Source organism: Chimaeribacter arupi (assembly GCF_002858805.1).
GTDB lineage: Bacteria > Pseudomonadota > Gammaproteobacteria > Enterobacterales > Enterobacteriaceae > Chimaeribacter > Chimaeribacter arupi.
Window position 1 is genome coordinate 1 of sequence record NZ_PJZI01000039.1, and the last position, 48,485, is coordinate 48,485.

Below are 48,485 nucleotides of genomic sequence, written 5' to 3' on the forward strand. Positions count from 1 at the left end.
GGAAGTGCACGACCGTGACGCATTCTGGGACATGAAAGAAAAAGGCGAAGCGTATAAGAAGCCGGCGAAGTATGAAGAGATCCACATGCCGAAAAACTCCGGTATGGGTATCGTGATTGCCTTCGGCAGCCTGATCTTCGGTTTCGCAGCAATCTGGGACATCTGGTGGTTGGCGATTGTTGGCTTCCTGGTGATGATTGTGGCCTGGATCGCGAAGAGCTTCGACGAGGATGTTGACTACTATGTGCCGGTTGCCGAAATCGAGCGTATTGAGAACCAACATTTTGAACAAATCAGCAAAGCAGGCGTGAAACATGTCAACTGATACTCTGACTAACCACAACGTAGCCCATGCGGAGCATGGGCACCACGATGCAGGTGAGACCAAAGTCTTTGGCTTCTGGATCTACCTGATGAGCGACTGCGTACTGTTTGCGAGCTTGTTCGCCACTTACGCAGTACTGGTAAATGGGACCGCGGGCGGTCCCTCCGGTAAAGACATCTTTGAGCTGCCGTTCGTTCTGGTAGAAACCTTCTGCCTGCTGTTCAGTAGTATTACCTACGGCATGGCCATGCTGGCGATGAACAAGGGTAACAAAAGCGGTGTTAATGCCTGGTTGTTCCTGACCTTCCTGTTCGGCCTCGGCTTCATCTGCATGGAAATCTATGAATTCCATCACCTGATTGCTGAAGGCTTCGGGCCGGGCCGCAGTGCCTTCCTCTCTGCGTTCTTTACGCTGGTAGGTACCCACGGTCTGCACGTGACCACCGGCCTTATCTGGATCATCGTCATGATGATTCAGGTGAAAAACCGTGGCCTGACGTCCGTGAACAGAACCCGCCTGATGTGCCTGAGCCTGTTCTGGCACTTCCTGGACGTGGTCTGGATCTGTGTATTCACCGTAGTTTATCTGATGGGGGCCATGTAATGAGTCATTCTTCTACAGGGCATGGCGGCGCCAGCCACGGCAGCGTAAAAAGCTACCTGATTGGGTTCGTCCTCTCTGTCATCCTGACGATCATTCCGTTCTGGATGGTGATGAACGGCACTGCCTCTCACGCCACCATCATCGGCACCGTTGTCGCGATGGCTGTGATTCAGATTGTGGTGCACCTGGTGTACTTCCTGCACATGAATACGTCGTCGGAAGAGCGCTGGAACCTGGTGGCGTTCCTGTTCACCGTTATGATCATTCTTATCGTCGTTGTGGGCTCACTCTGGATTTTGTACAACCTCAACCTCAATATGATGGTCAGTTAAAGAGCCGAGCTGCACGATGATTAAGCAATACCTGCAAGTAACAAAACCAGGAATTATTTTCGGTAATTTAATTTCTGTCGTCGGGGGGTTCCTCCTTGCTTCCAAAGGGAACATTGATTACCCCCTCTTCCTCGCTACGCTGGTGGGCGTCTCGTTGGTTGTCGCTTCGGGCTGTGTATTTAACAACTACATTGACCGCGACATCGACAAGAAAATGGAGAGAACGAAGAACCGGGTCCTGGTGAAGGGCCTTATTCAGCCGAAAATCAGCCTGGTGTATGCGACCTTGTTGGGTATTGCCGGCGGCGCGTTGCTCTATTTCGCAGCCAATGCGCTGTCCATGTGGCTGGCTCTGGCAGGGTTCATCATTTATGTCGGGGTGTACAGCCTCTACATGAAGCGTAACTCTGTTTACGGCACGCTGATTGGCAGCCTCTCCGGCGCAGCGCCGCCGGTGATTGGTTACTGCGCGGTAAGCAACGAGTTTGATGCCGGGGCGCTGATTTTGCTGTTGATTTTCAGCCTCTGGCAGATGCCTCACTCTTACGCGATCGCGATTTTCCGGTTCAAGGATTATCAGGCGGCCAACATCCCGGTTCTGCCGGTGGTGAAAGGCATCTCGGTCGCGAAGAACCATATTACGCTCTATATCCTGGCGTTTATGGTGGCAACCGTGATGCTCTCGCTGGGTGGCTATGCCGGGTATAAATACCTGGTGGTCGCGGCAGCGGTCAGCGTCTGGTGGCTGGGCATGGCCCTGCGTGGGTATAAAACCTCCAACGATAAAGTCTGGGCGCGCAAACTGTTCGTCTTCTCTATCGTGGCGATTACCTCGCTGAGCGTCATGATGTCCGTTGACTTCAATGTCCCGGCATCCGGCACCCTGCTGACTTACGTCTGGTAACCCGCGCCGTCGCGCAACGTATCAAGTGAAGTGCTCCGGCACTTCACTTTTTTTTGCCCCCTCCCCTGCCCTTCCCGCACCTGTTCATCTGTTTTTTTGCCTGCCCGCTCCGGCGGCCGCAGCCGCAGCCTGACGGTAATATCTGCTAAACATCCGGCGATTTACCGCAATGCCTTAACAACACTACAATGGCGCAGTTTGTCATTTTGAGGTGGTAATGAAAGATAACCAAATGACCCCGCAGGAAAGCCGGGCGACATGGGGATTAGGGACAGTATTCTCTTTACGGATGCTCGGCATGTTTATGGTGCTGCCGGTGCTGACGACTTACGGCATGGCGCTCTCCGGTGCCAGCGAAGCGCTGATCGGCATCGCGATCGGCATTTACGGGCTGGCCCAGGCGATTTTCCAGATCCCGTTCGGCCTGCTCTCAGATCGCATCGGCCGTAAACCGCTGATCGTCTTTGGCCTGGCCATTTTTGCTTTCGGCAGCGTGATTGCCGCCGTGACGGACTCCATCTGGGGCGTGATCCTCGGCCGTGCCCTGCAGGGCTCCGGGGCGATTGCCGCCGCCGTCATGGCGCTGCTTTCTGACCTGACGCGTGAGCAGAACCGCACCAAGGCGATGGCGTTTATCGGCATCAGTTTCGGCATTACCTTTGCGATTGCCATGGTGCTGGGGCCGATCATTACCCATGCGCTCGGCCTCCATGCCCTGTTCTGGATGATTGCCCTGCTGGCGCTGTGCGGCATTGTGATTACGCTGGCGGTGGTGCCGAACGCCTCCCGCCATGTGCTTAACCGTGAATCCAGCATGGTCAAAGGCAGCTTCACTAAGGTGCTGGGCAACAGCAAGTTACTGAAGCTTAACTTCGGCATCATGTGCCTGCATATCCTGCTGATGTCCAGCTTTGTGGTGCTGCCGCGGGTGATGGAACAGGCTGGTTTCCCGCCCAGCGACCACTGGAAAGTTTACCTGGTCACCATGCTGACCTCCTTTGTCGCGGTGATCCCTTTCATTATTTATGCCGAGAAAAAGCGCCGCATGAAGCAGGTCTTTATGAGCTGTGTGGCGGTGCTGCTGCTGGCAGAACTGGTGCTCTGGTCAGCCGGCGGCCGCCACCTGTGGGTGATTATCGCCGGTATCCAGCTGTTCTTCCTGGCGTTTAACCTGATGGAAGCGATTCTGCCGTCATTGATCAGCAAAGAATCCCCGGCGGGCTACAAAGGCACGGCAATGGGCGTGTATTCCACCAGCCAGTTCATCGGCGTGGCGATCGGCGGCAGCCTGGGCGGCTGGGTCTTCGGCCTGGCCGGGGCCGGCGCGGTGTTTATCGCCTGTGCGGCCATTGCCCTGGTGTGGTTCCTGGTCAGCGCCACCATGCAGGAGCCGCCGTATGTCAGCAGCCTGCGCATCACCCTGTCAGAGCAGGCGGTGCAGGATGCCGCGCTGGCGTCACGGCTGCGCAGCCAGCCGGGTGTGGCTGATGTGGTGGTGGTGCCGGAGGAGCGCAGTGCCTACATTAAAATCGACAGCAAAATTACCAACCGGCAGACGCTGGAACAGCTGGTCGGGGTGGCCTGACCCACCGCGTGCCCATAAAAAAAGAGCCGCAACTGCGGCTCTTTTTATGGCTGACGTATCACGGTCAGTCGCGGAAATTCTTAAACTGGAACGGCTGGCCTAAATCGGAGCCGCGCACCAGTTGCATCACACTCTGCAAATCATCACGCGCCTTGCCGGTGACCCGCACTTCTTCACCCTGCACCTGCACCTGGACTTTCAGCTTGCTGTCTTTGATCAGTTTCACGATCTTTTTCGCCAGCGCCGCTTCAATCCCGGAGTGCAATTTGGCCTCCACGCTGTAGGTTTTGCCGCTGTGATCCATCTGCTCGGGGATCTCCAGCGCGCCGCCCTCAATCCCGCGTTTGCTCAGTTTTTCACGCAGAATATCAATCAGCTGGTTGACCTGGAAGTCAGACTCGCTGGCGACTTTGATGGACTCGTTTTTTTCGTTCAGCTCGAAGCTGGCCGGCACATTACGGAAATCCCAGCGGTTGGTCAGCTCACGGCTGGCATTCTCCACCGCGTTGCGGACTTCCTGCATATCAATTTCAGACACAATATCGAAAGATGGCATTGTCATTTCTCCCTTAACCCGACATGGCGAGCATGATAACCGCTTCCCCGCCGGATGCAAAATCGTGCCTGCCCTCTGGCATGGCGGCGCGGCAGGCGGCATACTGCCCGCGCCGGGGGCAGGAAAGTCTATACTCTGCGGATATGCGCATCTGGGACAGGCGGCCCTGCCGGAAAAAGGGGCACGGTTTGCCGCTCACGGCCAAGGGAGGAAACATGAAAATTACAGTGCTGGGTTGCGGCGCGCTTGGGCAGGTCTGGCTTTCTGCGCTTCACCGGCAGGGGCATGATGTCCAGGGCTGGCTGCGGGTACCCCAGCCTTTCTGCTCGGTCAATGTCATTGATGAACACGGCACCGCTTACAACCATACCTTACCCACCAATGACCCGGAGCATCTGGCGCAGAGCGAGCTGTTGCTGGTGACGCTGAAGGCGTGGCAGGTTTCCGGTGCGCTGATCCCGCTGCTGCCGAGGCTTCACCCGGACTGCACCCTGTTGCTGCTGCATAACGGCATGGGCACGCAGGATGAGCTGCCCGCCAACAACCAGCCGATTTTGCAGGGGGTCACCACCCATGCCGCCCGGCGGGATGGCCGCGCCATTCTGCATGTGGCCGGCGGTATCACCCACATCGGCCCCTCCTCCCCCCGCGGGCGGGAAATGAGCCACCTGGCGGAAATGCTGCATCACGCGCTGCCGGACGTTGCCTGGCACGATGTTATCGCGGCGGCCAACTGGAAAAAGCTGGCGGTCAACTGTGTGATCAACCCGCTCACCGCCCTTTATGGCTGCACCAATGGCGAACTCACTGCCTACCCGGAGCAGATCGAACGCCTCTGCCGGGAAGCGGCGCAGGTGATGGAGATTGAGGGGTTCCACACCTCCCCCGACTCCCTGCTGGCGTATGTCTATGATGTGATTGAGCGCACCGCCGCCAACCACTCTTCCATGTTGCAGGACGTACGCGCCCAGCGCCACACCGAGATCGACTACATTACCGGTTACCTGCTGCGGCGCGCCCGCAGCCACGGGCTGCAGTTGCCGGAGAATGCCCGGTTATTTGAACAGATTAAACAGAAGGAAAATGAGTATGAGCGTAACCGTTCTGGTCTGCCTGGCACCTGGTAGCGAAGAGACTGAAGCCGTCACGGTGATCGATCTGCTGGTGCGGGCCGGTGCCACGGTGACCACCGCCAGCGTCGCCGGGGACGGCGCGCGCGACATCACCTGTTCCCGCGGGGTGCGCCTGCTGGCCGACACCACGCTGGTGGCCGTCGCGGATGACCCGCATGACGCCATTGTGCTGCCCGGCGGCGGCCCCGGCGCAGAGTGTTTCCGCGACAGCCCGCTGCTGGTGGAAAAAGTCCGGCAGATGCACACCAGCGGCAAACTGGTGGCAGCGATTTGTGCCGCCCCGGCGCTGGTGCTGGAGCACCACCAGCTTTTCCCGATCGCTAACATGACCGGCTTCCCGGCGCTGAAAGACAAAATCAGCCCCGAGAAGTGGATGGACAAACGCGTGGTGTACGATCCGCGCGTCAATCTGCTGACCAGCCAGGGGCCGGGCACCTCGATGGACTTTGCGCTGAAGCTGATTGACCTGCTGCTGGGCAAAGCCAAAGCGGCGGAAGTGGCGGCGCAACTGGTGCTGGCGCCGGGCATTTATGATTATCAGGATCACCTGCCCGCACAGAACAACGCCTGACCAACAGAATACAACGCCATAAAAAAACCGGGTGCCTTGCGGACACCCGGTTTTTTTCAGCCCTGAAGGTTACGGGCGGTAGACTTTCACGTTACCAAAGCCCTGTTCACGCAGGTAGAGCGCCTGCAGGCGGCTCATTACCCCGCGCTCACAGTAGAGCAGATAGGTTTTGCTCTGGTCGAGGTCGCCGAATTGGGTGCTGAGTTTGTAGAACGGCAGCGGTTTCACCTCGACGTCACGCACCGCCAGCGGGCGGTCATCCTGCTCATCCGGTGAACGGATGTCCAGCAGCACGTCGGTTGCCGCGAAGGCCGCCACGGTTTCCACCTCAACCACCTGCTCCTGGGTCTGTTCAGCGATTTCGCGGATATCCACGTTTTTCGCCTCACTCACTACCCGGTCGAGGATCTCGAAGTTAAACAGCGCCTCTTCCGCCTCGATTTTGCCTTTCACCGCTTTCACCGTCGGGCTTTTGGAGATCACGCCGCAATACTCCGGCATGGTCTTGGCAAAATCTTCAGTGCCGATTTCACGCGCAATCTTGATGATGTGCTCTTTATCATGGGCAATCAGCGGGCGCAGGATCAGGGTATCAGTGGCGTTGTCGATCAACCGCAGGTTGGTCAGCGTCTGGCTGGAGACCTGGCCCAATGCCTCGCCGGTGACCAGCGCCTGCACGCCATAGCGCTCCGCCACCTGGGAGGCCGCGCGCACCATCATGCGTTTCAGCACCACGCCCATCTGGCCGTCATCCACTTTCTCCAGGATCTCACCCACCACCGGCTCGAAGTCGATCGCCACAAAGCGCACGCGGTGCGAGCTGCCGAAGCGGCTCCACAGGTAGTGCGCCACCTGCTTCACGCCAATCTCATGGGCTGCGCCGCCGAGGTTGAAGAAACAGTAGTGGACGCGGCAGCCGCGGCGCATCAGCATATAACTGGAGACGCCGGAGTCAAACCCGCCGGAAATCAGTGACATCACATCTTCCTGCGTGCCGATCGGGTAACCGGCCAGGCCGGTGTGGCGCGCTTTGATCAGCACCAGCTTGTCATCATTGACTTCCAGCTTCACGGTAACGTCCGGCTGCGTCAGGTTCACGCGCGCGGAGTCGATATGCTGGTTCAGGCCGCCGCCGACATAACGCTCCACGTCGCCGGAGGTAAACTCGTGCTTGCCGCGGCGCTTTACGCGCACACAAAAGGTTTTCCTTTCCAGCTCAGCCCGGTAGGCCTCCAGCGTCTGCTCAAAGATGTTATGCAGATCGGTATACTCACGCTCCTCCACCTCCAGCACGTGGTGGATCCCCGGAATACGGGTCAGGGCGTCACAGAGGAGTTCACGCTTGCTTTCATCTTTGCTGCGGACTTCGATATTATCCCAGTGGCGCACCACCGCCAGTGTCTCATCCAGGTCCTTCAGCACGTTGCGGATGTTGCTGGCAAGAATCTTAATAAAGCGCAAACGCACTGATTGACTCTTGATGGTGATTTCCGGGAACAATTTAATGATAAACTTCATGGCGGTCTTTCATTTAAGGTGTGAATGAGTAGGTCGTCAATGTGTGAATAACGATCTAAAATCAGAAAGTGAGTCATGGCGGGCGATCCCGCAGCCGTACCCCTACTGTTCAAGCCGCGCAGTATATCATCATTACGGGATACGCTGCGCGCAAAAAAACCATGCACTTTATGCGACGAATACCGCCCATGCCTGCGCCCTGCGCTGAGCGCGGTGTGATGCCACCGGCCGCGCCGCCCAACTGATGACAGTAAAAGAGAACTATGCCAAAAAAAGCCGTACCACCCGCCAATTTTGAAGCCGCCCTCGGTGAGCTGGAGCAGATTGTTACCCGTCTTGAGTCTGGTGATTTGCCGCTGGAAGAGGCGCTGAATGAATTTGAACGCGGCGTGCAACTGGCACGTCAGGGGCAGCAAACCCTGCAACAGGCTGAACAGCGGGTACAGATCCTGCTGGAGAACGACAACGATCCTGACGCCCCGCTGGCCCCTTTTACCCCGGACGCTGAGTAATTTTTATGGCCCATGACGAATCACAGGCGGCTGTGACCGATTTTCCTGCGCGCCTTCAGGCGTGTCAGCAACGCATTGATCAGGCGCTGAACGGCTACATTGCCGCGCGCCACAGCCCCGACCCGCAACTGGTGGACGCGATGCGCCACGGCGCGCTGCTGGGCGGCAAACGCCTGCGCCCCTACCTGGTGTACGCGACCGGCGAAATGTTTGGCCTGACGGCTGACGCCCTGGACGCCCCCGCCGCCGCGGTGGAGTCCATCCACGCCTATTCCCTGATCCATGATGACCTGCCGGCGATGGATGATGATGACCTGCGCCGCGGCCAGCCCACCTGCCATATTAAATTTGGTGAGGCCTGCGCCATTCTGGCCGGTGATGCGCTGCAAACCCTGGCATTTTCCATTCTGGCCGATGCGCCGATGCCGGGCGTGGCTATCCATGATAGATTAAGTATGCTCTCTGAACTGGCGACCGCCAGCGGGGCGGCCGGCATGGCCGGCGGGCAGGCGCTGGATCTGGCCGCCGAAGGCCGGCAGGTTGACCTCGCCGCCCTGGAGCAGATCCACCGCCACAAAACCGGCGCCCTGATCCGGGCTGCCGTGCGGCTGGGTGCGTATGCCGCCGGTGAACCCGGCCGCCGTGCACTGCCGCTGCTTGACCGCTATGCCCAGTCTATCGGCCTCGCCTTCCAGGTGCAGGACGATATTCTGGATGTGATTGGCGACACCGATAAAATCGGCAAACGCCAGGGCGCCGATCAGCAACTGGGCAAAAGTACCTACCCTGCCCTGCTGGGGCTGGAACAGGCCCAGACCAAAGCCTGGGACCTGTATCAGGATGCCCTGGCCGCCCTGGCCCCGCTGGCGGCCGAATCGTATAACACCGCCCCGCTGCAGGCGCTGGCCAGTTTTATTATTGAACGCGATAACTGATGAGTATCGTAAACCCTCTGATACGAGTATCTGATGAGTCTTAATCTCGCTAATTACCCGACATTGGCTATGGTGCACACTCCTGAAGAGTTGCGCCTGCTGCCCAAAGAAAGTTTACCCAAGCTGTGCGATGAGCTTCGTCAGTACCTTTTAGACAGCGTCAGCCAGTCCAGCGGCCATTTCGCCTCGGGGCTCGGTACCGTAGAACTTACGGTGGCGCTGCACTACGTCTATAACACGCCGTTTGACCACCTGGTGTGGGATGTCGGCCACCAGGCTTATCCCCATAAGATCCTGACCGGCCGCCGTGACCGCATCAACACCATCCGCCAGAAAGGCGGCCTGCACCCCTTCCCGTGGCGGGATGAGAGCGAGTATGACGTATTGTGCGTCGGCCACTCGTCGACCTCCATCAGCGCCGGGCTGGGCATGGCCGTGGCGGCGGAGCGTGAAGGCAAAGGCCGCCGCACCGTCTGCGTGATTGGTGACGGGGCGATCACCGCCGGTATGGCGTTTGAGGCGATGAACCATGCGGGCGACATCAACTCCGACATGCTGGTTATCCTGAACGACAATGAGATGTCGATCTCCGAAAACGTCGGCGCGCTGAACAACCACCTGGCCCAGTTGCTCTCCGGCAAGCTCTACTCGCGCCTGCGCGAAGGCAGCAAAAAAGTGCTCTCCGGCCTGCCGCCGATCAAAGAGCTGATGCGCCGCACCGAGGAGCACCTGAAAGGCATGGTGGTGCCGGGCACGCTGTTCGAGGAGCTGGGCTTCAACTACATCGGCCCGGTGGATGGGCATGACGTGCAGGCGCTGGCGCAGACGCTGAAAAATATGCGCGGCCTGAAAGGCCCGCAGTTGCTGCACATCATGACCAAAAAGGGCAAAGGCTATGCCCCGGCGGAAAATGACCCGATCAGCTGGCACGCGGTGCCGAAATTTGACCCGGCTACCGGTACCCTGCCGAAAAGCGCGGGCGGCCAGCCGACCTACTCCAAAATCTTTGGGGACTGGCTGTGCGAAACGGCAGCGCAGGACAGCAAACTGATGGCGATCACCCCGGCGATGCGTGAAGGCTCCGGCATGGTGGCCTTCTCCCGCGAATATCCGGCGCAATACTTTGACGTGGCGATTGCGGAGCAACATGCCGTGACCTTCGCGGCCGGGCTGGCAATCGGCGGCTACAAGCCGGTGGTGGCGATCTACTCCACCTTCCTGCAACGCGCCTATGACCAGGTTATCCACGATGTGGCGATCCAGAAACTGCCGGTGCTGTTCGCCATTGACCGCGGCGGCATTGTCGGCGCTGACGGCCAGACCCACCAGGGCGCGTTTGATCTCTCCTTCCTGCGCTGCATCCCGAACATGGTGATCATGACGCCGAGCGATGAGAACGAATGCCGCCAGATGCTGCATACCGGTTACCACTATGCTGACGGGCCGGTGGCGGTGCGTTACCCTCGCGGCAACGGCACTGGGGCGACCTGTGAGCCGCTGGCGATGTTGCCGATTGGCAAAGGCGTGGTGCGCCGTGAAGGCGAAAAAGTGGCGATCCTCAACTTCGGTACCCTGTTGCCGGAAGCGCAGAAAGCCGCTGAGGCGCTGAATGCCACGCTGGTGGACATGCGTTTCGTCAAGCCGCTGGATGAGGCGTTGGTGCTGGAGATGGCCGCCAGCCACGAAGTGCTGGTGACGCTGGAAGAAAACGCCATCATGGGCGGGGCCGGCAGCGGCGTGATTGAACTGCTGATGGCAAAACGTTGCCTGGTGCCGGTGCTGACGCTCGGCCTGCCGGATGAGTTTATCCCGCAGGGCACCCAGGAAGAGGTGCGGGCAGATTACGGCCTTGACGCAGCCGGGATTGAGCGCCGCATCACTGACTGGCTGGCCTGACCGGCCTGACCGGGGCGCGCCCTGCGCCCCGGCTTCTCCTCCCCTTCTTTTTCCTTCTGCCCTCGCCATCCCCATGATTCCCGGCTACCGTTAAGCATTCGCATTACGCGTTTATTCTCAGGGAGATCGCCATGAAATACACCACACTCGGCAACACCGGCTTGCAGGTGTCACGCCTGTGCCTCGGCTGCATGACCTACGGGGAGCCGTCGCGCGGCAACCACCCCTGGACGCTGCCGGAAGCGCAGAGCCGCCCGCTGCTGAAGCAGGCCATTGAGGCGGGCATCACCTTCTTTGATACCGCCAACAGCTACTCCGACGGCAGCAGTGAGGAGATTGTGGGCCGGGCGCTGCGTGATTTCGCCCGGCGCGATGAGGTTGTCCTGGCGACCAAAGTCTTTTTCCCGCTCAGTAACCTGAAGGGCGGCCTGTCGCGCGCGGCGATCCTGCAATCGGTGGATGACAGCCTGGTGCGCCTCGGCACCGACTACATTGACCTGTTGCAGATCCACCGCTGGGACTACGACACGCCGATTGAAGAGACGCTGGCGGCGCTGGATGAGGTGGTGAAGGCCGGCAAAGTGCGCTTTATCGGCGCGTCGTCGATGCACGCGGCCCAGTTCCGGCAGGCGCTGGACCTTTCCCGCCAGCAGGGCTGGGCACGGTTTGTCTCGATGCAGGACCAGTATAATTTGCTGCAACGCGAAGAGGAGAAGGAGATGCACCCGCTGTGCGCGGAGGAAGGCATCGCGGTGCTGCCCTGGAGCCCACTGGCGCGCGGCCGCCTGACCCGCCCGTGGGGCGAAACCACTGCCCGCTCCGAAACGGATGAGTATGGCAAAAGCCTTTACGCCGCCACCGAAACAGCAGATGCGGAGGTTGCCGCGCAGGTGGCGGCGATTGCGGAAACGCGCGGCGTGCCGCGCGCCCAGGTGGCGCTGGCCTGGCTGCTGGCGAAACCGGTGGTCACGGCACCGATTATCGGGGCGTCACGGCCGGGCCATCTGGAGGATGCCGTCGCCGCGCTGGATCTGACGCTGACGGCGGAAGAGATCGCTCAACTGGAGCGCGCCTACCAGCCGCACGCCGTGACCGGCTTTAAATAACGGCGGCGTCCTGTCCTGAAAGCACCATAAAAAAACGGGCACCTGGGCGCCCGTTTTCTCTTTTTTACCGGTCAGAACGGCCAGTGGTGGCCAATCAGGTAGATGACCAGCGCAGAAACCACCCCGGCGATCACATCATCTATCATGATGCCCATACCGCCGTGGATATTGCGGTCGAACCAGCGGATTGGCCAGGGTTTCCAGATGTCGAAAATCCGGAACACCACAAAACCGGCCAGCACCCACTGCCAGCTCCGCACCGGGATTGCCATCAGGGTGATCCACATGCCGACAAACTCATCCCAGACAATGCTGCCGTGATCGTGCACGCCCATGTCTTTCGCCGTCTGGTGGCAGAGATAGACACCGATGCAGATGCTGAACATCACCACCATCGAATAGACCTGCCACGGCAAATAGGTTAGCAGCATCCAGCACGGGATGGCCGCCACCGACCCGGCCGTCCCCGGCCCCCAGGGGAACAGGCCGCTGCCGAACCCGGTCGCCAGCAGGTGCCACGGGTTGCGCATCCGCAGCCGTTTTTTCGCCGCGTTCATCTGGTCAATGGCGTTATCCAACGCCTGCTCCGTCGCCTGTAACGACGGTTTCCTTGGTTTTGCCATGACTATTGGTCCATAAAATGATCGAAACCCTGCCAGCCCAGTTCAACCGGCTGGTTGCCGCGCAGGTACTGGATGCCTTCGGACTGCGGTGCCAGCTGGCCAATACAGGTAAAGGGGGCACCGGCATGGTGAAGCGCCACATCCAGCGCGCCGCGGTTGATTTCCGGCACGGTGAAGCAGAGCTCGTAATCCTCGCCGCCGGTCAGCGCCCACTTCAGCGCCTGCTCCGGGTCAACCTGGCGGCGCATGGCATCCGAATAAGGGATGGCGTCCAGGTCAATGCGTGCGCCGCAGGCGCTGGCCTTGAGGATATGCCCGAGGTCTGATATCAACCCGTCGGAAATATCGATGGCCGCATTGGCGAGATCGCGCAGCGCCTGCCCATGCAGCACCCGCGGCTGAGGCCGCAGATGGCGCGCCAGCAGCGCCCGGCGATCGGCGTCGTCGGTGACCGTGAGGCGGTTTTGCAGCAGTGCCAGCCCGGCGGCGCTGTCGCCCAAAGTGCCGCTGACATAGATCCAGTCGCCGACGCGCGCGCCGCTGCGCGTCAGGGCGCGTCCGGCCGGCACCAGGCCGTGCACTGTCAGGGTCAGGCTCAGGCTGCCGCGGGTGGTATCGCCGCCGATCAGCTGCATCCCGTAGTAGTTGAGCTGGTCGAACAGGCTGTCGCTGAACGCGGCGAGCCACGGCTCATCCACGCCCGGCAGCGTCAGCGCCAGTGACAGCCAGGCCGGGTCTGCCCCCATGGCCGCCAGATCGCTGACGTTCACCGCCAGCGCTTTGTACGCCAGGTCAGCCGGGTCAATACTGGGCAGGAAGTGCGTGCCTTCGACCAGCGTATCGGTACTGATCGCCAGTACCTGTTTCTCCGCTACCGTCAGCAAGGCACAATCGTCGCCGATGCCAAGCTGCACATCCCGGCGACTGTGTTTATACCGGTCAAAATAACGGGCAATCACGTCAAATTCACCGCAAGCCATAGTCAATTCCAACGCGTGAGATAAATAAGAAAGGCCGGATAACCGGCCTTCATGGCGTTCAGCTTACAACGCAGGAAACCTGCGGGCCGCAATCAGCGTTTTTTACGCACTGTCGGGGCGACTTTGTCCAGCACGCCGTTGACGAATTTGTGGCTGTCTTCTGCACCGAAGGTTTTCGCCAGTTCGATGGCTTCGTTGATGGCCACTTTGTAGGGGACGTCTTCACGCTTGCTCAGCTCGAACAGCGCAATACGCAGTACCGCGCGCTCCACCTGGCCCAGCTCTTCGAGCTGGCGGGACAACACAGGTGCCATCAGGGCATCCAGGCTGGCCGCATTGACTGCCACGCCGGACAACAGCTCGCGGAAATAGGCAATGTCGACATCTTTGACATCTTGCTCAGCCAGGAACTGTAATTCAACGTCGGCAATGTCATTTTTAGACACTTGCCAGGAGTAAAGCGCCTGGACGGCACATTCACGGGCGCGGCGGCGGGCTGCAGGTTTCACGGAAATCCCCTTAACTAAATTCAGGCCTTAATGGCCTTGATGACATTGATCATTTCAAGTGCGGTCAGGGCGGCTTCTGCCCCTTTGTTACCCGCTTTGGTTCCAGCGCGTTCGATGGCTTGTTCGATGCTTTCGGTGGTCAGCACGCCAAAGGTCACTGGAATTTCGCTGGTCATGGCAACGCTTGCCAGACCGGAACTGCATTCACCGGCAACATATTCGAAATGGGCGGTGCCCCCGCGGATCACGGTGCCGAGCGCGATAATGGCGTCATAGCGCTGGGTATTGGCCAGGGTACGGGCAGCCAGCGGCAGCTCATAGGCGCCCGGAACCCAAACGATGGTGATATTGTCTTCAGAAACCTGACCGATGCGCTTCAGGGCATCAATGGCGCCTTCCAGCAGACTGTCATTGATGAAATTATTAAAACGAGCAATTGCAATCGCCACACGTGCGTCAGGAGTCGCAACAACACCTTCGATAACGTTCATACGCTTTCCTTAATTTGGGTTCAATACCCCGCAGGGGGGCGGATTCTATCACACTCTTTCCTTGCCTGCGCATGCGGTTTTTACTTCACATGCCGGGCAAACGATTTCTTCCCGGTGGTTTGGCGCAGCTACGGCCAGGATGTCACACCGGTTTCAGCCGCAGCCGCAGGTCCGGGCCGACCTGCCGCACCTCGCTGAAGGCGAACTGTGGGGCCTCTGCCAGTGCGGACAGCCCCGGCAGCGCACACAGGCCGCGCGCGCTGTCACCCAGCAGTTTAGGGGCGAGATACACAATCAGCTCATCCACCAGACCAGCCTGTAACAGCGCCCCGGCCAGCCCGGCCCCGGCCTCGACCCACACTGAATTCACCTGGCGTTTCGCCAGCAACATCATCATCACCACCAAATCAACACGCCCGTCGCGTTCCGGCACTGCCCACTGTTCCACATTGTCGGGCCAGGCGTGCGCGTCAGCCTGCAAACGGGCCAGCAGGGTCTGCCCCGGCTGGGCGATCAGGCGGTGCTGGGGCGTCACACGGTTCTGGCTGTCGAGAATCACCCGCAACGGCTGGCGCAATGAGGCGGCATCCGCCGGATGGGCAGCTGACAACTGGGCGGCCTGCGGCGAGGGGTAACGCTCACGGAGCGCGCTGTCGAGTTCATCCCAGCGCACAGTCAGCGATGGGTCATCGGCCAGCACAGTGGCGCTGCTGCTGAGAATGGCGGAACTCTCTGCGCGGAAACGTTGCACATCACGCCGGGCTTCCGGGGAGGTGATCCACTGGCTCTCCCCTGACGCCATCGCGGTGCGGCCATCCAGCGAGGCACCCATTTTCAGTTGCAGATAGGGGAAGCCGGTACGCATCCGTTTCAGGAAGCCGCGGTTCACCGCTTCGGCCTCCTCCAGCATGACATTATGGCGCACCTCAATGCCGGCCTGTTTCAGCCGGTAGAGGCCGCGCCCGGCCACCTCGGGGTTTGGGTCCTGCATCGCGGCCACGACCCGGCTGACACCCGCGGCGATCAGCGCGTCGCAACAGGGCGGCGTACGGCCGTGATGGCTGCACGGCTCGAGCGTCACATAGGCGGTGGCCCCGCGCGCCTTGTCACCGGCCATGCGCAGGGCGTGTACTTCCGCGTGCGGCTCCCCGGCGCGCAGATGGTAGCCTTCGCCGACGATCTCGCCGTCGCGCACGAGAACACAGCCTACATTAGGGTTCGGGGTGGTGGTAAAACGCCCCAGACGTGCCAGCTCAAACGCCCGCGCCATGTAAAATTCATCGTGCTGCATAGGCTTCCTTAATCTTGCAGGCGGGCGATCTCTTCGCCAAATTCGCGGACATCTTCAAAACTGCGGTAGACCGAGGCAAAACGGATATAGGCCACTTTATCCAGCCGCTTTAACGCATCCATCACCAGGCCACCGACCATTTTAGCCGGGACTTCGCGCTCGCCGGTGGCGCGCAGCTGGGATTTCAGGTGGCTGATGGCCATCTCTACGTCATCGGAACTGACCGGGCGCTTCTCCAGCGCCTTCAGCATACCGCTGCGCAGTTTGTCCTCATTGAAGGGTTCACGCACATCGTTACTTTTAATCACCCGCGGCATCACCAGCTCAGCCACTTCAAAGGTGGTAAACCGTTCGCTGCAAACCAGACACTGGCGACGGCGGCGCACCTGGGAGCCATCACCCACCAGACGTGAATCGATCACTTTCGTATCAACGGCGGCACAAAATGGACAGTGCATGGAACTTCCTGATTATCATTTCTGACTGGCGACCAGTTTACCGCGAACTCTGCGGACTACAAAGGCTGATGCCCATTTGTTATAGGAAGGATGAATGTTTACGGCGGCAAACGGCTGCGGCGTCAGGGATTCGCATGACTTTCCACGCCGGGAAGGCTACGCTTTAGAGAGTGAATCTGGAAAAGGAAATTACCATGATGACAACCAGTTACCCTGTGCGCGCCCGCCCGCTATGCCGCATCGCCCTGCTGGCCTCCGCGGTGCTGCTGAGCGCATGTGCCCAAAACCCACAGGTGCCGAAACTCAAATCCGAGGTGGTTCAGCTTAACCAGAAGCTCCAGGCGCTGACTGACGAAGCCACCGCGCTGGAACAGCAGAGCCAGCTGAACCGCAACTCCACTAACGGGGTCTATGTGCTGCCGGCAGCCAACAACCCGGCGGCGCTGAAAAGCGCCGTGGGTGAGCTCAGTGTCTCCCTGAGCCATGTGGCCCCGGAGGCCAGCGGCACGCAGGCGTTATTGCATATCCGCGCGCTCTCCGGCACCTCTCTGCCGGCGTTTACGGCCACGGTGGACTGGGGCCAGCTTGACCCCACGACCGGCAAACCGCTGCTGGTGGATATGCTCTCCCAGCCGGTGACGGTAAGCCCTTCCCTGCTGCCGAAAACGGAACAGACCCTTGAGCTGCGTTTCAGCGGCCAGGCACCGGAGCAGCTGGGCTTTATCCGCCTGCGGGATGTCACGCCGACGGCCTCTTCCCCCACGGCCACGCCTGAGGCTGCGGCCCCTGAGGCCACGCCGCCCGCCCCCTAACGTTGCCGTTTGCCCATAAAAAAAACCCCGCAATGCGGGGTTTTTACTGTGTGCCGGGAGAGGATCAGCGCAGGATAGTCGGCTGATCGGCCCCTTCTTTCTCAACTTTCTGTTGCAGCATGTGCTCACGCTTCATGCCAAGCTTCAGCGCCAGCGCCGAGGCCACATAGATTGAGGACACCGTACCGATCGACACCCCGATCAACATGGTCAGGGAGAAGCCCTCCAGCAGTGCGCCGCCGAAGATGTAGAGCATCAGTACCACCACCAGCGTGGTGGCGGAGGTCATGATGGTACGGCTCAGGGTCTGGGTCAGTGACACGTTGGTAATTTCGTAAGCATTGCCGCGGCGGATCTTGCGGAAATTCTCACGGATACGGTCAGAGACCACGATGCTGTCGTTCAGTGAGTAACCGATAACCGACATCAGCGAGGCGATGATGGTCAGGTCGATCTCAATGTGGAACAGGGACAGGATCCCCATCGTGATAATCACGTCGTGCGCCAGCGCCAACACGGCACCCAGCGCCAGCCGCCACTCAAAGCGGAAGCCGACATAAATCAGGATGGAGATCAGCGCCACCAGCAGCGCCATGCCGCCGGCCTGCGCCAGGTCGTTGCCCACGCTCGGGCCGACGAACTCGATGCGCTTGACCGACGCACTCTTGTCGATCTGGCTGTTTACCAGCGAGATCACCTTGTTGCCCAGTTCCTGCCCGGCATTGCCGCTGACCGGCGGCATACGCACGATCACGTCACGGCTGCTGCCGAAGTTCTGTACCACCGGTTCAGCAAAGCCTGCTTTCTCCAGGGTTTCACGCATCGTGTCCAGGTTGGCCGGCTGGCTGAGACTGATCTCAATCACGGTGCCGCCGGTGAAGTCCAGGCCCCAGTTGAACCCGCGCACGCCCATAATAATCACCGACGCAAGCAGCAGCAGGCCGGAGATACAGAACGCCACGTTGTCCCAGCGCATAAAGTCATAGACTTTACGGCCGTAATTCAGTTGTTCAACAGTATATTGTTGTGCCACAACGCACTCCTCAGATAGACAGCTTGTTAATGCGTTTGCCGCCGTAAAGCAGGTTGACGATGGCACGGGTTCCGACGATCGATGTAAACATCGAGGTCGCCACACCGATAGCGGTGGTAATGGCAAACCCTTTAATCGACCCGGTGCCGACCGCATAAAGAATGATGGCGGTGATAAGCGTCGTCACGTTGGCATCAATAATACTGGAGAACGCGCCTTTGTAGCCCTCATGGATCGCCTGCTGAACGGAACGCCCGTTCTTCAGCTCTTCCTTGATACGCTCATTGATCAGCACGTTCGCATCGACGGCAACCGCCAGCGTCAGCACGATACCGGCAATCCCCGGCATGGTCAGGGTCGCTCCCGGCAGCAGGGACATAATGCCGACAATCAGGATCAGGTTGGCAATCAGCGCGGTGGTCGCAATCACACCAAATTTACGGTAGTAGACCACCATAAACACGATGGATGCCACCAGGCCCCACAGACAAGCCTCCAGCCCCTGCTGGATGTTTTGCATCCCCAGGGTCGGGCCGATGGTGCGTTCTTCAACGATCTGGATCGGCGCAATCAGCGCCCCGGCGCGCAGCAGCAGCGAGAGCTGACGGGCTTCGTTCGGATCGTTGATGCCGGTGATCTGGAAGCGGTTACCCAGGCGTGACTGGATGGTCGCCACGTTGATCACCTCTTCCTGTTTCACCAGGATGGCGCGGCCATTGGCGTCTTTCTTGCCGCTGTCTTTGTACTCCACAAACAGGGTCGCCATCGGCTTGCCGATGTTGTCCTTGGTGAAGTTAGACATGGCAGAACCGCCTGCGCTGTCCAGCGAGATGTCGACCTGCGGCTGGTTGTATTCGCCCATGCTGGAGGTGGAATCGGTGATGTGGTCACCGGTCAGCACCACACGCTTGTAGAGCACAATCGGCTGGCCCTCACGGGTGTTTTTCACTTCGCTGTCGCCCGGTACGCGGCCGGAGGCGGCAGCGCTGGCGTCAACATTGGTGTTCACCAGACGGAACTCCAGGGAAGCGGTCGCCCCCAGGATCTCCTTGGCACGCGCGGTGTCCTGGATGCCCGGCAGTTCCACCACGATGCGGTCAGCACCCTGGCGCTGGACCAGCGGCTCGGCCACACCCAGTTGGTTCACACGGTTACGCAGGATGTTGATGTTCTGCTGCACTGCGTCTTCACGCGACTGGCGCAGGCGCTCATCGGTCATCACCACACGCAGTGCGTTGTCGCCGGAGGCATTCAGCACCAGGTCACGGTGGCGCGGCGTCAGGTAGCTTATCGCGTTGTCACGGATAGCGGCATCACGGAAGCGCACTTCCACGGCGTTACCGGCCAGTTTGCGGACGGTGGCGTAAGGGATGCTTTTATCACGCAGGTCGCTGCGCAGGGAGTCCATCGTCTGTTCCTGCAGCTTGCCCAGCGCCGTCTCCATATCCACTTCCATCAGGAAGTGAACGCCGCCGCGCAGGTCGAGGCCGAGTTTCATCGGTTCGGCTGCAAGGGCGGAGAGCCAGGTCGGGGTGGCCGGGGCCAGGTTGAGCGCGATGACATATTTGTCGCCCAGCACGTTGGTCAGCACTTCACGTGCGCGCAGCTGAACGTCGGTATCTTTGAAGCGGGCAAGGATGGCGCCATTTTCCAGGGCGATCGATTTGCTCGCGATCTGGTCTTTTTCTAATGCACTTTTGACTTGGTCCAGCGTGGCCATACTGGCGTCGGAGCCCCGAGCGCCAGTAATCTGCACAGCCGGATCCTCACCATAAAGGTTGGGAAGCGCATAAAGCAAACCGATGAGGATCACGACGATCAACATCAGATACTTCCACAAAGGATATCGGTTTAACACGGCAGTTCCCTTAGGGAAAATTCAATTACAGAGCCTTCATCGTACCTTTCGGCAGAACGGCGGTTACGTAGTCACGCTTAATCGTCACTTCTGTGGTCTCATTCAGCGCAATCACGATGTAGCCGGTCTCAGACACTTTGGCCACGCGGCCGATCAGCCCGCCATTGGTCAGCACTTCATCACCTTTGCCGATAGACTCCATCAGCTTCTTGTGTTCCTTGCCGCGTTTTTGCTGCGGACGCAGGATCATGAAGTAGAAAATCAGGCCAAATACCACCAGCATAATCACCAGTGAGTACGGGCTTGACTGGCCGGCCGGCGCACCCGCTGCGGCTACAGCATCAGAAATGAACAGACTCATTAAAATTCCCTCATTGTTATCGAAATCAATGTTATCGAAAGCAGTTGTTGAAATCAGGCATCCAGCGGCGGAACGGGCTTGCCGATGCGCTGATAAAAATCAGTGACAAACTGCGCTAACTTCCCTTCATCAATCGCCTGGCGTAAACCGGCCATGACGCGCTGGTAATAACGCAGGTTATGGATGGTATTCAGACGCGCACCGAGTATTTCGTTGCAACGGTCCAGATGATGCAAGTAGGCGCGGCTGTAATTGCGACACGTGTAGCAATCACATTCCGGATCCAGCGGCGAGGTGTCCTCTTTATGCTTGGCATTGCGGATTTTCACCACCCCGTTGGTGACAAACAGGTGGCCGTTACGCGCATTGCGCGTCGGCATGACGCAGTCGAACATATCAATGCCGCGGCGTACGCCTTCCACCAGATCTTCCGGCTTGCCGACCCCCATCAGGTAGCGCGGTTTGTCCTCAGGGATCTGCGGGCAAACGTGCTCCAGGATGCGGTGCATATCCTCTTTCGGCTCACCGACCGCCAGGCCGCCCACAGCGTAACCATCAAAGCCGATCTCTACCAGCCCTTTTACGGAGACATCTCGTAAATCTTCGTAAACACTGCCCTGGATAATCCCGAACAACGCATTGTTATTGTTCAGTTCGTCGAAACGCTTGCGGCTGCGGGCCGCCCAGCGCAGCGACATTTCCATCGAGCGTTTGGCGTAGTCCCAGTCGGCCGGGTACGGGGTGCACTCATCGAAGATCATCACGATGTCAGAGCCGAGGTCGTACTGAATCTCCATCGACTTCTCCGGGCTTAAGAATACCGGGTCACCGTTGATGGGGTTGCGGAAGTAAACGCCCTCTTCCTTGATTTTGCGCATCGCGCCCAGGCTGAAGACCTGGAAGCCGCCGGAGTCGGTGAGGATCGGGCCGTGCCACTGCATGAAATCATGCAGGTCGCCGTGCAGTTTCATGATCTCCTGCCCCGGGCGCAGCCAGAGGTGGAAGGTATTACCGAGCAGGATCTGCGCGCCGGATTCTTTCACTTCTTCCGGCGTCATGCCTTTTACGGTGCCGTAGGTGCCGACCGGCATAAAGGCCGGGGTTTCGACCACGCCGCGATCAAACACCAAACGGCCGCGGCGGGCGCGACCCTCTTTCTTGATTAATTCGTACTTCACAGTGCCTCCGGCATCAGAGAAACAGTCTGATGAGGTTGACTCCGGGGCCATTGGCCCCGAAAAGAGTAAGCCCGGCGCACGATGCGCCGGGCCGGGTATTACCGGCCTGCCGCCTGTTGCGGGGCCAGCGGGTTACGGGTAATGAACATCGCATCGCCGTAACTGAAGAAACGGTACTGCTCGGCCACCGCGGTGTGGTAGGCATTCATCGTCTGGGTATACCCGGCGAAGGCCGACACCAGCATAATCAGCGTGGATTCCGGCAGGTGGAAATTGGTGATCAGGGCGTCGATCACCTGATACTCATAACCGGGGTAGATAAAGATTTTGGTGTCGCCGAAGAACGGCGCGATCAGGCCATCCTGCGTGGCCTGCGCCGCGCTCTCCAGCGAGCGCACGGATGTGGTGCCGACGGCGACCACACGCTTGCCGCGCGCTTTACAGGCCAGCACCGCGTCCACGACCTCTTGCGGCACTTCTGCATACTCGGCGTGCATAATGTGGTCTTCAATGCTCTCCACCCGCACCGGCTGGAACGTCCCGGCGCCGACGTGCAGGGTCACGAAGGCCATCTCCACGCCCTTCTCTTTCAGCGCGGCCAGCAGCGGCTCGTCAAAGTGCAGCCCGGCGGTCGGGGCTGCCACCGCGCCCGGTTTGGCGCTGTAGACGGTCTGGTAAAGCTCGCGGTCCGCGTCTTCATCCGGGCGGTCAATATAGGGCGGCAGCGGCATATGCCCGACGGCGTTCAGCACGCTGAACACGTCGCGCTCATCATTGAAGCGCAGTTCAAACAGGGCGTCGTGGCGGGCCACCATGGTCGCGGAGATGCTTTCATCATCCCCCAGCAGCAGCTCAGCGCCCTCTTTCGGGGCTTTGGAGGCGCGCACATGCGCCAGCACGCGGTGGTCATCCAGCACGCGCTCCACCAGCACCTCAATTTTACCGCCGCTGACTTTACGCCCGAACATCCGCGCCGGGATCACGCGGGTATTGTTGAATACCAGCAGGTCACCCGGCTCCAGCGTCTCCAGCAGGTCAGTGAAGACGCCGTGCGTCAGGTCACCGCTGGGGCCGTCCAGGGAGAGCAGGCGGCAGCCGCTGCGCTGGGCTTGCGGATAGTGGGCAATCAGGGATTCAGGGAGTTCAAACGAAAAATCAGCGACGCGCATAACACTCTACTTCACGTGAAAAACAGGCGGCTTAGTCTAGAGCCAGCACCGCCCGGCTGCAACAATTAAGGGCGTCTGCCGCCTGAAATGGTTATACTGCCGGAATGAATTTTCTTGCCCATCTGCATCTGGCCCATCTGGCCAACAGCTCACTGACCGGTAACCTGGCCGCTGACTTCGTCCGCGGCGATCCCACACATCTTTATGATCAGGCGGTGGTTGACGGCATCCGTATGCACCGGCGGGTCGATTCGCTGACCGACAGCCTGCCGGCGGTTAAAGAGGCGCGCCGCCTGTTCAGTGAAACCTACCGCCGGGTTGCCCCCATCACGATGGACGTCATGTGGGACCACTTCCTGGCGCTGCACTGGCAAAAACTGGTGGCGGATTATACCCTGCCGGCCTTTGTGAACTATGCGCAAGGTCAAATTTTACCCAGCTTAAGCACCATGCCGGCAGGGTTTCAGCATCTTAATGCCTATCTCTGGCCGGAACGCTGGCTGGAGCGCTATGCGGAGCTGCCGTTTATCGCCAATGTGCTGGCCGGGATGGCCGCGCGCCGCCCGCGCCTGCATCTGCTGAAAGGCTCTTTTGTTGACATTGAGCGCAATTACCCGCAGTTTGAGGCGATATTCTTTGATTTTTACCCGCAGATGATGGAAAAAGCGCGCTGCCGCCAGCTATGACGGCGCGCCGTTAAGGCAGGATAAAATAAGGGTTATTGTTAAAACAGGATAGTTTTTACAACTTGCATCAATAGCCGGAAGCTATCTGAATGATTGGTCTTTCACCCTTTATTCACCCTGCCTAAATCCCTATACTGCCCTCGTCTTATTCATAAACTGTCCTTTAACTTGATATTACAGGAGTAATTATGGTCCTGGTAACTCGCCCAGCCCCAGACTTTACCGCTGCTGCCGTTCTGGGCAGTGGTGAAATCGTTGAAAACTTCAACTTCAAAAAGCACACTGCTGGCAAACCTACCGTTGTCTTCTTCTGGCCAATGGACTTCACCTTTGTTTGCCCGTCTGAGCTGATCGCTTTCGACAACCGTTACGCTGAATTCCAGAGCCGTGGCGTGGAAGTTGTAGGTATCTCCTTCGACTCCGAGTTCGTTCACAACGCATGGCGTAAAACCCCGGTTGATAAAGGCGGCATCGGCGAAGTGAAATACGCGATGGTGGCTGACGTTAAACGTGAAATCCAGAAAGCGTACGGTATCGAGCACCCGGACGCAGGCGTTGCGCTGCGTGGTTCCTTCCTGATCGACAAAGACGGCATCGTGCGTCACCAGGTTGTTAACGACCTGCCGCTGGGCCGTAACATCGACGAAATGCTGCGTATGGTTGACGCGCTGCAATTCCACGAAGAGCACGGCGAAGTGTGCCCGGCTCAGTGGGAAAAAGGCAAAGTTGGCATGGGCGCGTCTCCGGACGGCGTTGCCAAGTACCTGTCTGAAAACGCCATTAACCTGTAATCTGCTCACCGGCCGGGTGGTTGCCCGGCGGTTGCGCGTTCAGGATAAAAACCGGCCGGCTTTGCCCGCCGGTTTTTTTACGTCTGCCCTTTTTCAGGTCAGCGTTGCCCTGCCATAATGCCGTCCCACCCGGCAAAATGAATATTTCTCCTCTGTTTTCTATGACTTCCATTTTGGTTTGCCGCTACGCTGGTAAAGCACCCTGCCGTCCGCCCGGCTGGCGCGGCATTTGCAGGGTGTTATTCAGGGAGGGTGCCTGTGGGTACCGGCCTGCAACCAATAACGATAAAAGTCAGTACAGACAGGAGGGAATATGGGGTTAACAAAATGGACTGCGCCACTGAGCGCGCTGGCGCTGCTGGTCAGCGCCAGCCTGCACGCCGCCTCAATGCCGGCGGTTGAGGCGCAACACGGGATGGTGGTCTCCTCGCAATATCTGGCCTCGCAGATTGGGGTGGATATCCTGAAAATGGGCGGCAACGCCGTGGATGCCGCCGTAGCAGTCGGCTACGCGCAGGCGGTGGTCAACCCCTGCTGCGGCAACATCGGCGGCGGCGGCTTTATGACGATTCACCTGGCGGACGGCAAAGACACCTTTATCAATTTCCGTGAAACCGCCCCGGCTGCCGCCAGCGCCGACATGTACCTGGATGAACAGGGCAAGGTGCGCAAAGAGGCGTCGCTGTATGGCTATCTTTCTGCCGGGGTGCCGGGTACGGTGCTGGGGCTGGACACCGCGCAGCGCGAATATGGCAAGCTGACGCGCCGTCAGGTGATGGAGCCGGCCATCAGGCTGGCGCGCCAGGGCTTTGTGCTGACCCGTGCAGACACCGACGTGCTGGACACCACCGTCAAACGCTTCCATGACGACCCGGAAGCGGCGCGGATTTTCCTGCGCCCGGACGGCAGCGCACTGCAACCGGGCGACCGGCTGGTGCAGAAAGATCTGGCCAACACGCTGGAGGCGATCGCCCAACGCGGGCCGGACGCCTTCTATAAAGGGAAAATCCCGGCGGCGGTGGAAGCCGCGGCGAAAAAAGGGGGTGGGTTACTGACTGCCAAAGACTTTGCCGACTACCGGATCAGCGAAACCGCCCCGCTCACCTGCAGCTACCGCGGCTATAAGTTTGTCTCCTCCCCGCCGCCCAGCTCCGGCGGCACCACGTTGTGTGAAACGCTCAATATCCTCGAAGGCTACAACCTGAAAGAGATGGGCTTCAACTCTGCCGCCTCGGTTCATGTGCTGACGGAAGCGATGCGCCACGCCTATATGGACCGCAACACCTACCTCGGCGATCCGGCGTTTGTCACCAACCCCATCGGCCGCCTGACCAGCAAAAGTTACGCCGGTGAAATCCGCAAACAGATCGACCCGGAACGTGCCACGCCGTCAAAACAGGTGCAGCCGGGCATGATGCCGCATGAGAAACCGGAAACCACCCACTACTCGATTGTTGACCAGCAAGGCAACGCGGTCTCCACCACGTACACGGTCAACGGCCGCTTCGGCGCAGTGGTGATCGCACCGGGCACCGGTTTCTTCCTCAACGACGAAATGGATGATTTCACCACCAAAGTGGGCGAACAGAACCTGTATGGCCTGGTGCAGGGCAGCCGCAATGCCATTGCCCCTGGTAAGCGCCCACTCTCCTCGATGAGCCCGTCACTGGTGACCAAAGACGGGAAAATCTTCCTGGTGCTCGGCTCACCGGGCGGGTCACGCATCATCAGCATTACCTTGCAGGCGGCGATCAACATCATCGATTACGGCATGGCCCCGCAGGAAGCGGTGGACGCCCCGCGCATCCATCACCAGTGGCTGCCGGATGAAGTCTATTATGAGCAGCGCGGCCTCTCTGCGGACACCCTGGCGCTGCTGGCGCAACGGGGCTACAAGATGGTGGAGCAGACCCCGTGGGGCGCGGCGGAGCTGATTATGGTTGGCCTGCCGGGTGCGGCAGGCGTCATCCCGGCCAACTCCGGCAATGACTCGGCTGTCTCCGGCAAAGTGCGTGAAGGCTATCTGTACGGGGCCAATGATGTGCGCCGCCCGGCCGGTGCTGCCATCGGTTATTGATACCTGGGCATCAACGACAAAAAGCGGGCTGAGGCAGGCCCGCTTTGTTCAGGGAGAGGTTGTCGCGCGCGCACCCTGCTTAGTGCCGCGATCAGGGTTTACTGCGGCTGCGCCACAACGTCACGCTCTCTTCCGGCAGCGTCAGGTTAAGCTGCTCCCGCTCCGAAGTAAGCACTCCCTCACCTTCCAGCCGTTTCCACTCGCCTGCCTGCAACAAGGGCGTCAGGGGTAATACCCCACTGGCCGCCGGGCCGCGTTGCAGGGCCACCAGCACCTGCTCACGCTGGTACACCCGCAGGAACACCAGCGTATTCCCCTCGGCGTACAACACCTGGCAACCGCCGCGGCACAAGGCTTTGCTGCGCTGGCGCAGTTTCGCCATCCGGGTGTACAGCGCCAGCAGGTCGGTATTCCACTGCTCTTTATTCCAGGGGAAGGTTTTACGGCAATAGGGATCGTTGCCGCCATCCAGCCCGACCTCATCGCCATAGTAGATGCACGGCACGCCAATCCAGCTGAATTGCCATACCACAGCCATCGCCATCCGCGCCGTATCGCCCTTCAGCAGGGTGAGGAAACGGGCGGTGTCATGGCTGTCGAGCTGGTTAAACTGCCGCAGCTGCACCTGGTGCGGCAGCCCGGCGCGATAGCCCTCCATCCACGCCGCGCAGGTCTGTGCCGTCAGCGAAACCGGGTGCCCGGCGTTGTCGATGCCGGCCAGGAAAGCGCGCACCGGCACGGCAAAGCCCCGGTAGTTCATTGCGCCATCCTCCACCCCGGCGTGCAGCCAGTCGCGCGCATCATCAAAATGCTCGCCGAGGATATAGGCCTCCGGGTTCTCCTCGCGGATCGCCCGCCTGATACCGGCCAGATGGTGCAGGTTGTTTTTTGCACCGCCCTCTTCGCCCAGCATGTGGATCACATCCAGCCGCCAGCCGTCGATACTGAAGGGCGGCCGCAGCCAGTAGCGCGCCACGCTCTGCGGCCCCTGGTAAATCTGCTCCACCACGCCCGGGCTGGCATAATTGAGCTTGGGCAGGCTGCTGAAGCCTTTCCAGTCACGGGTGCTGCCGTCCGGCCAGAAGCTGTACCAGTCGCGGTAAGGGGAATCAGTATGGTGGCAGGCGCCGTTGGGGTGCTGCTGGTGGCGGTCAAACCAGGCGCAGGAGTCGCCGGTATGGTTGAACACGCCATCTAAAATCAGCCGCATGCCAACTTCCCGCGTCTGTTCACGCAGCCGCACCAGCGCCGCGTCGCCGCCAAACCAGGGGTCAACCTGATAGTAGTTTTCCGTGTCATATTTATGCACGCTGGGCGCGGTAAACACCGGGTTCAGGTAGAGCGCCGTGACGCCCAGCTTTTGCAGGTAGGGTAATTTACTGATGATGCCGTCCAGATCGCCGCCATAAAACGCCGAGGGCGAGCCTTCCGCCACAATCGGGTCATCCCAGGCATGGCGCGTCACCTCGCGTTTTTCCGCATGGTGGTAGTAGCTGCCGCTCTGGATCTGGTGGTCGCCGTTGCTGGCGGCGAAACGGTCGGGGAAAATCTGGTAGAAGACCTGATCGCTCACCCAGTCCGGGCCGGGATCGGGCACAGAGAGGGAGAACTGCCCCAGTGCACCGGGTTGCAGCTCGCTCACGCCCAGCGGGCCGACCCAGCGCTGATGGTCAGGCCAAATCAGTTTGAAGCAGTAACGGCGCGCGGGTTGCCCCTCATTCAGCGCCAGCACAGCATGGTAACGGTAATATTTCCCCATCCGGCGGGAGGTCATGGCCTGGAGCCACTCCTCGTTATCCGGTTCGGCACGCAGCAGCACCTGTTCAGGTGCGGTGTCGCATTCCAGCCAGAGTGTCAGGTAGAGAAAATCGCCGCGCAGGGTAATAAAGGGAGGGACCGGCAGGTGCCAGGCAGTGAGCATAGTGTCTCCAGAAGCCGCAATAACAATGCGCTCACCATGCCATGCCGGGCAAACCCCGCCCTCATCTGGCCGGCATAAAATCCGGGGAGGAGGACGGGGGCGGAGAACCTTACCGCCGGTTAATGGCTCTGTTTCTGTGCCGCCACGCGGCGCTGGAATTTCACTTTCCAGGCGTAGCCCAGCAGCAGCAGCGCCACCCAGACCAGGCCCGCATAGAGGGAAACGCGGGTATCCGGGAAGTAACCAATCAGGCCGATGATGAACACCAGGAAAATAATTGCCGCCACCGATGTCACGATGCCGCCGCGCAGCGGGAAGGCCAGGTTGGCCACCTGATCTTTGGTCAGGCTGCGGCGGAAGGCGATCTGTGAGAACAGAATCATGATCCAGACCCACACCGTGGCAAAGGTCGCCAGCGACGCGATCACCAGGAAGACGTTCTCCGGCATGATGTAGTTGAGGTAGACCGCCACCAGCATCGCCAGCATCATCACCACCACCGTCACCCACGGAATGCCGCGTTTTGAGACTTTGGTGAACATTTTCGGCGCGTGGCCCTGCTCTGCCATGCCGTGCAGCATCCGCCCGACGCCGAACACGTCACTGTTAATCGCCGACAGCGACGCGGTGATCACCACGAAGTTCAGGATACCGGCCGCAATGGTGATGCCCATGTGCTGGAAGGTCAGCACAAACGGGCTGCCCTGCGTCCCCACCTGGTTCCACGGGTAAATCGACATAATCACAAACAGCGTACCGACGTAGAACACCAGGATGCGCCACGGCACGGAGTTGATCGCTTTCGGGATAGAGACTTTCGGGTCATTGGCCTCACCGGCGGTGATGCCGATAATTTCAATGCCGCCATAGGCAAACATTACCAGTTGCAGCGAGAGCACCATCCCTATCAGGCCGTTACTGAAGAAGCCGCCGTTGGTCCACAGATTATGGATGCCGGTCGGCTGGCCGCCGTTGCCGATGCCCCAGATGATGATGCCGATGCCCGCCACAATCATGATGATGATGGTCAGCACCTTGAAGAACGAGAACCAGAACTCCAGCTCACCGAACACCTTCACGCTCATCAGGTTGATGCCGCCGATGATCAGCACCACGCTCAGCACCCAGATCCAGTGCGGCACGTCCGGGAACCAGACGCCCATATAAATGCCGAACGCCGTGACGTCGGCGATCGCCACAATCAGGATCTCAAAACAGTAGGTCCAGCCGGTGATGTAACCGGAGAGGGGGCCGAGGTAATCCTGGGCATAACGGGAGAAGGAGCTGGCCTGCGGGTTGTTGACGGACATCTCACCCAGCGCACGCATGATGATAAAGGCGATGACCCCACCAATCAGGTAAGCCAGCAGCACGCTCGGCCCGGCCATTTTGATGGCATCAGCCGACCCATAAAACAGCCCGGTGCCGATGGCAGATCCCAGGGCCATAAAACGAATATGCCGGGTGCTCAGGCCTCGTTTGAGCTTGTTGGCTGGTTGTTCCATGTACTTTTAAACCTGTAAGTAAACCAAAAACAAAAAGGTGAAAACGGCCCGGTTGCCGTAACAGTGCCGGATCGTTAACGCAAAAATGCCACGGGAGGGCCCGTGGCATCGGAAGGGTTACGCAGACATCATCACATCATTGATGGGCAGTGACATTGCGCTCGCCGGCAGCACGATCATAAACCCCGGCCAGGACCAGCATCAGCAGTGATGGCGGCAACCAGGCCAGCCCCTGGGATGCCAGCGGCAGGTGTTCTGTCCAGGCCGGCAGCGCCACAGTCAGGGCGGAAGCTTTGATGGCGTCGATAATACCAAAGATCAGGCTGACCAGCATCACCGGCGCCACAATGCGTGGCGTGCGGTTCCACATACGCAGGGTAAAGCTCAGCACAATCAGCACGATACATGGCGGGTAGATGGCCGTCAGCACCGGGATGGAGATCTGGATCAACTGGCTCAGGCCGAGGTTGGAGACCACCATGGAGAACAGCCCCAGTGCGAACACCAGCGTCCGGTAGGAGAACGGCAGGTGCTGGGCAAAGAACTCCGCACAGGCACAGGTCAGGCCTACTGCCGTCACCATACAGGCCAGGAAGATCAGCGCCGCGAGGAAGGTGCTGCCGATACCGCCGAAGGTGTTCTGTACATACGCGTGCAGGATCACCGCGCCGTTCTGCGCATCCGGCACCAGCACGCCGCTGCCCGCACCCAGTTTGAACAGGCAGAGGTAGACCAGCGTCAGGCCGACACCGGCAATCAGGCCGGCCAGAATGGTGTAACGGGTCAACAGGCGCGCATCACTCACGCCGCGCGATTTCGCCGCGTTCACAATCACAATGCCGAAGACCAGTGCGCCCAACGTGTCCATGGTGAGGTAGCCATTGACGAAGCCGGTAGAGAACGGCACCTGCTGGTAGATTTCGGTCGCCGGGATCGGCTGGCCCGCCGGCCACAGCACCGCAGCGATACCCAGGATAGCCAGCGCTACCATCTTCAGCGGGGCCAGCACATGGCCGACGGTGTCCAGCAGTTTGCCCGGATACAGGGAAACGGCGATCACCAGCGCAAAGTAGATCAGGCTGTATACCAGCAGCGGCATCGCGCCGTCACCGGTCAGCGGGGCGATCCCCACTTCAAAGGAAACGGTCGCGGTACGCGGGGTGGCGAACAGCGGGCCGACGGCCAGGTAACAGACGGTAGCCAGCAGCAGGCCGGCCTTGCGGCCAATCGGCGTGCTCAGTGCGTCAATGCCGCCGCCGACACGGGCCAGCGCCACCACCGTCACCACCGGCAAGCCCACCGCAGTGATCAGAAAGCCAAGGGCCGCCCACCAGACGTGCTCGCCGGACTGCAACCCTACCATCGGCGGAAAAATGATATTTCCTGCGCCGACAAACAGCGCGAAGGTCATGAACCCCAGCGCCAGAATATCTTTACTTGCTAAACGATGATTCATGTTGTGTCGTGTTGCCTGTTCAAAGGAAAAAGGATTTATCTGTTATCGCGGGCTGGTCGCAGGCAAACACCTGTTCTCAGCATCCGGCTGCCAAATTATTTTTATCGTCAGAGGTCTATGCGGGCGTTGGCTGCCTCTTGCAGCAGCTCTCCATGCGGGAAGTGACCACGCACCGATAAAGGCGGAAAATTGACGTATTGCAGGCGGTATAGCGCGACAACGGGGGCTAAGTTAAACGTTTATAGCGTAGAAAGACAAGGTGGGATCAAAAAAGCAGAGTCATTGACTATATAAAATTTCTTAACCAGATAATCATGCGGTTTATGCTCTGATCCACCCTACATGATTTGTATATTATTTAAACAAGCAGCACACAAACTGTGACACATTGCCTGCGAACCTGCATGAATCGGTCATCCTATGGCCGTTTCATACACAATCCGCAGGCAGGATCAGCGGCTTACCATACGCGGGCAGCGGTATTGATCACCAGTTGCAGTTTTTCCCACTGCTGCGCTTCGGTGATGCTGTTGCCCTCTTCCGTGGAGGCAAAGCCGCACTGGGTGCTCAGGCAGAGCTGCTCCAGCGGCACATACTGCGCCGCCTCACGGATGCGCTGCTCAATCACCGCCGGATCTTCCAGCTCACCGGTTTTGGTGGTCACCAGGCCCAGCACCGCCTGCTGTTTGCCCGGCTTCAGGAAGCGCAGCGGCTCAAAGCCACCGGAACGCTCATTGTCGTACTCCAGGAAGAAGGCGTCGATGTTGACGGTGCCGAACAGCAGCTCCGCCACCGGCTCGTAACCACCTTCGGAGATCCAGGTCGACCGGAAATTCCCGCGGCAGACATGCAGCCCGATGGTGAGATCGTCCGGCTTGCCGGCAATCGCCTTGTTGAGCACATCGGCATAGGTCTGCGCGAGTTGCGCCGGATCATCGCCCCGCTCACGCATCTGGCGTTTCTGGTCATCTGAGCAGAGGTACGCCCAGACGGTGTCATCCAGTTGCAGGTAACGGCAACCGGCGTCGTAGAAGGCTTTGATGGCGTCGCGGTAGGTTTGCGCCAGATCGTCGAAATAGACGGCCAGATCCGGGTACACCTCGTGGCTGATCGCTTTACGGCCGCCGCGGAAATGCAGCACGCTCGGGCTGGGGATGGTCATTTTTGCCACCGCATCCCCGGCGATGCTTTGCAGGAAGCGGAAATCTTCCAGCATCGGGTGGTTGCTGAAGCCCAGCTTCCCGGTCACTTTGATGCTGCGCGCTTTGGTTTGCACGCCGTTGAACTGAATCCCCTGGTCCGCTTCGTAAGGCTCAACGCCATCCAGCCCTTCGAAGAAATCGAAATGCCACCAGGCGCGGCGGAACTCACCGTCCGTCACCACTTTCAGGCCCAGTTCGCGCTGTTTCGCCACCACATGGCGAATCTCCTCATCTTCCACCCGGCGCAGTTGCGCGGCATCAATTTCACCGGCCTGGAATTGCTGGCGGGCTTTTTTCAACGCAGCCGGGCGCAGCAGGCTGCCGACAACGTCAGCGGAAAAAGCAGGTGTGTTATTTGGCATCTCTGGCTCCTGAGGATTGCCGCCTGAAGGCGACAATCAAATGATTTCTGACGGATAACTAATTTATAAAGTTAACTATTTTTGAAGCGAATTATTTTCCACTAAAATAATTTCGCTGCGTGACATCAGACTTCTGGACGTCTACATGGCTTGAAGGCTAATTTGTCATGTGCGCTGCCTGACGGCAAACGAGGAATTTTCATGACCCATGAAATAAATTCATGTTGGTACGCCCTGCCCCCGCTTTTTTCACCTGCCCCACACATCACAACCGGCCTTTCCCCCGCGTAACCCGCTGGCCACCTGTACCGGTTTTCCCCTGTGACGGCATTCACAGCCTGTGAAGGCCACGCACTGTGAATGCCGGGAATGGCGGGTTAATCCCATTAGGCACACTGTCTTTATGGGGTTAATCGATTACCCTGCCTGTCGTGATATGCCGCGATACGGCCACGCCATAACGCCCCGTATCGCCACGCCAGATGTCAGGGAGGAGATATGTTATTAAGCAGCATCACCAGTGACAGACTGATTTTATTGGATAAACCGTGGCAGCACCGTGCTGACATCCTGCAACGGCTGTGCCGGTTGCTGGCGGAACAGGGTGTTGTCAGCGATGAAAACGCTTTTCTGGAGGCCGTGTGGCAGCGCGAGCGCCTTTCTGAAACCGGCTTTGAGCAAGGCATCGCCATTCCCCACGGTAAATCCCCGGTGGTCACCAGGCCGGCGTTTGCCGCCGTGCGGCTGACCGCACCGGTCGCGGACTGGCCGACCATGGACGGCGAAGACAAGGTTGATCTAGTGTTTTTGCTGGCCGTACCTGACGGCGACCCCGGCGCGCACCTGCGGCTGCTCTCCTCCCTGAGCCTGTTGCTGATGGAGGAACACCATGTCGCCGCATTGAAAGCCGCTGCCACCCCGGCGGCATTCCTGGCGATCCTGGACAGCAGCCACAGCGCCGCCGCGCCGCACGTCACGGATGCCCGCCAGCCAACCCTTATCGTCATCACCTCCTGCCCGGCCGGGATTGCCCACACCTATATGTCTGCCGAGGCGCTGGAAAAAGCCGGCGCGGCGCGCGGCATCCGGGTATTGAGTGAGAAACAGGGCGCAAACGGCGTGGAAGATGAGGTCACGGCTGAACAGATCGCGCAGGCTGACGGCGTGATCTTTGCCGCGACGCTGCCGCCCAAAGGCAAAGCGCGGTTCAACGGCAAAAAATATGTCTCCACCACGGTGTCGGAGCCGTTAAAAAATGCCGACGGCCTGATCGACCGCGTATTGCATCACCCGGACGGCATTCTGGCAGTGGGCGCAGAAGAGGCCCCCGCCACGGGCAGCGGCAAAAAATCCTTCCCTGCCCGGCTCTATCAGGGCGTCTCCAGCGGCATCTCCTACATGATCCCGGTCATCGTCGCGGCGGGGCTGATGATCGGCATCGGGCAGGTCGGGGCCAGCCTGTTTGGCGTGGTCAATATCAGTGACGCCGCCTATGCCGCCCACCCCCGCCCATTATTGGTGGTTCTCCACGGCCTGACGCTGTACGGCACTATGATCATGAAATTTATGTACCCGGTCTTTTCCGCGTACATGGCGTACAGCATTGCCGATCGCCCCGGCCTGGTGCCGGGCTTTATCGGCGGGGCATTCGCCGGTGGCCTGCATTATCTCTTCTGGTCAATCGGCGGCGGTATTCCCTCGGGTTTTCTCGGTGCGTTGATGCTGGGGTTAGTGGCCGGTGTGGTGGCGGATTACCTGAATAAACATATCCGGCTGCATAAAAACCTCCAGGCGATGAAACCGATGCTGATCGTGCCGGGGCTGACGGTGCTGGTGATCTTTTTCATTAACCTTTATCTCGTCGATCCGGTATTCGGCGGCATCAACCACTTTTTCCAGCAAACCATTATCGCGCACGGCAATTCCGGCGCCTTAATGCTGGCCGTCATTATCGCCTCCCTCACCGCTTTTGATTTAGGCGGCCCGGTGAATAAATCCGCCGGGGCCATTGCCATTGGCCTGGCGGCCGACCATATCTACCCGTTAACCTCGCGGGTGCTGGGCATTGTGATCCCGCCCATCGGCATTGGGCTTGCGACATTACTTGATAAATACCTGGTCAGGCAGCGGGTCTTTGATGAAAACCAGCGCGTCACCGGCACCACGTCATTAATTCTCGGCTTTCTCGCCATCGGTGAAGGGGCGATTCCCTTTATGTTGAAAAACCCCCTGATTACGATTTCGATCAATATCGGCGGCGCGGTGCTCGGGGCCGTGACCGCCATCAGCCTGGGGTCGGTGCAATGGTACCCGCTGCCTGCCGTCTGGGGCTGGCCGCTGGTGGAAAACCTGCCCGCCTATCTTATCGGCCTGCTGGCCGGGGTCGCCTTTATTGCAGTCACCAACGTATTTGTCCGCTATGCCCTGATCAGGGCAGGGAAAATGCACATCGAATCACAGGAGTAACAGATGGCAAATAAAGAGGTTTATGTCGTTCCGCATTCCCACTGGGATGCGGAATGGTATTTCACCTGCGAGGACTCCCATATTCTGTTAATTGAGAATATGGATTACCTGATGACTGTATTAGAACGTGATCCCACCTTTCCCAGTTATACCTTTGATGGCCTCGCCTGTGTGATTGACGAATACCTGGCGATCCGGCCGGAAAACCGCGCCCGGTTAGCGGCGTTAATCCGTGCGCGGCGGTTATTGGTCGGCCCCTGGTACACCCAATGTGACTCCCTGCTGATCCGCACTGAATCCCTGATCCGCAACCTGGTATACGGCACCAACATAGCCGGGCACTTCGGCCACAGCATGAATATTGGTTACCTGCCCGATATTTTTGGCCAGCACGCCTGGCTGCCCGCCTTTTTTACCGATCTGGGCATCACCTACTGTGTATTACAGCGCGGCATTTACACTGACCAATTAAACGGTGATTTGAATTTCTACTGGCGCGCGCCTAATAAGGCCATGATCGCCACCAATTATCTCTATTTTGGTTATGGGCCGGGGAAATTCTTAAGCGCGCAGCCAGATTACCTTGAACAGCGTTTATTGCCGATCCTCGATCGGCTCTCCGCCATGAATCAGCGCACCGACAAGCTGCTGCTGCCCGCCGGCGGCGATCAGGTACTGGTCAATGCGGGCTTTCCGGCCACGGTGGCCGCGCTGAACCGCTGCCGGGCGGGCTATACCTTCAGACTGGCCAGCTATGAAACCTATATGGAGGCGGCCTGGGCTGACACGGATTTTCCGCACATTATCGACGGCGAACTGGTGGGTTGCCAGAAATCGCGGATTCACCGCACCTGCCACTCCACCCGCTATGACATCAAACAGCAGACCTGGAAAACCGAGCATCTGTTGCTGGACCAGCTCGAACCGCTGGCGGCGCTGGCGGCGCGGCAGGGCATCACCTGCCCTGCACGGCTGATGGATACCCTCTGGAAAACGGTTTTCCTGGCGCACGCGCACAACGGCATTGAGGCGACGAACGCCGATCCGGTCAATCACGACATTAAGCAGCGCCTAATCAGCGTCGAACGTTCCGCCCTGAGCCTGATTAACCTGCTGAAAAAGAAACTCAGCCACCCGATCACCCGCCAGCTCGGCCAGGCTAACCTGCTGGTGGTGTTCAATACTGATGTCCACCCGCTTGACCAGCCCGTCAGCGCCGTGCTCTTTACCCGCAACCCGCACTTCACCCTGCGGCACGACGGCACGCCGGTGGACTACACCCTACTCCGTCAGGCGGCGATGGATGGCGGTAAAAAAGTGGTTGTCACGGCGCAGGGTGAGAAACTCGAGCCGGTCGAACACTACTACCGCAGCGAAATCCTGTTTCCCCCTTTCCCCACGCAAGGGCTGGGCTACCAGGCCTATGTGGTCGATGAGGAGAACCCGGCGCAGCCCGGCCGCCCGGTCGCCCCCACTTCCGCCACGTACATTGAAAACTGCCACTACCGGGTAACCCTGGAGGCCGGGCGGCTGTCGCTGGAACATCTCCGGCTTAACCAGCGGATTGACGATCTGCTGACCTTTGTGGATGAAGGCGATGACGGCGACGAATTTGATTTCTCACCACTAGAGAGTGAGCACCCACTTCGCTGCAACACCTTCAGCCTGGTGGCGACAGAAACCGGCCCGCTGGTGTCTATCATGACCTTATCCTCGGTGTTGACGCTGCCGCAAGGGATGGCGGAACGCCAGGCGGGCCGTCAGGATCAGCCGCTGACCCTCCTGACCCGGCTTGAGTTACGCCACCAGGAGCCGCTGGTGCGGGTGCACCACGAACTGCACAACACCATGACTGAACACCGCCTGCGGGTGCAGATAAAAACGCCGGTGGAGCGGCCTGCCTGCTCTTATGCCGACCAGGGCTATTCGATGCTCCGGCGCGACACGGTGAGCCGCTATGTGCCGGGGTGGCGGGAAGCCGGGTTTGTCGAAAAACCCATGCCGATCCACACGCTGGAAAACGTGGTCTGCCTCAGAGGCCCGCACTGCGTTTTCGGCGTAATGACCAAAGGCATCAAAGAGTATGAAGTCGTGCCGGAGGAGAACAGCATTGCGTTAACCCTGTTCCGCAGCGTGGGGCTGCTGGGTAAAGATGACACCCGGTGGCGGCCGGGGCGGGCATCCGGCATCAACAATAAAGTGGTGCACACGCCGGATGCGCTGATGCAGCAAACCATGACGTTTGACTACGCGCTGCTGCTTGATGACCCCCGCACTGAGGAGGCCGGCGTGTATCGCGCGGTCAATAACTACCGCGAACATTACCTGGCCTATCATGTGCAGAGCCTGAACACCTTTGAGGAGCGGCTGGAGCGGTTTACGATCCCCCTCCCTGACCACCCTGCGCCTGCGGCGGCCATGCACCTGGCGGTCGACAACCCCCGCATTTTCATGAGCATGTGCAAACCAGGCACAGATAACGCCCTGATTATCCGGCTGTTTAACCCCGGCGACACACCTGAAACCTTCAACATTCACAGCGGCGGCGAACAGCTGATCCACCGGTTGAACCTGCGCGAGGCGAACCAGGAGACCCTCACCGGCGCGATCACCCTGGCCGGCAAGCAGTACCTGACGCTGGCGGTCTGCCCCCGTTAATCAGGCAAGCGCGCGGCCGCCTGCCCATGCCGCGCGCCCTTTTTATCTCCCTGCTCCCCCGCTACTCCGCCAGCCCCAGCAACGCACGCACTTCGCGCAGTTTTTCCGGCGACAACGGCAGATAGCCGTCACGGGTGATCACCCGTTGCCCGGCCTCTGACAGCACATGGCTGAAGAAGGCGGCTGTCAGCGGTTCCAAAGGCTGGCCCGGCGCTTTATTGACGTAGATATAGAGGAAACGGGTCAACGGGTAGTGGCCGTTGCGCACATTATCCGCGGTGGGCTGGATAAAGTGTTGGCCATCCTCGGCCAGCGGCAGCGCTTTCACCCCGCTGGTGTGGAAGCCGATACTGGCATAGCCGATGCTGTTCAGCGTACCGGCCACCGCCTGTGCCACCGAGGAGGAGCCGGGCAACTCATTGACCTGCGGCAGGAAATCCCCGCCGCACAGCGCCCGTAATTTGAAATAGCCATAGGTGCCGGACGCCGAGTTACGGCCATAACGTGCAAAGGGGCGGTTGGCCCAGCTGCCGCCGAGGCCGACATCCCCCCAGCGGCGTAGCTGCCCTGTCTCACCGCAGCGCTGCGTCATGGAGAAAATGGCGTCCAGCTGGTCCCAGGTCAGGCCGGTCAACGGGTTATCCTGATTGACCAGCACCACCAGCGCATCCACGGCCACCGGCACTGCCAGCGGCGAATAACCGTAACGCTGGCGGAAGGAGGCGATCTCTGCATTTTTCATCGGGCGGCTCATCGGCCCCAGCTGGGCCGCCCCGGCAGCCAGCGCGGTGGGTGCCGTTGAGGAACCGGCCGCCTGAATCTGTAAATTCACCCCTGGGAAACGGCGCGAGAAGCCCTCGCCCCACAACGCCATCAGGGTCGCCAGCGTGTCAGACCCGACGCTGGAGAGGTTACCGGAAAGCATCCGGTTGGCGGGGGGCGCAGCAGGGCCGGAAGCCGGGGAAGCAGCGGACACCGGCAAACAGGAAAATGCGACCGGCAGCAAAAACAGGAGGCAGGCCAGGGCCTGCCGGCAATGCCGTGAAATCATGGGTTGTGTGGCTCAAGGGGGCTGAAGCGGGTAATTATGTCTGTGTCGCGCCCTGAGTCAATGCATCCGGCACAATCAGCCGTTTTGGCAGGGTAAACATAAAGCGGGTGCCTTCGCCCGGTTCGCTCAGCACTTCCAGCCGGGCGTCGTGGTGGTTAAGCGCATGTTTGACGATGGCCAGCCCCAGCCCGCTGCCGCCGGTCTGGCGCGAACGCGCCTTATCGACCCGGTAGAACCGCTCCGTCAGGCGCGGCAGGTGCTCAGCGGCGATGCCCGGCCCGTTATCACTGACCAGGAATTGCGCGCCCTGCGCGGTACGCTGCCAGGAGACCTCAATGCGTGTGCCGGGCGGGGTATGGTTCACGGCGTTATACACCAGGTTAGAGACGGCGCTGCGCAACTGATCCTCATTGCCGAACACCTTCAGCGCCTCATTGATGCGGAATTCGATCTGGTGCTGGTTATTGCTCAACGCCTGCGCCTCAGGCTGCAACATGCGCAGCATCCGCGGGATGTCCACCCGCTCCTGCATGTCCGGCGGCGGCGCGGCCTCGATTTTTGACAGTGTCAGCAACTGCTGCACCAGCCCGTCCATGCGGCGGGTCTGTGCCTGCATGGTATGCAGCGCTTTGCTGCGCAGCGGTTCCTCGAGCGTCTCCTCGCCCATCATCTCCAGGTAGCCCTGCAACACCGTCAACGGCGTGCGCAGCTCATGGCTGACGTTGGCGAAGAAGTTGCGCCGCGCCCCTTCCAGCTGGCGCATCTGGGTCACGTCACGTGCCACCATCAGCAACTGCCCTTCAGAGTAGGGCATCGCGCGGAATTCCACATGGTGGCCGTTGTTCAGCACCAGCGTCAGCGGGCGGGTAAAGGTTTCGCCTTGCAGGTAGCGGGTAAACTCCGGGTAGCGCAGCAGGTTAAGGATGTTCTGGCCATTATCTTCCGGCCAGCGCAGCCCCAGCAGTTGCTGGGCCAGGCCGTTGCACCAGAAAATCATGCCCTCTTCCGTGGTCAGCACCACCGCATCGGGCAGGGATTCCGCCCCGCTGCGAAAACGCTTGATCAGCAGCGCCAGCTCACGCCGCCGCCGCCGGTTACGCAGCTGCATCTGGTAAAGGCCGTAGAAGACAGGCTCCCAGCTCCAGCGGCCGGTGGGCGGCGTCATGCTGCGGTCGAGCCATAACCAGTAAGAGAGCCGGAGCTGGTTATAGTAGTTCCAGCCCAACGCGCTCAGTACGCTGGCCAGCAGCCACCAGGCGAGGCCGCCGAACAGCAGCCCCAGCAGCAGGCCGGGCAGGCAGAACAACACCAGCTCCAGCGCCAGCCCCTTCCAGGATAGACGTTCCAGCACGTTATGGTCTCCGCCGCGACATCAGTAGCGCGTTGAGAATCGGTAACCCGTCCCGCGGACGGTCTGCACCATGCGATCGTGGCCGCTGCTCTCCAGCGCCTTACGCAGGCGGCGGATGTGCACGTCCACTGTCCGGTCTTCTACATAGACGTTAGTGCCCCAGACGTGGTTCAGCAGTTGCTCACGGCTGTACACCCGCTCTGAGTGGGTCATAAAGAAGTGCAGCAACCGGAACTCGGTCGGGCCCATCTCCAGCGGGGATTCATTCGCCATCACCCGGTGAGAGGAAGGGTCGAGGCTCAGCCCCTGCATCTCAATCATCTCTTCCAGCGCCATCGGCGAGATGCGCCGCATTACCGCTTTGATGCGCGCCACCAGCTCCTTGGGTGAGAAGGGTTTGGTGATGTAATCATCCGCGCCCACTTCCAGCCCGCGAACCCGGTCTTCCTCTTCGCCGCGCGCGGTCAGCATCATCACCGGGATGTCACGTGTCATCGCTTCACGCTTCATGTGCTTGATAAATTGCAACCCGGTACCGCCCGGCAACATCCAGTCGAGCAATACCAAATCGGGAAAAGGTTCCGCCAGCCGGTTCAGCGCGGTGTCAAAATCCTCGGCTTCCAACGGCTGGTAACCATTCTGTTCCAGAACAAAACAGACCATCTCCCGAATCGGGGCTTCATCCTCAACCACCAAAATACGTCTTGCCATCGTCAATCCTGCCAATAGGTTAGCGATCACGTTTGTGTGCGGCCGCCATTATGCGTCAGTTTTATGACACATTTATGAATAAGTCTAGCGCGTCCATTCAGCACGGGAATTGGTCATACCTTACTGCTAATTGTAGCCGGACAGGCGATAAAATGACGGAGTTGGAAAGCATCTCGCAAACCGTAACGGGTTTCCCCCACGACATCACGGCGCGACGGCGTTTATAATCAGCCTCCTCCGCCCTCCGGGGCAGGCAATACAAAGCGAGAGTGTTATGCGCCTGATTCATACATCTGACTGGCATCTTGGCCAGGTCTTTTTCACCAAGAGCCGCGCAGCGGAGCACCAGGCGTTCCTGACCTGGCTGATTGAACAGGTTGAAGCCCATCAGGTGGATGCAGTGGTGGTCGCCGGGGATATCTTTGATACCGGCGCGCCGCCGAGCTACGCCCGCCAGCTCTATAACCGCTTTGTGGTGGCGTTGCAGCGTACCCGCTGCCAGTTGATTGTGCTGGGCGGTAACCATGACTCCGTCGCCACGCTGAACGAGTCGCGGGAGTTGCTCTCCTGCCTGAATACCACGGTCATCGCCAATGTGAAGGCCGACAACCGCCCCCAGCTCTGTGTGCTGAACCGGCACGACGGCACCCCCGGCGCGCTGTTGTGCGCCATCCCGTTCCTGCGCCCGCGCGACCTGCTCCTGAGCCGCGCCGGCCAGTCCGGCAGCGAAAAACAGCTCGCCCTGCAGGAGGCGATCGCCGCCCATTACCAGAGCCTGCATCAGGCTGCGCTGGCCAAACGGGACGAACTGGGCCTGCCGCTGCCGATCATCGCTACCGGGCACCTGACTACTGTGGGCGTCTCCACCTCGGATTCGGTGCGTGACATCTATATCGGCACGCTGGACGCCTTCCCCGCGCAGGCGTTCCCGCCGGCGGATTACATCGCCCTCGGCCATATCCACCGCGCCCAGTGCGTGGCAAAAAGCCACCATATCCGCTACAGCGGGTCACCGATTCCGCTCAGCTTTGACGAAGCCAACAACACCAAAAGCGTCTATTTGCTGGAGTTTGACGGCGCAACGCTCGCCTCCGTGGAGACCCTGCCGGTGCCGGTTCACCAGCCGATGGCGATCGTCAAAGGCTCGCTGGCGGAGATTGAACAGCAGCTGCACGCCTTCCGTGACGCCGACCCGGCGCGCCCGGTATGGCTGGACATTGAAGTTGCCACCCAGGACTACCTGAGTGACATCCAGCGCCGCATCCAGCAACTGACCGACCCGCTGCCGGTGGAAGTGGTGCTGCTGCGCCGCAACAAAGCCCAACGGCAGAGCGCCCTGGCCCAGCAGGCCAAAGAGACGCTGACGGAGCTCTCCGTTACCGAGGTGTTTGACCGGCGCATGGCGCTGGAAGCGGACGCAGACAGCGAACACTGCGAGCGGATGCGAAAGATGTTCCGCAATGTGGTGGAAGAGGTACGTGAAGCCAATGAAGGGATGCCATCCGCATGAAAATTCTGAGCCTCCGGCTGAAAAACCTTAACTCGCTGCAAGGCGAATGGAAAATCGACTTCACCCAGGAGCCGTTCGCCAGCAACGGCCTGTTTGCCATTACCGGCCCCACCGGCGCCGGGAAAACCACCCTGCTCGATGCCATCTGCCTGGCGCTCTACCACCAGACGCCGCGCCTCACGGTGACCCCGAGCCACAATGAGCTGATGACCCGCCACACCGCCGAATCCCTGGCGGAGGTGGAATTTGAGGTCAAAGGCGTGGCTTACCGCGCTTTCTGGAGCCAGCGCCGCGCCAAAAATGCGCCGGACGGCAATCTGCAGGCCCCGAAAGTGGAGCTGGCACGGGTGGCGGACGGCAAAATCCTGGCTGACAAAGTGCGTGACAAGCTGGAATCGGTGGCGCAGATCACCGGGCTGGATTTCGGCCGGTTTACCAAATCGATGATGCTGTCGCAGGGGCAGTTCGCCGCCTTCCTGAATGCTGATGCCAACGACCGCGCAGAACTGCTGGAGGAGCTGACCGGCACGGAGATTTATGGCCAGCTCTCTGAGCGGGTATTTGAGCAGCACAAACAGGCGCGCAGCGATCTGGATGCGCTGCACCACCGTGCGGCCGGTATCGAACTGCTGACCGACGAACAGCAGCAGCAGCTCGCCGGCCAGCTGGCGGCGCTGGTGGAACAGGAGGCGCAACAGGCGCAACAGGCCGCCGGATTGCAACGCGGGATCGCGTGGATCAACCAGGATCAGGCGCACCGGCAGGCACTGGCGCACGCCCTCCGGCAACACCAGCAGGCAGAAGTAGCCTGGCAACAGGCGCAGCCTGACCTGCTGCGGCTGGCGCGCAATGAACCGGCAGAAAAGTTGCGCCCGCTCCAGCAAGCCCGCGATCAGGCCCGGGCTGACTGCGTTCAGCATCAGGCCACGCTCAATGCGCTGCTCACCCGGCAGCACGATCAGCAGCAGGCGCTGGCCCCGTTGCTGGCCCGCCACGAACAGGCGCAGCAACAGCTTACGGCTTTGCAACAGCAGCATACTCAACAGGAAGCGCTGATTGCGCAGGTCACGCCGCTGGACACCCAGCTCGCCCAGCTGGCCCGGCAACATGAGGAGCAGCAACAGGCGCACCAGCGCCAGCAACAGCAGGAGGCTGAACGCCGCCGCGCCTTGCAGCTCACCCAGCAACAACTGGAACAGGGCAGCGTGCGGCTGGCGGCGCTTGAGGCCTATGGCCGTGACCATGCGCACCATGCCCAGTGGGGCGAAAACTTGCCGCTGTGGCGCACGCAGCTCCAGCAACAGGTGACCCAACAGCAGGCGCAGCAGGCCGCACAACAGGAACTGGCTGCCGCCCAACAGCAGCTTGACCGCCTGAACCGGGAGCGCGAGACGCTGGCGCAGCAACAACCGGCGGTGGATCAGGCACTGCAACAGGCAGAAACGCAGGCCGCCGCCCATCAGCAGGCATTGCAGACGCAGGAACAGCAGTACCCGGCGGAGACGCTGCATACCCGGCTGGCCGCCCTGCGCGAACGGCGGCCGGTACGTGGGCAGCTGGCCACACTGGTGCCGCTGGCACGCCAGACCCGCCAGCAGATCGCCCATCTGCAACAACAGCAGCAGGAAAACCAGCAGCACCTGATGCTGGCCGGGCAGCAACTGGCGGAGAAACGCCAGCATTACCAATTGCAAAAGCAGCACCTGGCGGACCTGAAAACGCTGCATCAGCGCGAAGAACAGATCGTGAGTTTCGAGACGCATCGCGCGGCGTTGCAACCGGGTGACGCCTGCCCGCTGTGCGGGGCCACCGAACACCCGGCCATTGAGGCTTATCAGGCGATTGTGCTGTCTGAGACGGCGCAACGGCTGGCGGTGCTGGAGCAGCAGGTTGACGCGATAAAAACCGCCGGCATTGAACTCGGGGCGCGGGTGAAGTCCCTGCAGGAGCGCGAGGCGCAGGTGCAGCAGGAGCTGGCGCGTGCCGGCCAGGTGCAGGCGGAGCAGCAACAGCGCTGGCAGGCCCTGAGCGCCCCGCTGGCGCTGACGCTGACGCTGGCGGATGAGGCCGCCCTGGGTGACTGGCTGGCAGACGAAGAGCAGCAGGAAACCCAGCTCCAGCAGCAGTGGCAGCAGCGTGAAACCCTGCAACAGGCGCACCGCGCCGCACAGGACGCGCTGAACACTGCCCGGCAAGCCCAGCAGCAGTTGCACCACCAGCTGGCGTTGCTTGATGAGCGCCGCCATGAACAGCAGAAACAGTGGGCGCAGCAGCAGGCACGCCAGGCACAGGCTGAGCAGGCGCTGGCCGATGACGCGCAGCGGGTCACCGCCACGCTGGCCGCGCTGGGCCTGACGCCGCCGGAAGCCGGGGAGCACGCGGCCTGGCTGGCACAGCGGCAGCAGGAGTGGCAACAGTGGCAGCAGCAACAGCAGGAGCGCCAGGATCTGACGCTGGCGCTGAAGCAGGCCGAAACGCGGCGCGAAGGCGAACAACGGCGGGTGGAGGATGCCGCCGCCCGTCTGGCCGAGCTGGATGCCCAATGCCGCCTGCTTGCCGCCCAGCAGGCGCAGGCGCAACAGCAGCGCCGCGATCTGTTCGGCGACCGTGACGTGGCCGCGGCGCGCGACACCTTACAGCGTGAGGTGCAGGCCGCCACCCTGGCGGCCCAGCAGGCCGACGCGGCCTATCAGCAGGCACAGCACGCCCTGAGCCGGCTGGCCGGGGAGATCGCCGGGCTACAACAGCAACAGCAGCAGTTGGCCGCGCGTGAACAGCAGAGCGAACAGCAGCTGGCTGTTGCGCTTGCCGCCAGCGAATTTGCAGACGAAAGCGCGCTGAATGCCGCCCTGTTGGATGAGGCGCAACGGGATGCGCTGCATCAGCAAAAGGCAGCGCTGATGCAGCAACAACAGGAAGCGGAAACCTTGCTGAAACAGGCACAGGCCACCCTGGCACAGCATCAGCCTCAGCGTCCGGACAGCCTGCCCGCGCAGGCCGACGGCAGTGCGCTGGAGGCGGAGCTGGCGGTGCTGCAACAGCAGTTGCGGCTTTGTGCCCAACAGCAGGGCGAATTACGCCAGCAACTGGAAAGCGATCGCCTGCGCCGCAGCAACCAGCAGCAGCTGTTCAGCCAGATTGCCGAAAGCCAGCAGCAGTTCCGCGACTGGAGCGCGCTCAATACGCTGATCGGCTCCAGTGACGGTGCCAAATTCCGCCGCTTCGCCCAGAGCCTGACGCTGGATCATCTGGTCTATCTCGCCAACCAGCAACTGGAACGGCTGCATGGCCGCTACCTGTTACAGCGTAAAGAGAGCGACGCGCTGGAGCTTCAGGTAGTGGACACCTGGCAGGCGGATGCTTTGCGGGATACCCGTACCCTGTCCGGCGGTGAAAGTTTCCTGGTGAGCCTGGCGCTGGCACTGGCGCTCTCTGATCTGGTCAGCCATAAAACCAGCATCGATTCGCTGTTCCTGGATGAGGGCTTCGGCACCCTGGATGCCGACACGCTGGATACGGCGCTGGACGCGCTGGATAACCTCAACGCCTCCGGCAAAACTATCGGCGTCATCAGCCACGTGGACGCGATGAAAGAGCGCATCCCGGTGCAGATCCGGGTGAAAAAAGTCAACGGGCTGGGCGTCAGCCGCCTCGGCAAAGAGTTCGCGGTGCCCTGAGGCCGCACGCCCCAACTGTCCGGCCGCCCGGTTTCGCATATGGGCGGCCATTACCGCCCGGCTGCTACGCCCCCGGTTAATAAGCCTCTAATCAATAGGCGCTGCCATCCTTGTGCAGGAACTGCGGGTTGCCCTGGCTGTCCTCTTCCAGCAGCAGGTCATCGTCGGGATAGATCACCCCGTCACCGGGGCTGCGATCGCCCACCTCCAGATAGACCACCTCCTCCGCCGTACGGTTGAGCAGATGGTGGGCATCACCGTTACCGGCTTTAAACCCGGCACACATGCCGGGCTTCAGCGGTGTTTCGCCCTGGTTGGTCACCAGCACCGGCTCCCCGGACAGGATGTAGATAAACTCATCCTCCCTGGTATGGAAATGGCGCAGTGCGGAGGCACCGCCGGGCGCGATGCGCGCGAGGTTCACGCCAAAATTCGTCAGGCCGAATTGATCGCCCAGTTGGCGTTTTTGCCGTTTTTCCATCTGGGCGGCAAATGGCGCCGGGTAGTGCGAAGGCGGCTCCACCGGGGCCACCTCAGCGGCTGTCACCGCCGCCGGAAAGGTCGCCGACGTTTCAGGTAGTGTGCCCGGCGTCGCGCCCGCATCAGGCTCCTGGTGGGTCAGCGACGTGGTGTCAGGGTGTTTTCGCGAAGGGGTCTGGGTCATCAGGCATTCTCTCCCGTCAAGATTCGGTAGGGTCTGGCACCGCCAGCTCTGGCGGCCTTATCAGGGTTAGCACATTTTTTACGCTTGCCCCACCTGTACAAGGCATTGGCGGCAGAGTTAAAACAATACCAAACAGCAACAGTACCGACCGGAACAATGCAGAGTTAAAATTCATGTCAGCGGTTATCAGACCACTCGTTAAGCTAAAGAGAAGGTGTAACGCATGCGATATCCGCTTTATCTCCATCAGGCTACTGACGGCGCTTTCTCCGGTTTCGTACCGGACGTGAGCGGCTGTTATTTTGCTGGTGATACCCTTGACGACGCCATTAACGATGCCCAAAACGCCCTTAGCCTCTATTTTGCCTACCGGGTTGAGCAAGGCCATGCGCCAGATAAGGCAAAAACCGTGGCTGACCACCTGAAGAATGACGCCTGTACCGGCGGAATTTGGGCCTATGTCGATATCGACTGCCCCCTGACACCCTGACGCGACAGGGAAAAGGCCCTCGGTTTCCCCGTCGCGTTTAATAAGTCATGGTTTGCCCTGGGCGCTTAGCGCAACGGCTCCTGCGGCCAGAGCCAGGCGGCACCGCGCACGCCGCTGGCATCGCCATGTTTCGCCTTCAGTACCGGGGTTTCGCACTCACCGCCGAATACCCACTGCTTCAGCAGCAGCGGCACGGTCTGGTAGAGGCGGTCAACGTTGCTCATGCCGCCGCCCAGCACGATCACATCCGGGTCGAGCAGGTTGACCACATGCGCCAGGGATTTCGCCAGCCGTATCTCATAACGGCTGAGTGCCAGTTCCGCCACCGCGTCGCCCTGCCCGGCCAGCGCCATGATTTGCACGCCTTTCTGCGCCTGCCCGCTCAGCCGCTGGTAGTCCTGGGCGAAACCGGTGCCGGAAATAAAGGTTTCGATGCAGCCCGGTTTGCCGCAGTAGCAGGCCACTTCGCGCGCATAGCGCAGCTCGTCGTCGTCCTGCCACGGCAGCGGGTTATGCCCCCACTCACCGCCGATGCCGTTACCCCCGGCGTGCACTTCGCCATTGATCGCGATGCCGGCGCCGCAGCCGGTGCCGATGATCACCGCAAAGACCGTGTGTTTGCCTGCCCCTGCGCCGTCAGTGGCTTCAGAGACCGCCAGGCAGTTGGCGTCATTAGCCACCCGCACCTGCCGTTGCAGCATCCGTGACAGGTCGCTGTCGAACGGCTGGCCGTTGAGCCACACCGAGTTGGCATTTTTCACCAGGCCGGTATAAGGCGACAGGGTGCCGGGAATGCCGATCCCCACGCTGCCCCGCTCGCCGGTGGCGTGTTCCGCTTCCGTCACCAGCCCGACAATCGCCCCCAGGGTTTTGTCGTAGTCATGGCGCGGCGTGTCGATCCGTTTACGGAAATATTCACGCCCATCATCGGCCAATGCCACGGCCTCTATTTTGGTGCCGCCTAAATCAATCCCAATTCGCACGATCGTCTCTCCGGCGCTGTCGTTGTCAATGTCATCAAAGTCATGATGCGGATAAGTATAGTGGCCAACGGGGCAGCACACCGGCAACCCCGACCTGTCTGATTCTGTGTTGCCCCCGGCGGGGTTAACCGGTACACCTTGTGATAAAAAACGGCCCGGCGGGGAGAGTTCGCTCACAGTTCCA

Annotated in this window: 41 protein-coding genes and 1 pseudogene; 20 read left to right on the plus strand and 22 right to left on the minus strand. The window is 60.2% G+C overall.

The annotated features are described in order from the left end of the window. The 5 genes and pseudogenes from CYR52_RS18900 to CYR52_RS18920 form a co-directional block, all read left to right on the plus strand. Positions 1–325, plus strand: a pseudogene (locus tag CYR52_RS18900) (cytochrome o ubiquinol oxidase subunit I); the annotation flags it as partial. Continuing rightward, a complete protein-coding gene (locus tag CYR52_RS18905; protein WP_072926516.1) occupies positions 315–929 on the plus strand; it encodes a cytochrome o ubiquinol oxidase subunit III in 615 nt (204 codons plus the stop codon). The pseudogene CYR52_RS18900 and the gene CYR52_RS18905, both read left to right, overlap by 11 nt. Then, positions 929–1,261, plus strand: a complete 333-nt coding sequence (locus CYR52_RS18910) for a cytochrome o ubiquinol oxidase subunit IV (protein WP_072926518.1) — start codon at positions 929–931, stop codon at positions 1,259–1,261. Before CYR52_RS18905 ends, CYR52_RS18910 begins: the two co-directional genes overlap by 1 nt. A 16-nt stretch (positions 1,262–1,277) precedes the next feature. Continuing rightward, positions 1,278–2,165, plus strand: coding sequence for a heme o synthase (cyoE, locus tag CYR52_RS18915; RefSeq protein ID WP_072926520.1), 888 nt, complete (start codon positions 1,278–1,280; stop codon positions 2,163–2,165). A gap of 217 nt (positions 2,166–2,382) precedes the next feature. Beyond that, on the plus strand, positions 2,383–3,750 hold the full coding sequence (locus tag CYR52_RS18920) for an MFS transporter (RefSeq protein ID WP_072926522.1): 1,368 nt from the start codon (positions 2,383–2,385) through the stop codon (positions 3,748–3,750). 64 nt (positions 3,751–3,814) lie between these two features. Here the strand turns inward: CYR52_RS18920 and CYR52_RS18925 are convergent, their stop codons facing one another. Next, on the minus strand, positions 3,815–4,306 hold the full coding sequence (locus CYR52_RS18925; protein ID WP_101815624.1) for a YajQ family cyclic di-GMP-binding protein: 492 nt from the start codon (positions 4,304–4,306) through the stop codon (positions 3,815–3,817). A 215-nt stretch (positions 4,307–4,521) separates the two neighbouring features. Here CYR52_RS18925 and panE point away from each other — a divergent pair, with 215 nt between their 5' ends. Beyond that, the gene (gene panE, locus CYR52_RS18935; RefSeq protein ID WP_101829198.1) at positions 4,522–5,433 is read left to right on the plus strand and encodes a 2-dehydropantoate 2-reductase; all 912 of its coding nucleotides are present in this window, start codon (positions 4,522–4,524) and stop codon (positions 5,431–5,433) included. Beyond that, the gene (gene yajL / locus CYR52_RS18940; RefSeq protein ID WP_072926529.1) at positions 5,396–6,010 is read left to right on the plus strand and encodes a protein deglycase YajL; all 615 of its coding nucleotides are present in this window, start codon (positions 5,396–5,398) and stop codon (positions 6,008–6,010) included. The genes panE and yajL overlap by 38 nt, the downstream gene beginning before the upstream one ends. 69 nt (positions 6,011–6,079) lie before the next feature. Here the strand turns inward: yajL and thiI are convergent, their stop codons facing one another. After that, the gene (gene thiI, locus CYR52_RS18945) at positions 6,080–7,528 is read right to left on the minus strand and encodes a tRNA uracil 4-sulfurtransferase ThiI (RefSeq protein WP_101829199.1); all 1,449 of its coding nucleotides are present in this window, start codon (positions 7,526–7,528) and stop codon (positions 6,080–6,082) included. A 263-nt stretch (positions 7,529–7,791) separates the two neighbouring features. Here thiI and xseB point away from each other — a divergent pair, with 263 nt between their 5' ends. The 4 genes from xseB to CYR52_RS18965 all read left to right on the plus strand — a co-directional run bounded on the left by xseB (position 7,792) and on the right by CYR52_RS18965 (position 11,977). Then, positions 7,792–8,040, plus strand: a complete 249-nt coding sequence (gene xseB / locus CYR52_RS18950; RefSeq protein WP_072926533.1) for an exodeoxyribonuclease VII small subunit — start codon at positions 7,792–7,794, stop codon at positions 8,038–8,040. Between the two features lie 32 nt (positions 8,041–8,072). Continuing rightward, a complete protein-coding gene (gene ispA, locus CYR52_RS18955) occupies positions 8,073–8,975 on the plus strand; it encodes a (2E,6E)-farnesyl diphosphate synthase (protein WP_420912798.1) in 903 nt (300 codons plus the stop codon). A gap of 33 nt (positions 8,976–9,008) precedes the next feature. Beyond that, positions 9,009–10,871 carry a 1-deoxy-D-xylulose-5-phosphate synthase gene (gene dxs / locus CYR52_RS18960; RefSeq protein WP_072926537.1) on the plus strand — a complete coding sequence of 621 codons (1,863 nt, stop codon included), beginning with the start codon at positions 9,009–9,011 and terminating at the stop codon, positions 10,869–10,871. Between the two features lie 131 nt (positions 10,872–11,002). Continuing rightward, positions 11,003–11,977 carry an aldo/keto reductase gene (locus CYR52_RS18965; protein ID WP_101829201.1) on the plus strand — a complete coding sequence of 325 codons (975 nt, stop codon included), beginning with the start codon at positions 11,003–11,005 and terminating at the stop codon, positions 11,975–11,977. 71 nt (positions 11,978–12,048) lie between these two features. On the opposite strand, the gene pgpA is transcribed toward CYR52_RS18965, so the two are convergent. The 6 genes from pgpA to nrdR form a co-directional block, all read right to left on the minus strand. Continuing rightward, the gene (gene pgpA, locus CYR52_RS18970; RefSeq protein WP_072926911.1) at positions 12,049–12,534 is read right to left on the minus strand and encodes a phosphatidylglycerophosphatase A; all 486 of its coding nucleotides are present in this window, start codon (positions 12,532–12,534) and stop codon (positions 12,049–12,051) included. 68 nt (positions 12,535–12,602) lie between these two features. Further along, positions 12,603–13,580 (minus strand): thiamine-phosphate kinase, encoded by a 978-nt coding sequence (gene thiL / locus CYR52_RS18975; RefSeq protein WP_101829202.1) that lies wholly within the window; start codon positions 13,578–13,580, stop codon positions 12,603–12,605. A 92-nt stretch (positions 13,581–13,672) separates the two neighbouring features. Beyond that, positions 13,673–14,089, minus strand: coding sequence for a transcription antitermination factor NusB (gene nusB / locus CYR52_RS18980; protein ID WP_072926543.1), 417 nt, complete (start codon positions 14,087–14,089; stop codon positions 13,673–13,675). 20 nt (positions 14,090–14,109) lie between these two features. After that, on the minus strand, positions 14,110–14,580 hold the full coding sequence (gene ribH / locus CYR52_RS18985; protein WP_072926545.1) for a 6,7-dimethyl-8-ribityllumazine synthase: 471 nt from the start codon (positions 14,578–14,580) through the stop codon (positions 14,110–14,112). A 142-nt stretch (positions 14,581–14,722) separates the two neighbouring features. Then, positions 14,723–15,871 (minus strand): bifunctional diaminohydroxyphosphoribosylaminopyrimidine deaminase/5-amino-6-(5-phosphoribosylamino)uracil reductase RibD, encoded by a 1,149-nt coding sequence (ribD, locus tag CYR52_RS18990; protein ID WP_101829203.1) that lies wholly within the window; start codon positions 15,869–15,871, stop codon positions 14,723–14,725. An 8-nt stretch (positions 15,872–15,879) separates the two neighbouring features. Continuing rightward, positions 15,880–16,329, minus strand: a complete 450-nt coding sequence (gene nrdR, locus CYR52_RS18995; RefSeq protein WP_072926550.1) for a transcriptional regulator NrdR — start codon at positions 16,327–16,329, stop codon at positions 15,880–15,882. 197 nt (positions 16,330–16,526) lie between these two features. Between nrdR and CYR52_RS19000 the strand changes: the two genes are divergently transcribed. Continuing rightward, on the plus strand, positions 16,527–17,141 hold the full coding sequence (locus tag CYR52_RS19000) for a SadB/YajI family lipoprotein (RefSeq protein ID WP_072926913.1): 615 nt from the start codon (positions 16,527–16,529) through the stop codon (positions 17,139–17,141). Between the two features lie 64 nt (positions 17,142–17,205). Here CYR52_RS19000 and secF read toward each other — a convergent pair whose 3' ends face one another. The 5 genes from secF to queA form a co-directional block, all read right to left on the minus strand. Next, positions 17,206–18,174, minus strand: a complete 969-nt coding sequence (gene secF, locus CYR52_RS19005) for a protein translocase subunit SecF (RefSeq protein ID WP_072926552.1) — start codon at positions 18,172–18,174, stop codon at positions 17,206–17,208. Between the two features lie 10 nt (positions 18,175–18,184). Then, complete coding sequence (gene secD, locus CYR52_RS19010; RefSeq protein WP_101829204.1) at positions 18,185–20,032, minus strand: protein translocase subunit SecD; 1,848 nt, start codon at positions 20,030–20,032, stop codon at positions 18,185–18,187. A 25-nt stretch (positions 20,033–20,057) separates the two neighbouring features. Beyond that, positions 20,058–20,393 carry a preprotein translocase subunit YajC gene (gene yajC / locus CYR52_RS19015; RefSeq protein WP_072926556.1) on the minus strand — a complete coding sequence of 112 codons (336 nt, stop codon included), beginning with the start codon at positions 20,391–20,393 and terminating at the stop codon, positions 20,058–20,060. Positions 20,394–20,446: 53 nt separating this feature from the next. After that, positions 20,447–21,571 (minus strand): tRNA guanosine(34) transglycosylase Tgt, encoded by a 1,125-nt coding sequence (tgt, locus tag CYR52_RS19020; RefSeq protein ID WP_072926558.1) that lies wholly within the window; start codon positions 21,569–21,571, stop codon positions 20,447–20,449. Between the two features lie 98 nt (positions 21,572–21,669). Next, positions 21,670–22,740, minus strand: coding sequence for a tRNA preQ1(34) S-adenosylmethionine ribosyltransferase-isomerase QueA (gene queA, locus CYR52_RS19025; RefSeq protein ID WP_072926560.1), 1,071 nt, complete (start codon positions 22,738–22,740; stop codon positions 21,670–21,672). A 104-nt stretch (positions 22,741–22,844) separates the two neighbouring features. Between queA and CYR52_RS19030 the strand changes: the two genes are divergently transcribed. The 3 genes from CYR52_RS19030 to ggt all read left to right on the plus strand — a co-directional run bounded on the left by CYR52_RS19030 (position 22,845) and on the right by ggt (position 26,294). After that, entirely contained in the window at positions 22,845–23,426 is a 582-nt protein-coding gene (locus CYR52_RS19030) for an acyl carrier protein phosphodiesterase (protein WP_072926561.1), read from the plus strand. 188 nt (positions 23,427–23,614) lie between these two features. Continuing rightward, a complete protein-coding gene (locus tag CYR52_RS19035) occupies positions 23,615–24,217 on the plus strand; it encodes a peroxiredoxin C (RefSeq protein WP_072926562.1) in 603 nt (200 codons plus the stop codon). A 313-nt stretch (positions 24,218–24,530) separates the two neighbouring features. Continuing rightward, the gene (gene ggt, locus CYR52_RS19040; protein ID WP_072926563.1) at positions 24,531–26,294 is read left to right on the plus strand and encodes a gamma-glutamyltransferase; all 1,764 of its coding nucleotides are present in this window, start codon (positions 24,531–24,533) and stop codon (positions 26,292–26,294) included. Between the two features lie 91 nt (positions 26,295–26,385). Here ggt and malZ read toward each other — a convergent pair whose 3' ends face one another. The 4 genes from malZ to CYR52_RS19060 form a co-directional block, all read right to left on the minus strand. Beyond that, complete coding sequence (gene malZ, locus CYR52_RS19045; protein ID WP_072926565.1) at positions 26,386–28,215, minus strand: maltodextrin glucosidase; 1,830 nt, start codon at positions 28,213–28,215, stop codon at positions 26,386–26,388. A gap of 119 nt (positions 28,216–28,334) precedes the next feature. Continuing rightward, a complete protein-coding gene (gene proY / locus CYR52_RS19050; RefSeq protein WP_072926566.1) occupies positions 28,335–29,720 on the minus strand; it encodes a proline-specific permease ProY in 1,386 nt (461 codons plus the stop codon). A 136-nt stretch (positions 29,721–29,856) separates the two neighbouring features. Then, complete coding sequence (gene brnQ / locus CYR52_RS19055; protein WP_072926567.1) at positions 29,857–31,176, minus strand: branched-chain amino acid transport system II carrier protein; 1,320 nt, start codon at positions 31,174–31,176, stop codon at positions 29,857–29,859. 460 nt (positions 31,177–31,636) lie between these two features. Next, a complete protein-coding gene (locus tag CYR52_RS19060; protein WP_072926568.1) occupies positions 31,637–32,740 on the minus strand; it encodes a cobalamin-independent methionine synthase II family protein in 1,104 nt (367 codons plus the stop codon). Positions 32,741–33,238: 498 nt separating this feature from the next. On the opposite strand from CYR52_RS19060, the gene CYR52_RS19065 reads away from it, so the two are divergent. Next, on the plus strand, positions 33,239–35,206 hold the full coding sequence (locus tag CYR52_RS19065; protein ID WP_072926570.1) for a PTS fructose transporter subunit IIABC: 1,968 nt from the start codon (positions 33,239–33,241) through the stop codon (positions 35,204–35,206). 3 nt (positions 35,207–35,209) lie between these two features. Beyond that, the gene (locus CYR52_RS19070; protein ID WP_101829205.1) at positions 35,210–37,864 is read left to right on the plus strand and encodes a glycoside hydrolase family 38 N-terminal domain-containing protein; all 2,655 of its coding nucleotides are present in this window, start codon (positions 35,210–35,212) and stop codon (positions 37,862–37,864) included. A gap of 61 nt (positions 37,865–37,925) precedes the next feature. Here CYR52_RS19070 and CYR52_RS19075 read toward each other — a convergent pair whose 3' ends face one another. From CYR52_RS19075 to phoB, 3 genes are read right to left on the minus strand one after another with little or no spacing between them, the layout of a single operon-like run. Continuing rightward, a complete protein-coding gene (locus CYR52_RS19075; protein ID WP_394853976.1) occupies positions 37,926–38,912 on the minus strand; it encodes a PstS family phosphate ABC transporter substrate-binding protein in 987 nt (328 codons plus the stop codon). A 37-nt stretch (positions 38,913–38,949) separates the two neighbouring features. After that, entirely contained in the window at positions 38,950–40,266 is a 1,317-nt protein-coding gene (phoR, locus tag CYR52_RS19080) for a phosphate regulon sensor histidine kinase PhoR (protein ID WP_072926574.1), read from the minus strand. A gap of 21 nt (positions 40,267–40,287) precedes the next feature. After that, on the minus strand, positions 40,288–40,977 hold the full coding sequence (gene phoB / locus CYR52_RS19085; protein WP_072926577.1) for a phosphate response regulator transcription factor PhoB: 690 nt from the start codon (positions 40,975–40,977) through the stop codon (positions 40,288–40,290). Between the two features lie 274 nt (positions 40,978–41,251). Here phoB and sbcD point away from each other — a divergent pair, with 274 nt between their 5' ends. Together sbcD and CYR52_RS19095 are read left to right on the plus strand one after the other, a co-directional pair. Continuing rightward, entirely contained in the window at positions 41,252–42,487 is a 1,236-nt protein-coding gene (sbcD, locus tag CYR52_RS19090) for an exonuclease subunit SbcD (protein WP_072926579.1), read from the plus strand. Further along, on the plus strand, positions 42,484–46,164 hold the full coding sequence (locus CYR52_RS19095; protein ID WP_101829206.1) for an AAA family ATPase: 3,681 nt from the start codon (positions 42,484–42,486) through the stop codon (positions 46,162–46,164). Before sbcD ends, CYR52_RS19095 begins: the two co-directional genes overlap by 4 nt. 91 nt (positions 46,165–46,255) lie before the next feature. On the opposite strand, the gene CYR52_RS19100 is transcribed toward CYR52_RS19095, so the two are convergent. Next, positions 46,256–46,828, minus strand: a complete 573-nt coding sequence (locus CYR52_RS19100) for a cupin domain-containing protein (RefSeq protein WP_101829207.1) — start codon at positions 46,826–46,828, stop codon at positions 46,256–46,258. 223 nt (positions 46,829–47,051) lie between these two features. On the opposite strand from CYR52_RS19100, the gene CYR52_RS19105 reads away from it, so the two are divergent. Continuing rightward, complete coding sequence (locus CYR52_RS19105) at positions 47,052–47,318, plus strand: type II toxin-antitoxin system HicB family antitoxin (protein ID WP_079205159.1); 267 nt, start codon at positions 47,052–47,054, stop codon at positions 47,316–47,318. A 65-nt stretch (positions 47,319–47,383) separates the two neighbouring features. On the opposite strand, the gene mak is transcribed toward CYR52_RS19105, so the two are convergent. Beyond that, a complete protein-coding gene (gene mak / locus CYR52_RS19110) occupies positions 47,384–48,301 on the minus strand; it encodes a fructokinase (RefSeq protein ID WP_101829208.1) in 918 nt (305 codons plus the stop codon). Positions 48,302–48,485 lie beyond the last annotated feature (184 nt).

Bases quoted from the DNA above. Each gene is read 5' to 3' on its own strand.
- CYR52_RS18925 (WP_101815624.1), bottom strand. From the start codon at position 4,306: ATGCCATCTTTCGATATTGTGTCTGAAATTGATATGCAGGAAGTCCGC.
- CYR52_RS19065 (WP_072926570.1), top strand. From the start codon at position 33,239: ATGTTATTAAGCAGCATCACCAGTGACAGACTGATTTTATTGGATAAA.
- cyoE (WP_072926520.1), top strand. From the start codon at position 1,278: ATGATTAAGCAATACCTGCAAGTAACAAAACCAGGAATTATTTTCGGT.
- nrdR (WP_072926550.1), bottom strand. From the start codon at position 16,329: ATGCACTGTCCATTTTGTGCCGCCGTTGATACGAAAGTGATCGATTCA.
- sbcD (WP_072926579.1), top strand. From the start codon at position 41,252: ATGCGCCTGATTCATACATCTGACTGGCATCTTGGCCAGGTCTTTTTC.
- CYR52_RS18905 (WP_072926516.1), top strand. From the start codon at position 315: ATGTCAACTGATACTCTGACTAACCACAACGTAGCCCATGCGGAGCAT.
- CYR52_RS19095 (WP_101829206.1), top strand. From the start codon at position 42,484: ATGAAAATTCTGAGCCTCCGGCTGAAAAACCTTAACTCGCTGCAAGGC.
- proY (WP_072926566.1), bottom strand. From the start codon at position 29,720: ATGGAACAACCAGCCAACAAGCTCAAACGAGGCCTGAGCACCCGGCAT.
- CYR52_RS19000 (WP_072926913.1), top strand. From the start codon at position 16,527: ATGACAACCAGTTACCCTGTGCGCGCCCGCCCGCTATGCCGCATCGCC.
- CYR52_RS19070 (WP_101829205.1), top strand. From the start codon at position 35,210: ATGGCAAATAAAGAGGTTTATGTCGTTCCGCATTCCCACTGGGATGCG.
- CYR52_RS19060 (WP_072926568.1), bottom strand. From the start codon at position 32,740: ATGCCAAATAACACACCTGCTTTTTCCGCTGACGTTGTCGGCAGCCTG.
- malZ (WP_072926565.1), bottom strand. From the start codon at position 28,215: ATGCTCACTGCCTGGCACCTGCCGGTCCCTCCCTTTATTACCCTGCGC.
- ribD (WP_101829203.1), bottom strand. From the start codon at position 15,871: ATGCAGCACGATGAATTTTACATGGCGCGGGCGTTTGAGCTGGCACGT.
- panE (WP_101829198.1), top strand. From the start codon at position 4,522: ATGAAAATTACAGTGCTGGGTTGCGGCGCGCTTGGGCAGGTCTGGCTT.
- phoB (WP_072926577.1), bottom strand. From the start codon at position 40,977: ATGGCAAGACGTATTTTGGTGGTTGAGGATGAAGCCCCGATTCGGGAG.
- CYR52_RS19030 (WP_072926561.1), top strand. From the start codon at position 22,845: ATGAATTTTCTTGCCCATCTGCATCTGGCCCATCTGGCCAACAGCTCA.
- ggt (WP_072926563.1), top strand. From the start codon at position 24,531: ATGGGGTTAACAAAATGGACTGCGCCACTGAGCGCGCTGGCGCTGCTG.
- brnQ (WP_072926567.1), bottom strand. From the start codon at position 31,176: ATGAATCATCGTTTAGCAAGTAAAGATATTCTGGCGCTGGGGTTCATG.
- CYR52_RS18965 (WP_101829201.1), top strand. From the start codon at position 11,003: ATGAAATACACCACACTCGGCAACACCGGCTTGCAGGTGTCACGCCTG.
- ribH (WP_072926545.1), bottom strand. From the start codon at position 14,580: ATGAACGTTATCGAAGGTGTTGTTGCGACTCCTGACGCACGTGTGGCG.
- xseB (WP_072926533.1), top strand. From the start codon at position 7,792: ATGCCAAAAAAAGCCGTACCACCCGCCAATTTTGAAGCCGCCCTCGGT.
- thiI (WP_101829199.1), bottom strand. From the start codon at position 7,528: ATGAAGTTTATCATTAAATTGTTCCCGGAAATCACCATCAAGAGTCAA.
- yajL (WP_072926529.1), top strand. From the start codon at position 5,396: ATGAGCGTAACCGTTCTGGTCTGCCTGGCACCTGGTAGCGAAGAGACT.
- CYR52_RS19100 (WP_101829207.1), bottom strand. From the start codon at position 46,828: ATGACCCAGACCCCTTCGCGAAAACACCCTGACACCACGTCGCTGACC.
- CYR52_RS18920 (WP_072926522.1), top strand. From the start codon at position 2,383: ATGAAAGATAACCAAATGACCCCGCAGGAAAGCCGGGCGACATGGGGA.
- CYR52_RS18910 (WP_072926518.1), top strand. From the start codon at position 929: ATGAGTCATTCTTCTACAGGGCATGGCGGCGCCAGCCACGGCAGCGTA.
- CYR52_RS19105 (WP_079205159.1), top strand. From the start codon at position 47,052: ATGCGATATCCGCTTTATCTCCATCAGGCTACTGACGGCGCTTTCTCC.
- dxs (WP_072926537.1), top strand. From the start codon at position 9,009: ATGAGTCTTAATCTCGCTAATTACCCGACATTGGCTATGGTGCACACT.
- thiL (WP_101829202.1), bottom strand. From the start codon at position 13,580: ATGGCTTGCGGTGAATTTGACGTGATTGCCCGTTATTTTGACCGGTAT.
- pgpA (WP_072926911.1), bottom strand. From the start codon at position 12,534: ATGAACGCGGCGAAAAAACGGCTGCGGATGCGCAACCCGTGGCACCTG.
- yajC (WP_072926556.1), bottom strand. From the start codon at position 20,393: ATGAGTCTGTTCATTTCTGATGCTGTAGCCGCAGCGGGTGCGCCGGCC.
- CYR52_RS19035 (WP_072926562.1), top strand. From the start codon at position 23,615: ATGGTCCTGGTAACTCGCCCAGCCCCAGACTTTACCGCTGCTGCCGTT.
- queA (WP_072926560.1), bottom strand. From the start codon at position 22,740: ATGCGCGTCGCTGATTTTTCGTTTGAACTCCCTGAATCCCTGATTGCC.